Origin of the sequence: Fervidobacterium gondwanense DSM 13020 (assembly GCF_900143265.1) — a bacterium.
GTDB lineage: Bacteria > Thermotogota > Thermotogae > Thermotogales > Fervidobacteriaceae > Fervidobacterium > Fervidobacterium gondwanense.
Genome location: NZ_FRDJ01000003.1, coordinates 57672 through 115342, shown reverse-complemented (window position 1 = coordinate 115342; position 57671 = coordinate 57672). Strand labels below are relative to the sequence as shown.

Annotated in this window: 58 protein-coding genes and 1 tRNA gene (2 of these 59 cut by a window edge); 17 read left to right on the top strand and 42 right to left on the bottom strand. The window is 40.2% G+C overall.

Annotated elements, in window-relative coordinates; translation table 11 throughout:
• Positions 1-803: the 3' portion of a thiamine pyrophosphate-dependent enzyme gene (locus BUA11_RS03830; protein ID WP_072758546.1), read on the top strand. 28 nt of this gene lie to the left of the window's left edge; the window shows 803 of its 831 coding nt (coding positions 29-831); its start codon lies off the left edge, out of view; the stop codon is at positions 801-803.
• Positions 800-1777, top strand: coding sequence for a redoxin domain-containing protein (locus BUA11_RS03825; protein ID WP_072758544.1), 978 nt, complete (start codon positions 800-802; stop codon positions 1775-1777). Before BUA11_RS03830 ends, BUA11_RS03825 begins: the two co-directional genes overlap by 4 nt.
• A gap of 42 nt (positions 1778-1819) precedes the next feature.
• On the opposite strand, the gene BUA11_RS03820 is transcribed toward BUA11_RS03825, so the two are convergent.
• From BUA11_RS03820 to BUA11_RS03795, 6 genes are all read right to left on the bottom strand, one after another.
• Entirely contained in the window at positions 1820-4294 is a 2475-nt protein-coding gene (locus tag BUA11_RS03820) for a beta-alanine-activating enzyme beta-propeller domain-containing protein (RefSeq protein WP_072758542.1), read from the bottom strand.
• Positions 4295-4401: 107 nt separating this feature from the next.
• Complete coding sequence (locus BUA11_RS03815; RefSeq protein ID WP_072758539.1) at positions 4402-4656, bottom strand: DUF4258 domain-containing protein; 255 nt, start codon at positions 4654-4656, stop codon at positions 4402-4404.
• 7 nt (positions 4657-4663) lie between these two features.
• Positions 4664-5668, bottom strand: coding sequence for a Gfo/Idh/MocA family protein (locus tag BUA11_RS03810; protein WP_072758537.1), 1005 nt, complete (start codon positions 5666-5668; stop codon positions 4664-4666).
• Between the two features lie 15 nt (positions 5669-5683).
• Positions 5684-6148 carry a YqeG family HAD IIIA-type phosphatase gene (locus tag BUA11_RS03805; RefSeq protein ID WP_143145264.1) on the bottom strand — a complete coding sequence of 155 codons (465 nt, stop codon included), beginning with the start codon at positions 6146-6148 and terminating at the stop codon, positions 5684-5686.
• Positions 6149-6178: 30 nt separating this feature from the next.
• Positions 6179-6802, bottom strand: coding sequence for a sigma-70 family RNA polymerase sigma factor (locus BUA11_RS03800; RefSeq protein ID WP_072758535.1), 624 nt, complete (start codon positions 6800-6802; stop codon positions 6179-6181).
• Positions 6803-6824: 22 nt separating this feature from the next.
• A complete protein-coding gene (locus BUA11_RS03795) occupies positions 6825-7676 on the bottom strand; it encodes an HAD-IIA family hydrolase (RefSeq protein WP_084634348.1) in 852 nt (283 codons plus the stop codon).
• Between the two features lie 130 nt (positions 7677-7806).
• Between BUA11_RS03795 and BUA11_RS03790 the strand changes: the two genes are divergently transcribed.
• From BUA11_RS03790 to hydE, 7 genes are all read left to right on the top strand, one after another.
• Positions 7807-8652: a hypothetical protein gene (locus tag BUA11_RS03790; protein WP_072758533.1), complete on the top strand. Its 846-nt coding sequence runs from the start codon at positions 7807-7809 to the stop codon at positions 8650-8652.
• 219 nt (positions 8653-8871) lie between these two features.
• Positions 8872-10632 (top strand): NADH-dependent [FeFe] hydrogenase, group A6, encoded by a 1761-nt coding sequence (locus BUA11_RS03785; protein WP_072758530.1) that lies wholly within the window; start codon positions 8872-8874, stop codon positions 10630-10632.
• Positions 10633-11045: 413 nt separating this feature from the next.
• On the top strand, positions 11046-12797 hold the full coding sequence (locus BUA11_RS03780; RefSeq protein ID WP_084634347.1) for an NADH-dependent [FeFe] hydrogenase, group A6: 1752 nt from the start codon (positions 11046-11048) through the stop codon (positions 12795-12797).
• Positions 12798-12812: 15 nt separating this feature from the next.
• Positions 12813-13067 (top strand): TM1266 family iron-only hydrogenase system putative regulator, encoded by a 255-nt coding sequence (locus BUA11_RS03775; RefSeq protein ID WP_072758528.1) that lies wholly within the window; start codon positions 12813-12815, stop codon positions 13065-13067.
• A 26-nt stretch (positions 13068-13093) separates the two neighbouring features.
• Positions 13094-14503, top strand: coding sequence for a [FeFe] hydrogenase H-cluster radical SAM maturase HydG (gene hydG, locus BUA11_RS03770; protein WP_072758526.1), 1410 nt, complete (start codon positions 13094-13096; stop codon positions 14501-14503).
• Positions 14490-14768 carry a hypothetical protein gene (locus tag BUA11_RS03765; RefSeq protein ID WP_072758524.1) on the top strand — a complete coding sequence of 93 codons (279 nt, stop codon included), beginning with the start codon at positions 14490-14492 and terminating at the stop codon, positions 14766-14768. The genes hydG and BUA11_RS03765 overlap by 14 nt, the downstream gene beginning before the upstream one ends.
• A gap of 20 nt (positions 14769-14788) precedes the next feature.
• On the top strand, positions 14789-15817 hold the full coding sequence (gene hydE / locus BUA11_RS03760) for a [FeFe] hydrogenase H-cluster radical SAM maturase HydE (protein ID WP_072758522.1): 1029 nt from the start codon (positions 14789-14791) through the stop codon (positions 15815-15817).
• A gap of 46 nt (positions 15818-15863) precedes the next feature.
• Here the strand turns inward: hydE and BUA11_RS03755 are convergent, their stop codons facing one another.
• Positions 15864-16133 carry a CPF_0552 family protein gene (locus BUA11_RS03755; RefSeq protein ID WP_072758520.1) on the bottom strand — a complete coding sequence of 90 codons (270 nt, stop codon included), beginning with the start codon at positions 16131-16133 and terminating at the stop codon, positions 15864-15866.
• A 132-nt stretch (positions 16134-16265) separates the two neighbouring features.
• Here BUA11_RS03755 and BUA11_RS03750 point away from each other — a divergent pair, with 132 nt between their 5' ends.
• Genes BUA11_RS03750 through BUA11_RS03730 form a run of 5 tightly spaced genes read left to right on the top strand, consistent with a single transcriptional unit; the run spans position 16266 to position 21286 of the window.
• Positions 16266-17012, top strand: a complete 747-nt coding sequence (locus tag BUA11_RS03750; protein WP_084634346.1) for an ABC transporter permease — start codon at positions 16266-16268, stop codon at positions 17010-17012.
• A complete protein-coding gene (locus tag BUA11_RS03745) occupies positions 17012-17734 on the top strand; it encodes an ABC transporter ATP-binding protein (RefSeq protein ID WP_245789500.1) in 723 nt (240 codons plus the stop codon). The genes BUA11_RS03750 and BUA11_RS03745 overlap by 1 nt, the downstream gene beginning before the upstream one ends.
• A complete protein-coding gene (locus BUA11_RS03740; protein ID WP_072758518.1) occupies positions 17731-18648 on the top strand; it encodes an ABC transporter substrate-binding protein in 918 nt (305 codons plus the stop codon). Before BUA11_RS03745 ends, BUA11_RS03740 begins: the two co-directional genes overlap by 4 nt.
• Positions 18649-18670: 22 nt before the next feature.
• Positions 18671-19885, top strand: coding sequence for a [FeFe] hydrogenase H-cluster maturation GTPase HydF (hydF, locus tag BUA11_RS03735; RefSeq protein ID WP_072758516.1), 1215 nt, complete (start codon positions 18671-18673; stop codon positions 19883-19885).
• A gap of 6 nt (positions 19886-19891) precedes the next feature.
• The gene (locus tag BUA11_RS03730; protein WP_072758514.1) at positions 19892-21286 is read left to right on the top strand and encodes an aspartate ammonia-lyase; all 1395 of its coding nucleotides are present in this window, start codon (positions 19892-19894) and stop codon (positions 21284-21286) included.
• A gap of 46 nt (positions 21287-21332) precedes the next feature.
• Here the strand turns inward: BUA11_RS03730 and BUA11_RS03725 are convergent, their stop codons facing one another.
• Positions 21333-22091: a class I SAM-dependent methyltransferase gene (locus tag BUA11_RS03725; RefSeq protein WP_245789499.1), complete on the bottom strand. Its 759-nt coding sequence runs from the start codon at positions 22089-22091 to the stop codon at positions 21333-21335.
• Between the two features lie 22 nt (positions 22092-22113).
• Positions 22114-23559: a cyclomaltodextrinase gene (aglB, locus tag BUA11_RS03720; RefSeq protein WP_072758512.1), complete on the bottom strand. Its 1446-nt coding sequence runs from the start codon at positions 23557-23559 to the stop codon at positions 22114-22116.
• Positions 23560-23767: 208 nt separating this feature from the next.
• Between aglB and BUA11_RS03715 the strand changes: the two genes are divergently transcribed.
• A complete protein-coding gene (locus BUA11_RS03715; RefSeq protein WP_072758510.1) occupies positions 23768-25336 on the top strand; it encodes a bifunctional aspartate carbamoyltransferase catalytic subunit/aspartate carbamoyltransferase regulatory subunit in 1569 nt (522 codons plus the stop codon).
• 164 nt (positions 25337-25500) lie between these two features.
• On the opposite strand, the gene BUA11_RS03710 is transcribed toward BUA11_RS03715, so the two are convergent.
• The 30 genes from BUA11_RS03710 to recJ all read right to left on the bottom strand — a co-directional run bounded on the left by BUA11_RS03710 (position 25501) and on the right by recJ (position 52431).
• Positions 25501-26187, bottom strand: coding sequence for a redox-sensing transcriptional repressor Rex (locus BUA11_RS03710; RefSeq protein ID WP_072758508.1), 687 nt, complete (start codon positions 26185-26187; stop codon positions 25501-25503).
• On the bottom strand, positions 26135-28141 hold the full coding sequence (locus BUA11_RS03705) for a [FeFe] hydrogenase, group A (RefSeq protein WP_072758506.1): 2007 nt from the start codon (positions 28139-28141) through the stop codon (positions 26135-26137). Before BUA11_RS03705 ends, BUA11_RS03710 begins: the two co-directional genes overlap by 53 nt.
• Before the next feature lie 37 nt (positions 28142-28178).
• Entirely contained in the window at positions 28179-30080 is a 1902-nt protein-coding gene (locus BUA11_RS03700) for an NADH-quinone oxidoreductase subunit NuoF (RefSeq protein ID WP_372589804.1), read from the bottom strand.
• Position 30081: 1 nt separating this feature from the next.
• The gene (gene nuoE, locus BUA11_RS03695; protein ID WP_072758504.1) at positions 30082-30558 is read right to left on the bottom strand and encodes an NADH-quinone oxidoreductase subunit NuoE; all 477 of its coding nucleotides are present in this window, start codon (positions 30556-30558) and stop codon (positions 30082-30084) included.
• Between the two features lie 312 nt (positions 30559-30870).
• Positions 30871-31593: a LytR/AlgR family response regulator transcription factor gene (locus BUA11_RS03690; RefSeq protein ID WP_072758502.1), complete on the bottom strand. Its 723-nt coding sequence runs from the start codon at positions 31591-31593 to the stop codon at positions 30871-30873.
• Between the two features lie 31 nt (positions 31594-31624).
• Positions 31625-32617 carry a sensor histidine kinase gene (locus BUA11_RS03685; RefSeq protein WP_072758500.1) on the bottom strand — a complete coding sequence of 331 codons (993 nt, stop codon included), beginning with the start codon at positions 32615-32617 and terminating at the stop codon, positions 31625-31627.
• A 10-nt stretch (positions 32618-32627) separates the two neighbouring features.
• Complete coding sequence (locus BUA11_RS03680; protein WP_072758498.1) at positions 32628-33140, bottom strand: hypothetical protein; 513 nt, start codon at positions 33138-33140, stop codon at positions 32628-32630.
• Positions 33130-33801, bottom strand: coding sequence for a hypothetical protein (locus tag BUA11_RS03675; protein WP_072758496.1), 672 nt, complete (start codon positions 33799-33801; stop codon positions 33130-33132). Before BUA11_RS03675 ends, BUA11_RS03680 begins: the two co-directional genes overlap by 11 nt.
• Positions 33802-33852: 51 nt before the next feature.
• On the bottom strand, positions 33853-34449 hold the full coding sequence (locus tag BUA11_RS03670) for a hypothetical protein (protein ID WP_072758494.1): 597 nt from the start codon (positions 34447-34449) through the stop codon (positions 33853-33855).
• Positions 34450-34593: 144 nt separating this feature from the next.
• Positions 34594-35733: a PP2C family protein-serine/threonine phosphatase gene (locus BUA11_RS03665; protein WP_072758492.1), complete on the bottom strand. Its 1140-nt coding sequence runs from the start codon at positions 35731-35733 to the stop codon at positions 34594-34596.
• Positions 35720-37384, bottom strand: coding sequence for a [Fe-Fe] hydrogenase large subunit C-terminal domain-containing protein (locus tag BUA11_RS03660; protein WP_072758490.1), 1665 nt, complete (start codon positions 37382-37384; stop codon positions 35720-35722). The genes BUA11_RS03665 and BUA11_RS03660 overlap by 14 nt, the downstream gene beginning before the upstream one ends.
• Positions 37365-37640 (bottom strand): NAD(P)H-dependent oxidoreductase subunit E, encoded by a 276-nt coding sequence (locus BUA11_RS03655; RefSeq protein ID WP_084634343.1) that lies wholly within the window; start codon positions 37638-37640, stop codon positions 37365-37367. Before BUA11_RS03655 ends, BUA11_RS03660 begins: the two co-directional genes overlap by 20 nt.
• A gap of 174 nt (positions 37641-37814) precedes the next feature.
• Positions 37815-38369, bottom strand: coding sequence for a ribosome hibernation promotion factor (locus BUA11_RS03650; protein WP_072758488.1), 555 nt, complete (start codon positions 38367-38369; stop codon positions 37815-37817).
• Between the two features lie 4 nt (positions 38370-38373).
• The gene (locus BUA11_RS03645; protein ID WP_072758486.1) at positions 38374-38856 is read right to left on the bottom strand and encodes a hypothetical protein; all 483 of its coding nucleotides are present in this window, start codon (positions 38854-38856) and stop codon (positions 38374-38376) included.
• Between the two features lie 3 nt (positions 38857-38859).
• Positions 38860-39687 (bottom strand): DegV family protein, encoded by an 828-nt coding sequence (locus BUA11_RS03640; RefSeq protein WP_072758483.1) that lies wholly within the window; start codon positions 39685-39687, stop codon positions 38860-38862.
• An 18-nt stretch (positions 39688-39705) separates the two neighbouring features.
• Entirely contained in the window at positions 39706-40542 is an 837-nt protein-coding gene (locus tag BUA11_RS03635) for a DegV family protein (protein ID WP_072758481.1), read from the bottom strand.
• 39 nt (positions 40543-40581) lie between these two features.
• Positions 40582-40884, bottom strand: coding sequence for a F0F1 ATP synthase subunit epsilon (locus BUA11_RS03630; RefSeq protein WP_072758479.1), 303 nt, complete (start codon positions 40882-40884; stop codon positions 40582-40584).
• A 32-nt stretch (positions 40885-40916) separates the two neighbouring features.
• Positions 40917-42335: a F0F1 ATP synthase subunit beta gene (gene atpD, locus BUA11_RS03625; protein ID WP_072758477.1), complete on the bottom strand. Its 1419-nt coding sequence runs from the start codon at positions 42333-42335 to the stop codon at positions 40917-40919.
• Positions 42336-42366: 31 nt separating this feature from the next.
• Positions 42367-43194 (bottom strand): ATP synthase F1 subunit gamma, encoded by an 828-nt coding sequence (gene atpG, locus BUA11_RS03620; RefSeq protein WP_072758474.1) that lies wholly within the window; start codon positions 43192-43194, stop codon positions 42367-42369.
• Positions 43195-43200: 6 nt separating this feature from the next.
• On the bottom strand, positions 43201-44724 hold the full coding sequence (atpA, locus tag BUA11_RS03615) for a F0F1 ATP synthase subunit alpha (RefSeq protein WP_072758472.1): 1524 nt from the start codon (positions 44722-44724) through the stop codon (positions 43201-43203).
• 4 nt (positions 44725-44728) lie between these two features.
• A complete protein-coding gene (locus BUA11_RS03610; RefSeq protein WP_072758470.1) occupies positions 44729-45274 on the bottom strand; it encodes a F0F1 ATP synthase subunit delta in 546 nt (181 codons plus the stop codon).
• A complete protein-coding gene (gene atpF / locus BUA11_RS03605) occupies positions 45271-45756 on the bottom strand; it encodes a F0F1 ATP synthase subunit B (protein WP_072758468.1) in 486 nt (161 codons plus the stop codon). The genes BUA11_RS03610 and atpF overlap by 4 nt, the downstream gene beginning before the upstream one ends.
• 10 nt (positions 45757-45766) lie before the next feature.
• Positions 45767-46024, bottom strand: coding sequence for a F0F1 ATP synthase subunit C (locus BUA11_RS03600; RefSeq protein ID WP_072758466.1), 258 nt, complete (start codon positions 46022-46024; stop codon positions 45767-45769).
• 48 nt (positions 46025-46072) lie between these two features.
• Positions 46073-46942 carry a F0F1 ATP synthase subunit A gene (gene atpB / locus BUA11_RS03595; RefSeq protein WP_143145263.1) on the bottom strand — a complete coding sequence of 290 codons (870 nt, stop codon included), beginning with the start codon at positions 46940-46942 and terminating at the stop codon, positions 46073-46075.
• Positions 46939-47328: a hypothetical protein gene (locus BUA11_RS03590; RefSeq protein ID WP_072758464.1), complete on the bottom strand. Its 390-nt coding sequence runs from the start codon at positions 47326-47328 to the stop codon at positions 46939-46941. Before BUA11_RS03590 ends, atpB begins: the two co-directional genes overlap by 4 nt.
• Positions 47297-47557: an AtpZ/AtpI family protein gene (locus BUA11_RS03585; protein ID WP_072758462.1), complete on the bottom strand. Its 261-nt coding sequence runs from the start codon at positions 47555-47557 to the stop codon at positions 47297-47299. The genes BUA11_RS03590 and BUA11_RS03585 overlap by 32 nt, the downstream gene beginning before the upstream one ends.
• Before the next feature lie 13 nt (positions 47558-47570).
• On the bottom strand, positions 47571-48656 hold the full coding sequence (locus BUA11_RS03580; protein ID WP_072758460.1) for a M24 family metallopeptidase: 1086 nt from the start codon (positions 48654-48656) through the stop codon (positions 47571-47573).
• A gap of 64 nt (positions 48657-48720) precedes the next feature.
• A tRNA-Arg gene (locus tag BUA11_RS03575) sits at positions 48721-48797 on the bottom strand.
• A gap of 9 nt (positions 48798-48806) precedes the next feature.
• Positions 48807-49463, bottom strand: a complete 657-nt coding sequence (locus tag BUA11_RS03570) for a RuvX/YqgF family protein (RefSeq protein WP_072758459.1) — start codon at positions 49461-49463, stop codon at positions 48807-48809.
• A gap of 4 nt (positions 49464-49467) precedes the next feature.
• Complete coding sequence (recJ, locus tag BUA11_RS03565; protein WP_072758457.1) at positions 49468-52431, bottom strand: single-stranded-DNA-specific exonuclease RecJ; 2964 nt, start codon at positions 52429-52431, stop codon at positions 49468-49470.
• A gap of 178 nt (positions 52432-52609) precedes the next feature.
• Here recJ and BUA11_RS03560 point away from each other — a divergent pair, with 178 nt between their 5' ends.
• Both BUA11_RS03560 and BUA11_RS03555 read left to right on the top strand, forming a co-directional pair.
• Positions 52610-53770, top strand: coding sequence for an amidohydrolase (locus tag BUA11_RS03560; RefSeq protein WP_072758455.1), 1161 nt, complete (start codon positions 52610-52612; stop codon positions 53768-53770).
• Positions 53767-54756 (top strand): 2-hydroxyacid dehydrogenase, encoded by a 990-nt coding sequence (locus BUA11_RS03555; RefSeq protein WP_072758453.1) that lies wholly within the window; start codon positions 53767-53769, stop codon positions 54754-54756. The genes BUA11_RS03560 and BUA11_RS03555 overlap by 4 nt, the downstream gene beginning before the upstream one ends.
• A gap of 49 nt (positions 54757-54805) precedes the next feature.
• On the opposite strand, the gene BUA11_RS03550 is transcribed toward BUA11_RS03555, so the two are convergent.
• The 3 genes from BUA11_RS03550 to BUA11_RS03540 all read right to left on the bottom strand — a co-directional run.
• Positions 54806-55996, bottom strand: a complete 1191-nt coding sequence (locus BUA11_RS03550; RefSeq protein WP_072758451.1) for an FprA family A-type flavoprotein — start codon at positions 55994-55996, stop codon at positions 54806-54808.
• Positions 55997-56085: 89 nt separating this feature from the next.
• Positions 56086-57069 (bottom strand): GGDEF domain-containing protein, encoded by a 984-nt coding sequence (locus BUA11_RS03545; RefSeq protein ID WP_072758449.1) that lies wholly within the window; start codon positions 57067-57069, stop codon positions 56086-56088.
• Between the two features lie 20 nt (positions 57070-57089).
• A protein-coding gene (locus BUA11_RS03540) for a cobalamin B12-binding domain-containing protein (RefSeq protein ID WP_072758447.1) crosses the window boundary here: on the bottom strand, positions 57090-57671 show its 3' portion. 441 nt of this gene lie beyond the right edge of the window; only the last 582 of its 1023 coding nucleotides appear in the window; the start codon falls outside the window, past its right edge; it ends in the stop codon at positions 57090-57092.

Genomic DNA, 57671 nt, shown 5'->3' with positions numbered 1-57671 from the left:
CAGATGCTGATATAGCCTGGTGTCCAGGTTGTGGAAATTTTGGTATTATAAACGAATTGAAAACTGCCCTGGCACAGCTGGAACTTGACCCAACTCAAGTTGTACTGGTCTCTGGAATTGGCCAAGCTGCGAAGATGCCGCAGTATGTAAAGGCGAACATGTTCAATGGACTGCATGGTAGGTCTTTACCTGCCGCAGTTGCGATTAAGATGGTCAACCCTAATCTTGTAGTCATCGCCGAAAGTGGTGATGGATGTACATACGGAGAAGGAGGAAACCATTTTATTCATACGATACGAAAGAACCCTGACATAACGAATATAGTTCACGACAACCAGATATATGGTTTGACAAAAGGGCAAGCGTCACCGACAACAGCCCGTGGACAAGTGACTACACTGCAATTCGACGGAGTTTACGTAGACCCATTTAATCCAATCGCTGTAGCTGTCGCGTTGGATGCTTCTTTCGTTGCAAGGAGTTTTTCTGGAAATTTCCAGCTTACCGTTGAGCTCATCAAAATGGCTATAAAGCACAAAGGCTATGCCCTTATAGACATACTCCAGCCCTGTGTCACGTTCAACAAAGTCAACACATATCAGTGGTACAGAGAGAACACATACTTGCTGCCTGACAGTTATGACCCAACCGATAGGGAACACGCTTTTAGAATAGCAACGGATACCTCAAAGCTCGCTCTTGGAGTCATATACAAGAATCCAAACAAACCAGTCTTTGAAGAACAGCTCGCGCCCTACAAAAATGATAAGACACCAGTTGCATTGAGGGGGTTAGAGGTATGATAGAGTCGAGGTACAGATTAATCCCTCAATTTACACTCAAAGATGAGGACGGAAACGATTTTTCGTGGAAGAACTTGCTTGGCAAGTACTCAGTTGTCTATTTCTACCCAAAAGCGAACACGCCGGGTTGTACTATGGAAGGTTTGGACTTCACAAAACTAATAGATGAATTCAACGGAAACGTGGTTGGTATATCACCTGACAGTTGCAACGCAATATCGAGTTTTAAATCAAAGAAGGGATTAAAAGTTAAGCTACTTTCTGATCCTGAAAAAACTGTGGCTGAACAATTCGGTGCGGCGAAAGACGGAAAATTGATTCGCTCAACGTTCATAGTCGATCCATGGGGCAGGATAAGAAAAGAATGGCTGAAAGTTAGTGTGAATGGGCATGCGGAGGAGGTACTCGAGGAATACAGGAAAATTATACAAGAAGATAATGAAATTAACGATAGTATATTGCTACGCAGGGCACTTAGAGGTGTAAGACCCGACCCTGTAGATGACGAAAAGATTGAAAAATTGATTAGAGCTGCACACCTCGCACCATCTTGCATGAATAAGCAACCATGGAGATTTATCGTCGTAAAGAGTCAGGAGAACCTCGAAAAGCTACATACTGCGCTCTCTGAAGGAAATTACTGGATGAAACACGCACCAGTCATGATAATAGTATATACTGACGACGAACTCGGCTGTCAGCTCAGCGATAGAAGGAACTATTCGTTGTTTGACACGGGAACGGCCGTAGGGTTCTTGTTAACTCAAGCAACACAGATGGGACTTATCGCACATCCTGTTGCAGGATACGACCCAATTAAAGTAAAGGAGCTATTTGGTATTAATGGAATTGTTATAACACTCATCGCCGTTGGCTACTGGGGGAATATAGACATTCTAAATGAAAAGCACACAGCGGTAGAATTGGGCGATAGGATGCGGAAACCAATTGAAGAAGTTTGCAAAATCATCTGAAACAATTAAAAAAGACAAGCAGGCACAAAAGCCTGCTTGTTCTTATTTATATCCTGTGTTTTTCAAATCCTTTTTGAATTTGGGCCAGTCGCTCCAAGCTAAGCCAGAAGATAACGTGTAGACACCTTTTAGATATCCATCACTTGTTCCCACGTATATTATCCCATCGTTATCAATGGTCAGCGATGAAGGATTACCACCTATGTATGATTTCCATTTCTTATTTCCATTCGCGTCAAGAGCGTACAAATATCCATCATCGCTTGCAACGTATATCGTACTCCAAGAAGCTAAGAGTGGCGTTGATCTCACATAGCTGTTTGTCTTAAATCCCCACTTTACAACGCCATCTCTACCAATGGCGTATAGATATCCATCATCGCTTCCGATGTAAACTGTGCCGTCAGAACCTATCACCGGAGACGACCTTATCCAGTCGTCTGACCGAAATTGCCATCTCAGTCTCCCGTCTGACGTTATTGCGTATAAACAACCATCGTCGCTACCTACGTACACAGTACCGTCGTATCCAATCGCTGGTGATGAACGGACAGCTCCATTTGTCTTGTATTTCCACTTCAAAGAACCCGAGAATTTGTCAATTGCGTAAAGGTACCCATCATCGCTACCGATGTACACAGTCCAATAATCAACAGCTGGGGAGGAATATATATTTCCCGTGGCATAAAAAATCCATTTTATTCTCGACGGTGAAAATTTATCTATAGCCATCACTTTCCCACTGATGTTTGCAACATACACATGCGAAGAATCAATCGCAGGGGATACTTTAACTATATTCCCAGTTGAGATACTCCATTTTGGAGTTCCATCGGGGTTTATTGCATAAAGATATCCATCATCACTACCAACGTATATCGTTCCATCAGTATCTATCGCCGGTGATGATTGAATCCTAGCGTTCGTTTTGAACTTCCATTTGAATTCGTTATTCAATCCTACAGCGTATAAATATCCGTCACCACTGCCAAAATATATCGTATTTCTGTAAGAATCTATAGCGGGACACGTTACAACACTATCGTTCGATTTGAATTTCCATACTATATCCCCTTCTACAGGTCTTCTGATATTGAGTGATATACTCTTTTCAGCCTCATTATTTGCCAAATCGTACGCTATTGCTCTTAACGTGTAAGAGCCTGAATAATACCTTGTATCAACGACAAACGTGTACGGATGCTCTTTCTTTTCTCCAACCTTGATGAAACCCAGATAGAGCTCAACTTTGTCCACTTTGTTGTTGTCACTCGCGTTAACTTCGACATTCACAAAGCCTACGACCACTTCACCATTCATTGGTTTTGTAATATTCACCGTTGGAAATGTATTATCTATACGTATCTGGATACTCTTTTCCTTTGATTTGCCGAAAGTATCGTAAGCAACTGCTCTTAGTGTGTACTGACCATCTGGGTAGTTCTTAGTGTTAAGTGTGTATCTGTAGGGACTTGCTGTCATTTCGTTGATTTTTGTTGTATTAAGGTAAAGTTCAACTTTCTGAATGCCGTTTCCATCACTTGCCGAAACTTCGATGTTTGCGTTTCCTGATAGATATGCTCCATCTTTCGGTGAGATAAATTCCACGCCTGGCTGGTTATTCTCAAACACGAGCTGCATATTTGCTTCAGCTGTGTTTCCTGCTAAGTCGTAAGCTATCACCTTAAACGTATACCTTCCATCTGAATATCTTGTCGTGTCAATCGAATATGAATACGGCGCTGAAGTCTTTTCACCCAACTTCGTTGAATCAAGATAATATTCAACCTTGCTAATGCCAACTTGGTCAGTTGCCTCGATATTGATATTTACTGTACCTGAAACGTACGGACCAGTTATATTTGTCAATATCATTGCTTGTGGAGGAATTTTATCGACGATGATATTCTTCGATGTTTGTCCGACTATGCCGAACTCACTTACAGCTTTCACAAGAATCTCCGTGCTATCATCGGTAATAGATACCGGCACTCTCTCTATTCCTTCAGATATTTCTGTTCCTTTCTCCCCAACTTTCTCGTTGTTTGAAAAAACTTCTATTTTATTGAGTTTTGGACCTTTTTGTACTTCTACTTCGACGTAATTGCCCACGTAGTCGTTTTTAATGGTCACCTTTGGCTGGTTAAAATCCAAAGTTAACTCGCCCTTGCCAGATTGAGTGACATTGCCAGACTTATCATAAGCCTTGGCTGTAAATTCAAAATTCTTAATATTTCCTTCCTGTACAGGAACGTCCGGAAGGTAAAATACCACAGTTCCAGACTTTTTACGGACAGTTCTTGATTCTACAAGGTTTGCACCATCGTACAGTTCTATCCTGTCTACAATATCGTTGTCTGAGAACTGCACAGTTACAGCAACTTTGACGTTCGGTATATCAACAATGTAACTTACTGAGAGACTTACGGTAGGATTCTGCCTATCTTGAAATAGCACACAGGACGTGGTTGCAATCAGGATAATCATAAGCATGAGAACAGAAATACGCTTTTTCACATTAACACCCCCGTGAGTTACACAAGAAACTTACAGTCACTCCATTAGACATTTTCAATAAAGTTTTCGTTCAAAGTACAAAAATAATAACCCCTCATGTAGAGGGGCTAATGTGCTTTCTTTTTATTTTCACGAAAGACAGTTATTATGTACAAAACACTGCCAGAAAGTTGCAGAATCGCCGAGATGTTACCATTTGTCACCTTAATTCGAAAATTCTTCTGCATAACAGCCATTGAATCTTTCGATTCAAGCATTTCAACAAGTTCTTCAAGTGTTATCCCTCGTTCGAGCATTCTTTCGTAAACATGTGGAGTTAATAGTGCTTCTTTATCAATCAAAGATATATAAAGTTTGTCCATAAGCTCTTTATTTCATCAAAGAATCAACTTCTATTCTCATGCCTCTTGAGCGTATCGCTGCTTCAAAAAATGCAAGATCTTTCAAAGCTTCCACTGGATGTCCAAGAACATTTGGTTTACCTTGAGTTAGTACTTCGTAGAAATCGAGAAATTCGTTTTTAAAGGTATTCTCTTCTGGAATTTGGATTTCAGCTCCATGCTCCCCCACTATTCTAATCTTCGACTCGTCCATGTATATTCTGCCATTAGTACCGACTATCTCAAAGTACTGGCGACCACTGAGTGCGTACGAAATGGTGTAATTTCCAATTACACCGTTTTTGAATTCGAAAACTGCCGAAAGTGAATCATCGTCACCAAGATAGTCCGAGACACGCTTTACCGTTCCACTCACCCACGCAATGTCTCCAAAGATCACCCTTAATGCCGCGATATGGTGAACTCCGCCGTCTGATAGAAATCCACCTATGTGCTTAGGGTTTTGTCTCCATGCAGTTTTAGCGTATTTGTTCGACTTATCCATGCCTATCCATAGATGCCAGATGACAAAGACAGGTTTACCTATAACATTTTCATCAACTATGTTTCTTATCTTGTTGAATCTAAAATCATGGCGGTAATTTTCAGCGATGTATATTACCCTGTCCGTCTTTGTCGAAAGTTCGATGATTTCTTTACCTGTTTCCACATCTGTTGAGATTGGTTTTTCGCATATTACATGAAATCCTTTTTCGATGCTCTTCTTGATAAAAGGCACATTTAGTTCAATTGGGAGAGTTAAGTCTACAGCGTCTACGCTTTTCGAATCTAACATTGCTTCGTAAGAATTGAAGATCTCAGGTGTGTATCCAAGCTGGGTTTTAATCATTTGAGCGAATTCTTCCGCACTTTCCTTCCTTCTACTTGTAACTGCTGAAATTTCGAATTTATCCTTCAAATCAACAAGAGCTGGAAGGTGAAGTTCCCTTGCCGCAATTCCACAACCAACTATTCCAAGTTTGATTTTCTTCATATACATCGCCTCTCTTCACAAGAGCTTTTTGAGAACTTTTTCGAAAAACCTCAAAATCTTTGTTCCAAAGAACTCTCTTGACTTATCTAATGGCTCAACTTTAACAACACAAACGCCTAAGAATTTTCCAAAAAGTACGTCTGTGAATATCTGATCCCCAATCACAACGACCTTACTCCTGTCTTTAAGTTCTTTCCCAAGAATGGCTTTTGTCTTGAACGTTAGAGGTTTCAAAGCACGCCATATTACAGGAACATCATAATCAAGATTGCGTCTCCTACCATTAGAGACAATGTAAATAGAAGCACCTTTCGATTTCAAATATTCAAAAATTTTAACTATGTCCTCCGGAACATGTTCAGAACGCCAGATGTTTATTGTATTGTCGAAGTCAAAAAGAAAAACCCTTTTTCCTTCATTAAGAAGTTTATCAAAATCTATATCAGCCACCGATTGGGCGTATCGCATACACTTTGCCATTCAATTATTCTCCTTTCAGAATTCAAGTTTCTAACCTTCCAAGAAGGGCATTATCGAAGCACTCAACCTACTTCTGACAATCCTCTTAACCTTTTGGATAGTATTATCTACCTTCTTAAAATTCACGCCAACCGCTTCTTCGATTTCTTTATAGCTATAACCATCGAGCCAAAGCTCGAATATTTTAGTTTCGTCTTCATTCAAAGCTTCCAAAATCTCTTCGTGTACAACGCTTAAAATAGTGTTCCTCACAACGTTGGTGCTTGCCGCAGTATCGGCAACAAAGTAATCTATCTGCTCGTCGTCAACATCGTCGAATACCGAATCCATGCTTGTTGAATCGGAGAGCATCTTATTTTTCTTCCTGTTCTGGTAAGTTATGAACGTTTTTATCTCCGACTCTATACTTCTCCAAGCAAAGGTAGAAAAAGAACTCTTTCCAGGTTCAAAGTAAAATATCGCCTTAATCAGCCCTATGAGTCCGTTTTGAACTATATCGTCGAACTCCGCCCAAGGTGCATAAAACTGTGAGGCTATCCTCACGACCATAGGATAAAACTTTTCTATTAACAAGTCTATAGCTTCACTCAATCCACTTTGAGCGAGTTCAACAAGTTTTTCTGTAGGTTTACTTCTAAGGGCGTACTTTATCATCACTGATACCTTCTGCTAAAGTTTATATAACACCGTTGATTATATCAGCTAACGTTCCAATATCCTTTGCAACCAAATGTGGTTTTATTGGGTTTTTCTCAGCTTGTTCTAACGTTGCCTCGCCAGTTAAAACAAGGCATGTCAATGTTCCTGCCTGCAGTCCGGCGAGTATATCTGTGTAAAGCCTGTCTCCAACCATACAGGTTTCTTCTTTTGTAACGTTGTTGTGCTTCATAACCATCTCTATCAACTTAGGTTCAGGCTTACCGAAAACAATGTTTGGATACATTCCTGAAGCTTTTCTTATCAAAGAGGCTATAGCTCCGGCATCTGGAAGAGGTCCTTCGTCAGATGGGCAGTTTAAATCTGGGTTTGTTACTACGAAAAGAGCACCCTTGGAAATGAACTGTGTCGCTTTCTTCAATTTCTCGTATGTAAGGGTTTTATCAAACGTGACAACGACAATTTCCGGATTATCTTCTACTACTTGGTGTCCAGCGTTTTGAAATTCGAGCTTTATATCTTCAGTTCCAACCACGTACACTTTTTTGCTTCCGAATTCATCGTAAAGGTACTGAGCTGTCGCTACGCCAGCAGTCACAATCTGCTCTTTGGATATCTCGATTCCCATATCCTTGAATTCCTCGACATAGCTTTCCAAAGTTCTGTTAGAGTTATTTGTTAGAAAAACCATCTTTCTGGACTGACGCTTTATCGCTTCGTAGAATCTTTTTGAACCATCAAATAGTTTACCGCTTATATAAAATGTTCCGTCTATATCCAAGATAAACAATTGGCATTTTCCTATTCTTTCCTTAGCATTTTCAGATATTTCGAAGTAGCTGAACTGCTCAATTTTCGATGAATTGTTCACTTATAACCCTCCCTACGTAAGAAATTTAAACTTTTGCAATCTAATTATACCACAATCATGCTCCCTTATTTTGTAATAGAAGAGTTCGGTGATATAATAGCGCTATAATGCCCACAAAGGAGGTGGCAATATGAAAAAGATTTTCGTTATAACTTTGATGATTGTTTTAACAACATTATCTTTCACTTCGACATCTACATCTGAAAACTTTGTATTAAGTATTGTTCCTCAGCATCCTCAAGGTTTATTTGTAGAGTTCACTTCTATAGGTTTTTCTTTTGGAAACTCTGAAATATCAACACAACCTCTATTCGACGTAATTGGTGCGTTCAATCTAAAGTTAAGGTACTATCCAACTAATTGGATCGTAATAAACAACGAAACATATTTGTGGGACCCGTTTTTTATCAACAAGGCGTACTTAGGTGAGAGCATTGATCCAAACTATCAAATGTATATACTTCTAAACATGACGCATCTACATTCAAATTTCTTCATAAGTCCTGTTGTAGTAAGGCCTTTTGTTCAAACGGGATTGGTTTCCGTGTTTAACCCAGGTTCAGAGTATGTAACAGTCCTTGTAGGACGTGGGTTTCTAAGTGCCGGAATATTGGCAACGGAAAATATAGAAATTTTCTCGACAATAGAAGGCGGTATGCTTATAAACGTATGGCAATCGGCTAATACACCGGATGACTGGGAATCGATTGTGAACGAAGCTCGCCAAAAATCCCTATATGCCACAGCAAGAGCCGGTTTCATTTGGTACTATGACAGGTACTCAGGCTTAGAATTAGGTTATCGTCTAATATTGCATGGAGCTGATAGTCCTCTCAGGTTTATTCAAGGTTACTCTTTCACTGACTACATATACAATTATTTCAGTGCTCTGTACTACGCGAACCCAGATGATCCAAGAATAAGCATCCCATTTATAACAACTGATTATTACTTGAGTTTCACAACAAAATTCTAATATGTTGAGCATGTATTAAGTTCGTGAAAAAAAGGATTATCTAAAGAAAAATTCACTTGCTTAATTTTATTTATATCAAGGTGATTTTGAAAGAAAATCAACATTATTTATGCTTTTCTTCTAAAATCTTTTCATTTATAACTTGTGAAATTTTTAGTTTTGTGATAGAATAATTTTGAATAATTTGACTTTTCTATCAAATTTGGAGGTGGGTGGCCGATGGTAACGATTTATATCAACGACAAGCCTTACGAAGTGCAAGAAAACAAAACAGTCCTTGAAGCTGCAGCAGAGCTTGGATACAAGATTCCTACACTCTGTCATCACCCTGAACTCGAACCAATCGGAGCCTGTAGAATCTGCGTTGTTGAAATCGAAGGTGCAAGAACGCTTCAGCCAGCGTGTACCACAAAAGTTGCAGATGGGATGAAAATAAAGACAAACACCGAAAGAGTGGAGAGTGCAGTCAAGTTCAACCTCTCGCTCATCATGGCAAACCATCCACACGAGTGTATGTACTGTGAAGCTGATGGTAGATGTGAACTCCAGAAACTCGTACACATTTATGACATTCAACCAATATTTGGTGTAAATGTTGATCTTGATAAAGAAATAGATGTCAGCAGTCCGTCAATAAACAGGGAGCTCTCAAAATGTATCAAATGCCAAAGATGTGTCCGTGTGTGTAGTGAAATTCAGGGAATGAACATCTACTCCATGATTGAGCGTGGATACGAATCACTACCAGAAACAGAATTCGGAGTACCCGTTTACGAAACGAATTGTATAAGCTGTGGACAGTGTGCATACCTGTGTCCTGTCGGAGCTATCTACGAAGCGCCAGATTGGAAAAAAGTGCTTAAGATGTTGAACAGCAAAGAGCCGGGCAAAGTATATGTGGCACAAACAGCTCCATCAGTCAGGGTTGCAATCGGTGAAGAGTTTGGCATGGAACCGGGAACTGTGAGCACAGGAAAGATGGTTGCAGCACTCAGAAGACTCGGATTCGACTACGTATTTGATACGAACTTCGCTGCTGACTTGACGATTATGGAAGAAGGTTACGAACTAATCCACAGGCTGCAAAATAGTGGCAAATTCCCAATGTTCACAAGCTGCTGCCCAGGTTGGGTAAACGAAATGGAAAAAGAATGGCCCGAACTTACGGAGAACTTGTCAACAGCAAAATCACCACAGCAGATGATGAGCAGCATTGTAAAGACGTACTTCGCACAGAAGATAGGTGTGAAACCAGAAGATATCGTTATGGTCTCGGTAATGCCGTGTACAGCTAAAAAGGATGAAATTACCAGACCGCAACAACTCGTAGATGGCATAAAGGTAACAGATTACGTTATCACAACCCGTGAACTCGGTAAACTTGTCAAGCTCAAGGGAATACCATTTGTGAATTTGCCAGAAGAAGAATACGATAACCCACTTGGAACATCAACAGGTGCTGCTGCGCTCTTCGGTGTAACCGGTGGTGTTATGGAGGCCGCACTGAGAACAGCGTACGAAGTGATAACAGGCGAAAAGTTGCCAAAACTTGTCTTCGACAGCGTCAGAGGTTTGGACGGTGTTAGGGAAGCCGAGATCGATATTAAAGGTAAAAAGTTGAGAGTAGCTATAGCGCACGGAATGGCAAATGTCAAGAAGTTGCTTAAAGAAATGAAAGAAGGAAAAAGATACTACGACTTTGTCGAAATCATGGCATGTTACGGCGGTTGTATCGGTGGCGGTGGACAGCCAAAGAACCTCGATCCAGATATACTCAAGAAGAGAGCAAGCGCTATCTACAGCATCGACGAACTAAGCGTGTTAAGAAGGTCTCACGAGAACCCGGATATCATAAAACTTTACGAAGACTTCCTTGAAAAACCAAATAGCCACATCGCTCACCACTTGTTGCACACGCATTACACTAACAGGTCAAAAGCTGTCAGAAAAGCCGCAAAGCAAACTGAAAGTGTTAATTAATAGATAAACATTCTAAGTGCCCCTAACTCAGGGGCACTTTTTTGTATGAAAGAGCAAGAAGTGAAAAAACTCACAAAAAGAGCAGATATTTTTCAGTTTTGGACTAAATTCAACCAAATCCGGTCTTCATGAATTTGCAATTTTAAAACCGAATATGGTATAATACAATTGACATGTGAATAATTTCGCTTATTTGCGCTTTCTGAGGTGGAGGATGCGATCTGACACCAAGGAAAGAGGGATTGATAAAGTTGTGGAAAGTACATCTAATTAGGCTATTCCTTCTTAGAGCTTCAACTTTGCCTTTTTAGATTTTGTCTTTACATTGAATACTATCCCTCTTTCCTTGGAAAAGGAGAGAGGGATTTTTGTTTATTTTGCGAAAACTAGGAGGAAATTGGGAGGTGGTGGCTGTGGTAAAGATATATATTAACAACAAACCTTACGAAGTTGATGAAAATAAGACTGTTTTAGAAGCTGCTGCACAGTTTGGATATAAAATACCAACTCTATGTCATCATCCAGAACTTGAGCCTATCGGAGCTTGTCGTATATGCGTCGTTGAAATTGAAGGTGCAAAGACACTCCAACCAGCATGTACAACAAAGGTCTCTGACGGAATGAAGATTTGGACAAACACTGAAAGAGTAGAGCAAGCGGTGAGATTCAATTTGAATTTGATAATGGCAAACCATCCGCATGAGTGTATGTACTGCGAAGCAGACGGGAAATGTGAACTTCAGAACCTCATTCACTACTATGACATCCAGCCGATTTTCGGTACACCTGTGAGTTTTCCAAAATATATCGATACAAGCAGTCCTTCGATAAATCGCGATCTGAAGAAATGTATCAAGTGCCAACGATGCGTGCGTGTATGTAGTGAAATACAGGGTATGAACATTTATTCGATGATTGAACGTGGATACGAGACGATTCCAGAGACTGAATTTGGTGTTCCAGTCTACGAGACGAATTGTATTAGCTGCGGACAGTGTGCATATCTATGTCCTGTAGGTGCGATATACGAAACTCCTACGTGGAAGAAGCTAATTAAGATGCTTGAAAATAAGAATGGAAAAGTTTTCATCGCTCAAACAGCGCCTTCTGTTCGTGTGGCAATTGGTGAAGAATTCGGTATGGAACCCGGCACTGTAAGCACCGGAAAGATGGTAGCAGCACTTAGAAAGCTTGGATTTGATTATGTATTTGACACAAATTTCGGTGCTGACTTGACAATAATGGAAGAGGCACACGAACTTATTGGAAGACTCAAAAATGGCGGTACATTGCCAATGTTTACAAGCTGCTGCCCCGGTTGGGTAAATATGGTTGAGAAGGAGTTCCCAGAATTTATACCCAATCTATCAACTACAAAATCCCCCATGCAGATTATGAGCAGTACTCGTGAGTATTTTGCAAAAAAGATTAACGTAAAACCTGAGGATATAGTTATGGTAGCAGTTATGCCTTGCACAGCAAAGAAGGACGAAATTGAAAGGGCACAACACGTGGTAGATGGGATAAAGGTAACGGACTACGTGATAACCACCCGTGAGTTTGCCAAGATGCTGAAATTCAAAAACATTCCATTCGTGAACCTGCCAGAAGAAAAGCACGACAGCCCACTCGGAGCTTCGTCCGGTGCAGGTGCTATATTCGGTGTCACAGGTGGTGTTATGGAGGCTGCGCTGAGGACCGCGTACGAAAAGTTGACAGGCGAAAAACTTCCGAGGTTGGTTTTCAACGAAGTGAGAGGCTTGGAGGGAATCAGGGAAGCGGAGGTCGATTTCAAGACGAGAAAGGTTAGAGTCGCTATCGTCAACGGAACAGGGAACGCAAAGAAATTGCTGAAAGAAATAAAGGAAGGAAAGAAACATTACGACTTTGTAGAGGTTATGGCTTGTCTCGGAGGATGTATAGGTGGTGGAGGCCAGCCTAAGAGTTTGGATCCAGATATAGTCAAGAAACGCGCTAAAGCAATATACAGTATCGACGAAATGAGTGTCATTAGGCGTTCACATGAAAACCCGGAAATAATACAGCTCTACGAAGAGTTTGTCGGAGAACCGAACGGACATATCGCACATCACTATCTGCATACACACTATACAAACAGAACGAAAGAAGAGAGAAAAAAGCAAAAATCCAAAACAGCTGACTAAAAGGAGGTTTCCCGAGTGGAAGGAAAAGCAGAAGAAAGATATTACACGGTCGATATCATCGTTCACGACAGGGAAAATGCGTACTCAAAAGTAAATGAATTGCTCCACCAATATGCTGAGATAATAAAACTGAGAGTCGGATATCCTGTGCCAGATGAAAACATAGCAATAGTGTTTCTTATCGTAAAGACAACGAACGATAACCTTGGTGCATTTACTGGAAAACTTGGGAATGTTAAGGGAGTAAAGGTTAAAAGCATAGCAGTTTAAAAGAGAATATACGGAGGTGATTTAAGATGTATGTCTTTACAAAAGAAATCGATACCGAAAAGACATTTATTCCAGAGGCTGAAATATGGGAGCTTCTTGAACAGACAAAGAACCCGGATAGATCGCGCGTAATGGAAATTTTGGAAAAATCATTAAACAAAAACAGATTAGAACCTGAAGAAGTCGCAACGCTATTGAATGTTGAAGAACCTGAACTCTTAGAAGAAATATTCCACGCTGCCAGAACGCTTAAAGAGAGAATTTACGGGAATAGAATAGTGCTCTTTGCACCTCTTTATATAGGAAATGACTGTATCAACGACTGTGTGTACTGCGGATTCAGAAGTTCAAACACAGAAGTGTACAGGAAAACTCTCGAATTTTCCGAGCTTAGAAAGGAAGTTGAAGCTCTTGTCTCAAAAGGACACAAGCGCTTGATAGTAGTTTACGGCGAACATCCAAGGTACAGCCCCGAGTTCATAGCCGAGACGATACGCATAATATACGACACGAAAATCGGAAATGGTGAGATCAGAAGAGTGAACGTTAACGCAGCACCACAGACTGTGGAAGGATACAAGATCATTAAAGATGCTGGAATTGGAACGTTCCAGATATTCCAGGAAACTTATCATCAGCCAACATATAGACAGTTGCACCCAAGAGGTCCAAAATCCAACTACGCTTGGAGGCTTTATGGCCTTGACAGAGCAATGCTTGCAGGAATAGATGATGTAGGCATCGGTGCACTCTTTGGACTGTTCAACTGGAAGTACGAAGTGATGGGATTGATATACCATACAATTCATCTTGAAGAAAGGTTCGGCGTTGGTCCTCACACGATATCATTCCCAAGAATAGAACCTGCTGTCGGAAGTGAAATATCATACCATCCACCTTACAAGGTCAGCGACGAAGATTTTAAAAAATTGGTTGCTATAATACGACTTGCAGTACCATACACAGGAATGATTCTTACAGCTCGCGAACCGGCTGAACTGAGAAAAGAAGTTTTAAAAATGGGCGTTTCGCAAATCGATGGCGGTTCAAGCATAGGAATAGGTTCGTATTCGCAAGATGACCCAGAAAAGATACGCAAGAGCCAATTTATACTCGGCGATAACAGAACTCTTGAGGAAGTTATTCAGGATCTGCTCAAAGAAGGCTATATACCATCTTTCTGTACAGCATGTTACAGAATGGGAAGAACAGGAGAGCACTTCATGGAATTTGCAATACCGGGCTTCGTAAAAAGATTCTGCACGCCAAATGCTCTGTTCACGCTCAGAGAATACCTCAACGACTATGCCTCGGAAGAAACCAAGAGAATTGGTAATGAATTGATACGAAAAGAAATGGAAAGAGTAAATAGCAGAGAAATGGTTGAGAAGTATCTTGAGAGAATCGACCGTGGTGAGAGAGATGTCAGATTTTGAGAAGTTAAGCTCCATGTTAATACAATACGCAGCAATGCTCAATACAAAAATATGGATATGTGAAAAAATAGGCAGACGTTTGTCCTGCATAGCCCGAGCTGGAGATGAGCGGTACACTGAAAGCTTCATCGTGTATGAGGATGAAAAGTACCTAATGTTCGCTGAGAGGGAAATAGATGAAGATGAATACGTTTTGATTAGAGAGATAATTGAGAGAGTAAAGGAAATGAGAGAACCGAGCGAATCAAGTGACTTGAAGGAATAAAAATCGTTGAGGTGAAGCATATGTTGGATGTAAAGAAGATTCAGAATGTTGATTTGGATTATTTGACGCATATAATTAGCACAGATGAATACGATGAAGAGATATTCAGGACTGCAGATGAAATTAGAAGGAAATATGTTGGTGATGAAGTGTATTTGAGAGCAATCATAGAATTTTCGAATTACTGCTCTCAACACTGTCTATATTGCGGTTTGAGAGCTGAAAATAAGAACTTAACGAGATACAGAATGAGCGTCGAAGAGATTGTTGCACGCGCTAAGTTGATAGCCCAGATGGGAATTAAAACAGTAGTACTGCAATCCGGCGAGGATCCATATTACACAACAGAAATGATGTGCGATATCATCAAACAAATCAAAGAACTTGATGTTGCAATAACACTCAGCATCGGTGAACGAACATTTGAAGAATACAGAATTTGGAAAGAACTCGGTGCTGATAGGTACCTGATGCGCCACGAAACAGCTTCACCGGAGCTGTACGCAAAATTGCATCCCGGTGACACGTTCGAGAACAGAAAAGCGCACTTGTACGAGATAAAAAGACTTGGTTACGAAACTGGCGCAGGCTTCATGGTTGGATTACCTGGTCAGACACCTTACGACTTGGCTTTGGATTTGGCGTTCTTGAAAGAAATCGACGCTGACATGATAGGGATAGGACCATACATACCGAATCCCGACACACCGCTCAAAGATGCAAATGGAGGAGATTTGAAAACAACACTGAGAATGGTTGCACTCGCTCGTATAGTAGTCCCAACAGCTAACATACCAGCTACAACAGCGCTTGGCTCTATAAATCCCTACGGTCGCCAATACGGACTCAAGTACGGTGCGAATGTAATAATGCCAAACTTGACGCCAAATCCGTACAGACCGAATTACTCGTTGTATCCGGGAAAAATATGTTTATTTGAAAAAGACACAGCTTGCGTTGAATGCACTAAGGCGATGATAAAAAGTGTGGGCTTAACTGTTGGCGAAGGATTCGGAAGCAGGAAGAGAATTGATGAAATCTTTGTATAAAAAAGGCGGTGAATATCACCGCCTTATGATTGTTTGTGTACGTGATTTATATTTCTAACTTCATGTACTTAGCAGTCACACCATCAATACCGTTGAGTTTTTGGCAGAGCTCTTCGTGTTTTGTTTCATCGTCAACAAGTTCAAGGATTATAAGCCCAACTGGCGAGCAGTATTGGCCTGCACCTTCATGGAGTCCAAGACGCGTTTTGATGTAGCAGCCGTACTCTGTGAGCAACTTCTGAACTTCTACGGCAGCTTGTTCTCTCTTGTCAACAAGAATAGCCATAACAGTTCTTACAGTGATATCTTTTGCCATGCACTACACCCCCTTTGTTTTGTGGTATCATTATTATATCAAAAGCAGGTATACTTTGTCAAAAGTTTCACTTTGAAAAAATTGTATTGTGTATAGCTAAGTTTCGACAAAAAATGAAGCAGGTGAATTAAAATGCGAACATTTTTGAAGTACGTTTTCGGCTTGTTTGTAATCTTTTTCACATGGTGGCTTTTATCCTACATAATCAATTCTGACCTTATACTTCCAAGACCGCCCTTGGTACTTAAAACGATGGCTTTGGAATTGATGAGATTGGGAGTTCTTGACTCTTTGGGTTCAACGCTTCTCAAAGTCATTGTGGTGTTGATTTCAACCGTAACAGTGGGTGTATTCATAGGCTTCATAATTGGGCTAAATGAGACATTGTGCAACATGTTTAGACCTCTAATTTTGGTTGTCCAAGCGATACCCATAATCACGTGGCTTGCTTTGGTGATGTTCATCTGGGGCATTGGATGGACTGGTCCGGTTGTCGTAAGCATTCTATCTTTGCTACCTCATGCTATTCTCTCGACTGCTGTTGGAATACAGACAACTGACAGGAAATTGTTAGAAATGGCAAGAGTTTACAAGGTCAGTAGAAAAAAGGTTGTAAAAGATATTTACTTAGGCTCCATCTTACCTCAGTTTTTAAGTGCTATACAAGTTATCTTTGGAAACGTTTGGAAAGTTGTCGTCGTATCCGAATACATGTGCGGAGATAATGGTATCGGCGTGTTGATAGCTTGGGCAAGGCAATCTGTCAGCGTTGAGAAAGTATACGCGTACACTGCAATTATCATAATAATAGGACTTACAGTGGAGAATTTCGTTAATAGGTTTATCAAAAATGCACTCAAAAATTGGGAGCTGGTATAGTGGAGCAAGTATGTAGCATAAAGAATAAAATCCTGTTGAAGATCGAGAATTTATCAAAGCATTTCGGACCACTGAAAGTGATAAGTGATATATCGTTTGAATTGTTAGAAGGTGAATCTATCGCACTCCTCGGACCATCAGGTTGTGGAAAGACTACTTTGATTCGTATAATGGCAGGGTTGGTTCACGATTTTCAAGGAAAAGTCGAACTGTACGCTGAACGAATAGGATATGTTTTTCAAGAACCGCGCTTAATACCTTGGAAGAACGTTTTAGAAAACCTTAAATTCGTTGTGGAGGACGAAGAAAAGATACACCAGATTTTAGAATCGCTTAGAATAGATGATTTTGCAAACTACATGCCTTCAAAATTGAGTGGTGGAATGAGGCAAAGGGTTAATCTGGCAAGAGCATTGCTTGTAAATCCACAGCTCTTGTTGCTCGACGAACCATTTGCATCCTTGGATGTACATTTGAAGATATCCATAATCTCTGACATCATTCAGAAAAGAAAAGAAGCCTGCTTTTCCATGGTCGTCGTGACTCACGATGTGAGGGAGGCTTTATTACTTTCTGATAAGATATACTTGCTCAGCGATAAACCCAGCAGAATTTTGGAGACGATAGATGTTTCAAGGATACCAAAAGATATATCGAATTCCGAGTTTCTTAGTGCGGAATCTGAAATTCTCTCTAAAATCATGAGGAGGTGGAGTGTATGAAGAAGTTTGTGAGCATTATTCTATTATTCTCGGTGATATTCGGTTTTGGTGTTACGCTTATCAATCCATTCGGACCTACTATCTTCCCGGTTGCAGGACTTCTGAACAAAGAAGTGAAAACTGACATTGCGCTTGATATTAAACTTTGGAAGACAATGGACGAAGCCACGGCATATATAGTCTCGAAAAAAGTCAACTTTGCAGCACTTCCAGTTACGTTTGGCGCAACACTGTACAACAAAGGTGTAGACGTAAGGCTCGTTGGAGTTTACAGCTGGAGGCTCTTCTATGTCGTTGCCTCTCCAGACTTTGAGTTCAAAGGCTTTCAGAGCTTCAAAGGTGAGAAAATCTACACAGCACACGGTAGAGGACAGACAGCAGACATAGTTATGAGATACTTACTCGTCAAGAACGGTCTTGAACCAGACAAAGATGTTACGTTTGCTTACGCACAGCCACAAGAAATAGTGTCTTTATTCAACAGTGGAAAAATCAAAATCGCCGCGATTCCAGAGCCGTTCGTTACGATGACATTGTCGAAAGGAAAGATAATACTTGACCTACAAGATGAGTGGAACAAGGCATCAGGATTGAAATACGGAATTCCAATCACTGGTATCTTCGTTACTGGAAAGCTCGTTGACTATCCGCAAACCGTAAGACTTTTCGAAAAATCGTTTAAAGAAAGCTTGTCGTGGGCGTACAAAAATATCGACAGAGCAGTCGAAATTACGAGTGCACAACTCGGAATGCCAGCAAATGTGCTCAAAACTTCGCTCCAGAGAAGCCAGTACAACTACGTAAGTGCGGCTGATTGTAAAGACGAGGTTTTATCGTACTTGAGAAAACTGAATGAATTGTATCCCGAAGGCATGCCAAAGGTGCCAGATGAAAAGTTCTTCTACACAAAATAGCTGAATTTGTGAGGTGTTAAGATTGTTACCAAGTGGTGGATTTAGAAAATACATCTCGATAGTCGGACGAAGAAACGTTGGAAAATCTTCTTTCATGAACGCTTTAACTGGACAAGAGATATCGATAGTGAGTGACGTGCCCGGGACAACGACAGACCCTGTTTATAAAGCTATGGAATTACATCCTCTTGGGCCAGTTACGCTCATAGACACTCCCGGGCTTGACGATGTTGGTGAACTTGGCGAAAAGAGGGTTCAGAAAGCAATCAAAGCTTTCTACAAAGCTGATGCTGGAATACTTGTGACAGACAATTTCCCAGGTGAATACGAAAAAAGAATCACAGAAATTTTCAAAGAGCTCGAAATTCCATTTATCGTTGCGGTAAATAAAGCCGATTTACTGGACAAAAAAGCAGAAGAAATAGCTCGAGCATATGAAAGAGAATTCTCTACGAGAGTATTTGTAGTAAGTTCTGTGAGGAAATCAGGTTTTGAAAATATAGGCAAGACACTGAACGAAATTATACCAAGCGACGATGAACTGCCGTTCATTCCGGAATTCGTCGACGCGGGCGATTTGGTGGTCTTAGTCGTCCCGATAGACCTCGGTGCGCCAAAAGGAAGGCTAATAATGCCGCAAGTCCATGCCATAAGAGAAATCCTTGACAGAGAAGCGGTCGCAATTGTTGCTAAGGAAAGAGAGCTGAGATACACACTTGAAAAACTGAACGAACCACCGAAGCTTGTCATAACCGACTCACAGGCGGTCATGAAAGTTGCGTCCGACGTTCCAAGTGATGTAGCACTGACAACGTTCTCAATACTCGAAGCAAATTACAGAGGCGACATACGGTACTTTGTAGAAAGCGTGTACGAGATAGAAAAACTAAAAGATGGCGATACAGTGATAATAATGGAAGGATGTACGCATAGACCGTTAACAGAAGACATAGGTCGTGTAAAGATTCCGAGGTGGCTTGTCAATCATACAGGAGCAAATATAAATTTCAAAGTGTGGGCTGGAGTAGACATGCCTGAATACGAAGAAGTAGCGGATGCAAAGCTCGTCATACACTGCGGTGGTTGCGTGAATACAAGGAACCAAATGATGAGAAGGGTGAGGATGTTCAAGCGCCTCGGCATCCCGATGACAAATTACGGAATAGTCATTTCCTACATGCACGGCGTGCTTGAACGGGCACTTGAGCCACTCAAGATATCTGTTGCAAAGAGGTAGTTAGACATGGAAAATGTAGAGAAAAGATACAGAATAGAAGAAGATTACCTTGGAAAAGAGCAGATACTGGAAGATGCATATTATGGCATAGCTACTGTAAGAGCTCTGAAATTGTTTCCACCAACAGGTGAGATTTTCGATGAAAAATTCATATGGTCTTACTTCATGATAAAGAAAGCCACAGCATTGCTCAACGCTGAACTCGGAAGGCTCGACAAGAGCATTTCTGAAGCGATAATAAAGGCATGCGACGAGTGGGAAGAATTGAAAAAATGGATTGTTGTCGACCCACTGTGCGGCGGAGCGGGTACTTCTGTGAATCTCAACATCAACGAAGTCATCGCAAACCGTGCAACGGAAATGCTTGGAGGAAAGAAAGGCGAATACAGAGTTGACCCATACAATCACGTTAACCTCCACCAATCGACAAATGACACATTCGTAACAGCCGGGAAGATGGCAGTGATTGTACGGCTTCGCGAAGTTGTCGATGGGGTTATAAGACTTCAGGAAATGATACAAACAAAGGAGAAAGAGTACTACAACGTACGAACGATTGGAAGGACGCAGTTGATGGACGCAGTCCCAATAATGGTAGGACAACAATTCGGTGCGTGGGCTGACGCACTTGCTCGAGACAGGTGGAGACTCAACAAGGTTGAAGAAAGAATAAGGAGTGTCAACCTTGGCGGTACAGCGATAGGAACAGGTGTAGGCGCACCGAAAGAGTACATACTCAGGATAGTCGAAGTGCTCAGGCAGATTGCGAATGTGAAAATTGCAAAGTCTGAAAACCTGATAGATGCAACCCAAAACCTCGATACATTCACCGAAGTCCATGGACTGCTAAAATCTCTCGCTGTGAATCTCTACAAAATTGCAAACGACATACGCCTGCTCGGCAGCGGTCCAAACACAGCGATTGGAGAATTCAAACTGCCAGCCGTTCAGGTTGGCAGCAGCATAATGCCTGGAAAAGTAAATCCTATCGTTCCTGAATACGTCATGCAGAATGCACTTACCGTGTTTGGTCATGACGAGATAGTTTCTCATGCATGTGCACAAGGAAACCTACAACTCAACCAATTCGCACCGGTAATTGTACACTTCACGCTTAAATCGATGCGATTACTCATAAACTCATGTAATGCACTTGCAGAATATATCAAACTCTTGGATGTAAACGACGAAAAATGCAAAGAAAACCTTGAAAAGTCGACATCAAACCTTACGCCATTGATAAATTACTTTGGGTACGAAACGGTTTCGGAAGTGATAAGGAAAGCTGGGTACGATATATCGAAAGCCATTGAAATACTTGCAGAAAAAGAAGGCATTTCAAAAGAAGAACTAATGAAAAAACTCCAAATCGAAAAGATGACAGGGCTTGGGTATGTGTGAATAAGAAAACAAAGGGCATCCGAAGAGGATGCCCTTTTGATCTAGATTATGTAGAGCAATTGCCTTTGCTATTTCTTAGTATAATAAACAAATGTTCCAGTTCATTTACCAGGTATTTTCCATATCTAAGTGCTTTTTCTACCTTATCAAAAGCAGCCAAAGCTTCTATCTCTATTGCCTGGAAGCTGTGCTGTTTCACTAAGAGTTTTATCTCCTCTGCTGTAAAACACCTCGCTTCAAACACACCGTGTTCCGAACCGATCGGTAGTCTCTTCTTCCTTTCGAGTGTTCTGTAATCCTCCCACGTACCATGGATTATTACGTCTTTCAAGTACGAATAATAATTATCAACCGTTGCAAACATAAGCGCATTTGGTGATGATATTTTGGAAAGAACGGAAAGAACTTTGTCCAAATCACTCACGTAACTCAGCACATCGCCCAACGCAAAAATGACGTCAAATTGTTCATCTATATATTCATCCATCTGCTCAGCTGTCGAGTTTATAAACCTTGCTTTTTCCAGCAGTCCCACTTGTGCAATCTTCTCCTTCGCAATCTTGAGCATATTTTCTGCAGGTTCAACGAGTGTAACTTGTGCTCCTCTTTGCAAAGCCCAAAAGGACCAGTAGCCGGTCCCAGCACCAACGTCCAGGATTTTTGCACCATCAAGTTGCGGTTTGTATTTCAGTATAGCCATTTCTATTTGTTTTCTTGCAACTTGCCAATACTCATCCTCGTACATTGAGTCGTACACTTTAGCGATTGAATTGTAGTATTCACTTGAACACGAAAATCTTTTCAAGCAGATAATTCCTCCTCGGTTCTTAGTAAATTCTCTTGTACTGGTTGTACCCATTCCTTGTCCTGTTAGTCATCTTGAGAATTCTGAAACCTTTAGATGGCACTTCAAATCTCATGATTCCACCCGTTACCCAGAACTCTTCGCCCGTGAAAAGATCTGTGAAACACGTTCCGGCAAGAATTCTGCCATCTGGAATCGATATTGTAACTTGCTTCGTCTCGGACTTGTTCACAGCAACGATTACACTATCAAAAACATGTGCTGTTCTTCTGTAGAACACCAACGGTTCTTTTTTGAGCACTTCAAATGTTCCAACTTTGAGTGCTGTTTCAGTCTTTCGTATATTTATGAGTTTTTTGTAGAATTCTCTCAATTCTTTATCCCACTCATCTTCGTTCCAACGCATCGTTGCCCTGCACTCTGGGTCGTTTCCACCTTCCATGCCTATCTCTGTTCCGTAATAGACAACAGGAACTCCGGGATAAGTAAATTGCAGCACAATACCGAGTTTCCTCAATTGCTTATCTGGAATAACCGTTGCGATCCTTTCTGTATCGTGGCTGTCGAGCATATTCCAGCAACCGTGGATATTTGTCGTATCGTTGTATGCCTGCTGGAGCGCATCGGCTAAGTTGTCGAATTCATTTTTAAGGTAAGCGATGACACTGTTTCTGAAATGGTAGTTCATTATTCCATCCACCATCCCCCAATCTGATGGATAGTTCCATGTCTCTGTAACAACGTATTTTTCCATCGAAATGCTTTTTGCTGTTTGTGTTATCAACGCGTTGTTGACATATCCAAGGTCGTAGCCAACGTCTAATCTCCAGCCATCTACTCCCTGGTGTAGATAGTGTTTTACAACTGAGAGAATGTACTCCATCACTTCGACTTCCTCGAGGTGCCATTCGGGAAGTGATTTGAAAGCGTTCCACGCTCTGTGACCATTTTCATGTATGGCAAATTTACTTATGTGCTTCCTGTCGCCTTTCAATGCCTTTTTGAACCACGGATTTTCGATGCTGAGGTGGTTGAACACGCCATCCAATATCAGCCTGAAATTCTCTTCTTTTGCTTTTTTTACATAATATTTGAAGGCTTTTTCGCCACCAAATTGCGGGTCTATTTTCAAGTAATCAATCGCATCGTATTTGTGGTTCGTCGGGGAAAGAAAAATTGGGTTTGTGTATATGGCGTTGACACCTAAATCTTTTAAGTAATCAAGCTTTTCAGCAATACCCCACAAATCCCCACCGTAGAATTCCATTACGTGGCTGGCTTTTTCCTTCCTTACCGGCGGAACATTCCAATCGACTATCTTTCCACACCTTGATGCGTAAAGTTTTTCCTTGTCTTTCACGCTTTTGCCTTTACCTATCGCAAATCTGTCAGGAAAGATTTGATAAATGACACTTTCGTGTACCCATGTTGGTATTGGATATGAGTTCTTCGAATTTTCGATTCTCATGTTTGCATCTCCCTCCATAAATTTTGGAAATCTATTGCTAATCAAGATTATAACATCTATTCTTTTAGTTTTCCATATGCGGAACGTCGTATCTTCGTTGTTGAATCTTTGGAAAGTTGGTGTATAATATACCGAGATATAAAAAGTCGGGTAAGACCGACTGTTAAACAAAAAACAGCGTAAAGAACGTGGGGGGAGTGATAAGTATATGGGAAACTTTTTAAGCCGGACGCTGGCAGTTATCAACGATTTTTCTGTCGATGAGCAACTCTTTTTGTACCAATCTACTAAGAGGCTGAAGGAAAAACTGAAACGTGGAGAAGATGTGAGTGAATTTCAGATTAAGAGAGATACCGGCATTTACATCGTCTTCGTAGAACCTTCCACCAGAACGAAAGAATCCTTCATAAACGCTGCTAAATTCCACAAAACTGCAAAGGTAAACATCTTCGATTCAGAGCACTCCTCATTTAATAAGCAAGAAAGTTATGTAGATACGTTCAATATGTTAACAGGTTACAGCGAGTATTCGATTTTCGTTTTGAGAACAAGGCTTGAAGGTGTGGTTCGGTTGCTCGAGCAAAAAGTTGGTGAGTTCGCCGATAGGCATGGAATAATGAGACCTGCTTTCATAAACGGCGGAGATGGAAAACACGAACACCCAACCCAGGAACTCCTCGATGAATTTACCTTCCTTGAGCACAACAATTTCGACAATTCGCACATAAGAATAGCACTCGTAGGTGACTTGCTCCACGGAAGAACGGTACATTCAAAAGCAGATGGGTTAAAAGTCTTCAAAAACGTTGAAGTCGACTTGATTGCCCCTCCTGAGTTGCAGATGCCTGAAGGATATGTACAAAAGATGAAGCGAAATGGTTTTGAAGTGAGGCAGTTCTACTCAATAGACGAGTATCTGTCGAATGGTAATCCTGCTAATATCTGGTACTTCACAAGATTACAGCTTGAACGAATGGGTGAAGACATACTCGAAAAGGAAAAGATTTTGAGAAAGGCTGTTACTTTTAGAAAAGACATGCTCGAGAAAGTTCATGAGGGGACCAAATTCTATCACCCACTCCCACGTCCGAAGTTCAATCCTGAAATACCTACATTCCTCGACACGCTTTCGTTGAACGGTTGGGAAGAACAGGCGATAAATGGTTACTACGTGCGTGTAGTGTTGTTGTCGATGTTAGGTGGTGCGCTTGAAGTACCGTTTGAAACAGGAAGAATGCAAGAAGAAAAAGATGAAGATTTCATTATTCCGGCTCCGATAGTTGATGGAACAAAAGGCGTATCGAAGGAAGGCAAGAGGGGTATAAAACCGATAGAGAACGGAACGGTTATAGACCATGTGGCAAAGGGAAAGACACAGGAAGAGATATATAATACAATAATTAAGATTAGAAAAATTCTGAGGCTTTACGACGTCGACAGTGCAGATGGCATTTTCAAATCCGCCGATGGAAATTACAAAGGTTACATAAGCTTGCCAGACAGGTATTTATCATTCAAAGAGATTAAGAAGCTATCGGCGATATCGCCAAATACAACTGTGAACATTGTTAAGAATTCTCGAGTCATCGAAAAATACAGAATAAAGATGCCACCGCGCATTTACGGTTTTGAAGAAATCAGGTGTAAGAACGAAAATTGTATCACAAATCCTGCACATGGCGAAAACGTAATGGCATCTTTCATACAGGTAGATGGAAAGTTCGTGTGTGAATACTGCGAAACACCGCACGAATACCACGAAATTTGGAAGATTTAAACTTAATGTTCTATAACTGAACCCCGGCTGACAAAGCCGGGGTTTTTGATAATAAAAAAATCCCCCGGTGGTGAGACCGGGGTGGGAAGGTGTGGTGGCCGTTGTGAGGTCTGTCCTCACTATTTATGCGTGATACACGTCACGCTCATTTATATTTTTCATATTTACCCTTCATTTACCTTCATCGCATCTATACTTGAACTCTTTTCAGACTCAGCAAGCATGTGTTTCACGCCAAGCAGTCCTCTTGTTATATCTTCGTTCTGAACTATGATATTCGGCGGTACGTCCAATATTCGTGTGGAGAAATTCCACAATGCCTTGATACCGTGTCCGACAAGTAAGTCCGCTACTTGTTGAGCCGCACTTTCTGGAACGCAGATAGCTGCTATTTTGACTTTAAAGCGTCTTATTACCCTCGATAAATCCTTCAGTGGCAATACCATCAAATCGCCAACCATCGTTCCTATCTTGCGTGGATCGTTATCAAATATCGCTGCTACGCGAACACCGATGTTTTTAAAACCTTTGTAATTCACAAGTGCACTTCCAAGATGTCCAGCACCGATTATAATTATGTTCTCGTCAACTCCGGTTCCAAAGAGTTCGTCAAGTTCGTCTAAGAGCTCTTTGATAACGTATCCGACCTTCGGTTTTCCCTTTGTTTCAAGGAATGAGAAGTCTTTTCTTACTTGCTCTGGGGTGATTCTAAGCATCTCTGCTATGTCCTCTGATAAAACATAAATCTTTCCCTCGGCATGGATTTGGCTTAAGAAAGCATGGTACAATTTAAGACGCTCAAACGTTGCTTTTGGAAACCTTAGAATCCCCTTTCTTTCCTGATAGCTCATTTATAGCCACCTCTTTTACTTTTTCGACTGTTGCTTCGGATACTATTATATCATTTACTACAACGTTTGGTGATTTTCCGCAGTTCTCAACGCAGAACGTACCTTTTATTTCAAGATTCTTTGCCCACTCTTCTTTGTTTGCAGCTGCGATTAGTTTTTCAAGTATTTCGTATGAACCTTTTGAGTAACAGGATGTACCAAGACATACGCTGACTTTGACTTTATCTTCTGTTTCTTCTGGAAGTGGTAGTATGTCGATCTCGTCTTCTTGTACTCTCTTTCTGTGTTTGTAGAGCGTGTGAATTACCTCATGCGATGCGTGGCTAAGTGGTTTTTCTAAGTACTTTTCGTAAAGTTGGTGCATATGGAAGTTTTCAGTTGGCGATATCAAAACGTCAATGCTCTGGACTTCTTTAAGTATCTTAGCTCTTCTTGCACGTGTTCTGACATCGTTTGGATACGGCTGTCCACCGCCACCGATACAACCATAGTTACATGCCATGACTTCAACAACATCTGCTTCCATTTCACCGTTCTTAAGTGCATCGACTATCTTTCTCGCATTTCCAAGTCCAAATACTGCAAGTCCCTTTACTACCTTTCCGTTAGACAATTCAACGGTTGTCAAAGATACGCCTTCTGAGAGTTGTTTTGTTTCTACGCTCTTCACACTCATCTTGTCATTTATTACGTTAACAACGCTTCCGAGCACTCCGCCAGTCTTACCGAAGCTCAAACCTGATTGTGATGAGAGTCCGTATGGTCTGTCGAACGGTTCTGGGTCAACCATCTTTATATCTATTCCTGTCGATTTGATTACTTTCACCAATTCCCTTGTTGTAAGGACTATGTCCACGTTGCCTTCAAACTCTTCTCTTTCAGCTTCGAATTTCTTGGCTGTACATGGCATTATTGAGACGAGAACTATATCTTTCGGGTCAACACCAATTTCTCTTGAGTAGAATTTCTTGATTATCGCACCAAGCGCCATCTGTGGCGACTTCACACTTGAGAGGTGAGATATGTACTCTGGGTAGTACTGTTCAGCGAATTTCACCCAACCTGGGCAGCATGATGTGAATTGTGGTAACTTTTCACCTTTCTCGACTCTTTCGAGGAATTCATGTGCTTCTTCATATGCAACGAGGTCTGCTGCGAATGCAACGTCGAAAACTTTCTTGAATCCTATCATCTTGAGTAGTGAGACAACTCTACCTGATGTGGCGACATCATCTTCAAGCCCAAACTCTTCCTGCAACGATGCGCGCACTGCTGGAGCTATCATGCCTATTACGTACTTTCCATCTTCGATAGCCTTGTAAACTTTATCAACATCGTTCCTAATTGCGAGAGCACCTGTTGGACAGTACGCAACACACTGACCGCAGAGTACACATTCGGTATTTTCAAGTTTTTCTTCGAATGAAGGAACTACCTGTGCTTCAAAGCCTCTGTATGCAAAATCTATCGCAGCGATACCCTGAATTTCGTCACATGCTCTGACACAGTCTCCACAAAGAATACACTTTCCATTATCCCTGACTATTACCGAAGATGTATCTGTAACCGTCTTTTTCGATATCTTTTCGAACCTGTTCGTTGTAAGCCCGAATTCCTGAGCGTACTTTTGAAGTTTACATTTTCCGTTCATCTCACATGTCGTACATTCTCCATCGTGTGAAGCAAGTAAGAGCTGTAATATACCCTTTCTCATCTCGTATATCTTTGGTGTGTGTGTCTTTATTACCATACCTTCTCTTGGCTGGAGCGTACATGACGTAACGATATCTCTTCCGTCAACTTCAACGAGACACATTCTACACGCACCGTAGACTGATGTTTCGGACAGATAACACAAGTTTGGTATCTCTATCCCAACTTCCCTCAGTGCTTCGAGCACATTTCTTGCGTCATCTCTTATCTCTATTTCTCTGCCGTTCACGATTATTCTCATTATCCATCACCCTCCCGAAAACGCTCTTCGCTGACAATTAACCAACGAGCTCGATAGCGCCGAACTTACATTTCGTTACACACAAACCGCATTTAATACACTTTTCCTGGTCGATTACGTACGGCTTTCCTCTTTCTCCACTTATTGCACCATTTGGACAGCTTCTTGCACACAAGCTACAGCTCTTACACTTTTCTGGTATAATCACGTACTTCTTGAACGCCGTACACATGCCACTTGGACATTTTCCTTCGATGTGTTCTATGTACTCAGGTCTGAAGTATTTCAGTGTACTTATAATTGGATTCGGTGCCGTTTTTCCAAGTCCACACAATGATGCCGTCTTTATCACTTCTGCAAGGTACTCAAGATTTTCTAAGTCTTGGTATGTTGCCTTGCCTTGAGTGAATTTTTCGAGTATGTTGTAAGCCTGCATCGTTCCTTCTCTACATGGGACACATTTACCACACGACTCTCTCTTTGTGAAGTCGAGGAAGAACCTTGCCACTTCGACCATACATCTGTCTTCCGTAATTGCGACGATACCACCTGAACCGACCATTGCACCGACAGATTTTAGAGAATCGTAATCGAGTGGAAGGTCAAAGAGTTCTTCAGGCAAACACGCACCAGATGGTCCACCTATCTGGATAGCCTTAATCTTCTGACCATTTGACGTTCCACCGCAGATATTCTCAAGGATATATCTCAACGTCGTACCGAATTGTATTTCGATGATACCTGTCAATTTGAGAGGACCTGTCACCGAGAACATCTTCGTTCCTGGTGAGTTCTCAACACCGCGGCTTCTGTAGTTCTCCACACCATCTTTTATTATCTTTGGAACATTTGCGTAAGATTCAACGTTATTGATGAGTGTTGGTTTGCCCCAAAGTCCTGACTGTGCTGGGAATGGTGGTCTTGGTCTCGGAACGCCACGTTTACCCTCTATTGATGCAAGGAGTGCTGTCTCTTCACCACAGACGAACGCTCCAGCACCTTCTTTTACGTAAAGTTCGAATGAGAAGTCTGTACCGAGTATATTTTCACCGAGCAGTCCGTATCTTCTTGCATCTTCTATTGCCTTGTTGAACATCTCAACAGCGATTGGGTACTCGGCTCTGATGTATGCGTAACCTTTCTTAGCTCCGATTGTGTAAGCTGCGATTACCATTCCTTCGAGAACAGAATGTGGGTCTCTTTCGAGGAGTGTTCTGTTCATGAACGCTCCTGGGTCTCCTTCGTCCGCATTACAGACGACGTATTTGATATCGCCTTGACTCTTGTATGCAGCTTCCCACTTGAGACCTGTTGGGAACCCACCACCGCCACGACCACGCAGGCCCGATGCTTTAACCATCTTAATTATCTCTTCCCTATCCATTCCGGAGAGAACCTTTGCGAGCGAGAGATATCCACCGCGCGCCATGTAATCTTCGATGCTCTCACATTCACTTGTACCAATCGCGTCCATTATGTAGAACGTCTGGTTCTTAAAGAACGTTGCATCTTCAAGCCTTTCAACTTTCCTGTCAGTGATTGGGTCTGTCAAAAGTAATCTATCGATTGCCTCGCCTTTGACAAGCGTCTTTTCAACTATCTCCTCGACATCGTCAACTGTAACGTGGCTGTATGTAATACCGCTTGGCATTATCTTTACAAGTGGACCGAGCGAACAAAGTCCACAGCATCCTGTCTTCTTTACTGGTTCGTCGTCATCTATCGTCTCAACTTTAAAGTCTAATCCTTTGGACTTAATAACTTCGACGAATTTTGCGTAGACCTTTCTTGAACCGCTTGCTGTACAACCGGTACCGACACAAACGTAAACTGACGGTTGCTGGAGTTTCTTCTCCCTCTTTTCCTTAAGCTTTGATATATACTGAACGAGTTCCTCGGGACTCTTTATTATTGGCTCATTGATAACGACTGTTGACATCTTAATCCTCCTTTCTCTCTTTCAACTTTCTAAGAATTTCTTTAACTTTTTCCCCGTCGAGTTTCCCGTATACTTCATCGTTTATAACCATCGCTGGTGCAAGTGCACATGCTCCGAGACATCCAACCTTATCGAGACTGAACTTCAAATCTGGTGTAACTTCTCCGGGTTTTATTCCAACTTCTTCCTCAATTGCTTTTACCAAGCTCATTGAACCTTCCATGTGACATGCCGTTCCGTCGCAGATCAATATTGTGTATTCACCCTTTGGTTTGAGGGAAAACTGAGCATAGAACGTAGCAACACCGTATATCTTTGCCGGTGGTATTCCGAGAGCTGTACCGATGTAATTCACAACATCCCTTGGGATATGTCTGTACTCTTTCTGCACTTCGAGGAGGATCTTAATCAGCATCTCTTTTCTGTATTCGTATTTCTTGAGTATCTCTTCGACCTTACTGTAAGTTCGAGTAAGCATCTCCACACCTCCACTCATAACAATAAATTCTCTATAGCTTTTGCTTTTATTCTTACATTCGTAGGCTTATTCGTGATAGTTTTCACGAATATGATAAATCATATTTTTAGACTTGTCAATGGGTATTTTAGAAATTTTTCACGAATGAAATGTTAAGAATAGTGGTATTATTTGACAGAAGTTTTTACAATGTTATGCATAGAAGAATGGGGTATACGATAACTCTTGAGAAGGTAGTTAGCACAAGTAAGAGGGGGGTAATTCCTGCTTTTTGTGAAAATACAAACCGATAAAGCAAGGTGGATAAAAATATCAGTTCTTAAGTCCAAGCCTTTTAAAAACTTCCTCTTGATAATTTCTTGAAAGTTTCAGTTCAGTATTGTCTGAGAGGACTATAATATATGAATTCTGGAACCATTTTTTCACTTCCACAATATGCTCCACGGAAACTATGTAGCTTTTGTGGATGCGTACAAATTTATCTGCTGGTAGCTTTTGTTCAAGTGTGTATAGTGGTGTAGATGTCTCGTACGTTTCACCTTCGGTGAATATCTTTATTGTCTTATCATCAGCTTCCAAGTAGATTATATCTTTCAAATCGACAAGTATTATACTTTCGCCTTGTTTTACTGGCAGCTTTAATATTTGCCTGACATAGTATTCATTTGGTCGTCTATTCAAGCCCAACCTTTTGATTCGATCAATCGTTTTCGATAGTCGTTCTTTTGAAATAGGTTTTAGAATATAATCAATTGCCCCTTCTTCAAAGGCTTTTAAAAGATATTCGTCGTATGCAGTGATGAAAACAATGTGCGGTTCGTAATTCAGCCTTTCCAGATGTCCAAAGATAGTGTCTTCCGATATGTTAATATCAAGAAAAAGCACGTCTGGTTTGTATAGGTTTGCACATTTTACAAATTCACTGCAGTCGGTCGCTTTGAAAACTATCTGAAAAGCGCTATCTATTTCTCCAATGAGTCTTTCCACTCTTTCGATAGCGACAGGGTCATCATCTACGATACCGCAAGTAATCATCTTAAACACCTCTCATTAACACATCTCCGCTTTAAGAAGTTGTTGGAATGTATAGACGGAAAATGGTCAAATTTTCTTCTGTCAAGAATTCCAGCTTCCCACTAACAAATTCCAGCAACTTTGAAACTATTGTTAAACCCGTGCCAAATTTCTTAATGCATACCTCATCGAAAGCGGATTTTGAATTTTTAATCTCAATACAAAGTCCATCTTCTAACATCACGTTTATTGATATTATTCCACCGTTATTTTTCTTTATGCCGTACTTAATTGCATTCTCTACAATTGGTTGAGTGATGCCTGTGGGTATTAAATAATCTGCAGTGTTTAAATCATAATCTATTTCATACTCTATCGGAATATGTGAAAGGAGTTCCTTCTGAATTTCCAGATACTTTGAGATAAACTCGAGCTCTTCTTTAACTGTCCATCTGTCTTTGAATTTTAAAACCTCTCTGTAATAATCCGAAATCTTTATTATCATCTCTTCTGCCCTTTCTGGATTTCCGCGTGTTGTTTCGGCTAAGAAGTTGAAAGTGTTGAATACAAAGTGTGGGTTGAATTTAGAACTTATAAGTTCAAAATTCATCTGCTGGATTTTTCTTTCCAGTTCAGCTCTCTGGAGCTTTTCTTGTAGGCCAGAGACATAGTTTGATACAAGTACAGAGAATATTGTTATAAGTATCGTATATATATCGTTCATATCCAATTTATTGGATTTAAAAGCTATAACCTTCAAGACAATTTCGGAAATACTGAAACCTAAGAATATAGAATAAAGGCAGTTCAAAAGGTCAAATATATATTTTACTCTTGATTTTGCTCTGTTTAGGCGTTTGAAATTTCTGAAGAGAAAATATGTTATGTTTACAAGAGTTAATGAAAAAACCAAAGGGGTTATGAAATCCTTGAGCCTTGTTGCAAAAAGGAAGATGATGTACAACACGAATGTCGTTATCTCAACTACGATTATCTCTTTACCTGTATTATCCATCTTCTCTTTGAATTTGTATTTTTCTTCCATATTCTTCACCTTAATAGGCAGTATTGGCGGTCTTGAAATTTGGAAAACGCTCTTTTAACTTATCTACGTAATTATTGGAATTTTGAAGCTCTTTTAGTTTTTTGTAATAATAAATTCCTTTAACGATATCCTTTTTCAAAAGCAAGGTATACGTGAGCATGTAATAGACTTTAAGTATCTCTTGTGCTTCAAGTGTCTTTTTATCGCCTATTATAACTATGAACTCTCCATCTTCTAAGACAACATCTTGTGCCATTTTGTTGTTGTCAACAAACTCGAAAAATGCCTCCATTCGCACGTATCTAATCCTCACATTGTAAGGTGAAGCCGAAACCGCATTATTGAGTTGTAGACTACCTATGTAGAAATAAAGGATGTTGACAGGAAACGGCACGCTCATGCTTTTTTGAAGCATAAGCGCACCTTCTTTGGCAGAGTCTAAATCACCGCTTCTGGAAAATATGAATGTCGAAAAAAGAATCAAGAGAATAATTACAATTCTAAAGTCCTTCTTAGAATCCAAAACCTACTCCTCCGTAGATAGTGTACATAAGCAAAAATTTGTTTTCATCACTTAATCCTGTAAGCGGCTTGTTATTCACTAACCAACCATCGTACGAGTAACCCGCGATTCCAAGAGCTCCCGCTCTGAGTTCCATGAAGTTTGTAACCTTTATACCCAAAGACAGTTCAAATGCAACTGCGAGATAACTTATGTTGGCAAACAAGTAACCTTCCAAAGTACCACCTTCAAGATTTCCGATACTCGTGTTATTCTCATTTACCTTCCTTCCAAGTTCGATATCAATACCACCAAAATGTGCGCCTGCTTGCAAAGATACACTTCCAAAGGACAAATTTCTCAGCATTCCGCCGAAGCCACTTGAAACGACGAGCTTGTATTTATTCCCATCTTTCGTTACTTCTTTTTCACCACTGAATCCAAAACCGCCACCGTATGAGAGACCAGGAACCCCTCCATAACCAAATCCTCCAAGAGCTATTATACCATCTTCAAAGTTTGGAAAATCGAGTACGGGAACGTTGATGTTTTTAAGATTGAAGAAAGTTCCTCCAGGGATGAACATCACGAACGGTCCACCACCACCGAATTCGAAACCGAAGACGTTCAAAGACACGCATATCAGTAAAACTGCCAGCAAAACGTTTATACCTTTCTTCATACCCTTCACCTCCCAAAAGATTTATGGAAAGAAGATTTCACATTATCTCGTTCACCAATTTCTTATCTTCACCTTTGGATTGTTCAACTTTATCTTACCTTCATCGCCACTCTTTACATATACAGTGACGTCTGCGGTTGTGCTGTTTATCTCTAACGACACATTTTCATACTGTTGCAATTTGTCCACATATATTTCTCCATTCAAGACAGCTGCGGAGATAGTTATATCACAACCATTTTTAATAATTATTTTATTTATCTCACAGGTTGCAGAAGATATTTCAAGGCTTTTTAGATTCATTACTCCTAACACACTAACCACTGCCGTTGAGATCTGCAGATGCTCAATATTCTTTGTCCCAAGTATAACAGAGTTTGTGATACCACTTATTCGTGTTATATCTTGAGATACACTGAGACTCGGGGTATATGAATCGGAATAGACTAACTTGTCATCGTCTGGTGAAAGAGTGATTTTGAGTGTCGCTGCTGATATCAACACTTTGGGCGTTAGAACTTCAACTCTTTCAACACTTCTTGACTCCGTGTATTCATTTATAACAAACTCATTCTGGGGTACCGCAATTACAAACAAGAAGACACCAAGCAAAGACAACGCAATTATTTCACGCAAGCGCAATGCCATTCGAATCACCTCCAATACGATTTCTGATGCTATTGTAACACCTTGTTCGAGAAGAAATATACATTTTTCGTAACAGGCAGAATTTTTGTCGTGAAGTTCTCAAAAAGTTGTGTGAAGTGATAGGAAAGTGTTATATAAAATAGATCAATAATACTCCACTTTCACGATCTTTCCACGCTTTTCGAGTATGTTGGAGATGTCGTGGATGAGCCTGAATTTGAGGGATATGTCGTGGGAGAATAGTGGGTTTTGGTGGGCAGGATTAATTGCCCTTCCAACGAGGAAGGTTATGACATCTGATTCTTCAAATAAATCTATAAGCTTCTGTGCACCAACACCAAGTGTTGAATCTTGATTTTCATAGTATCTGAAAACTTGTGAGAGGGTAATTATACCCTCTGTCACTAGATCTATTCCCTCCATGTATCCTATCGGTGGAGAATATTCAGATATGCTCGAAAAATCAATCTCCACGCTTTTGCCGAGCACTTTTTCAACTATCTGGCTCGTTGTTCCACCACAGACAACTTTCTTTCCCTCCGACTTGATGAGTTTCTCAACTACAAGTTCGTCGTACTCTTTCCTTTCTGGTGGTCCTACCATTATTGTTAAATTTCTTCTTTCCCTGACTCTTATCGCACAAGCTGTTGCATCATCACCTCTTGTCCCGGTGTCAAGTGCATCAGCTAAGTGCACGAGGTGGCTAACTATGCTTTTCAGATCAACTTTATTCAGAAGAAGATTGTTAAGTTCTTTGACAACGTTTTCAATACCAAAGCCAAATGGAAATCTTTTCGTCCCCATGCCTGCTTGAGTAATTCCATCTGTCATAAGGAAAATGATATCACCAGGTTTAGCTAAAAAGTTTGTCTCATATACTTTCCGGCCTTGAATTTCGTACTGGTACTTCTTAATTTCTATAGGCATGCCTTTACGATAAACTAATACTACAGGACAGTCGTATTCAAAGATATGAGTCTCTCCTGTGTGGTGATTAACTGAGCAAGTTGCGAGGGTTGCGTAACTTATTCCGCGTTCTTTACAAGTTGGTAGCGTCGAGATGATTGAATTGAACACTTCTGATATAGGAACTTCATTCAACACCATGGTAGTCGCCATGGAAGCAGTTAGAGTAGAAAGAATACTTGCTTTAATTCCACTTCCTAGCCCATCTGAGACGCTAATGACTGTCTTATCTTCGCTTTTCTTGTATTTAACCGTGTCTCCGCAGACTTCTTCACCACGCTTGTTCTTCTGTGCGTAATATATCTCACATGTCAACATTTTCGTCCCCCAAGAATCTCTTGAATTCTGAAAAGTGTGATTTCGTTTCAGCAATTGATTCACCTAATAGACTCGCTATATCCTGAGCTAATTTCATTTGGTCATTCAAGACTTCCTCAATCTTTTGTATAGTTTTCTTCCTCATTTCGTTCATCTTTTCTTTCTGAACCATCATCTCAGTCATATCTACGAGTAACACAACGGTACCACCGTTGTTTGGTAGGTCAAAGACTTTGGGATAAAGATATACTTTTCGAGATTTTACATAAAGTTCGTGTATTCTACTTGAATCAGCTTTGAATTTGCTGCATATATCTATTATCAATTCATTTGAATAGTCTGAGAAGAGGGACTTGGCAGAGTTATTTAGATAAAGCACATCTGAATCCTGATATATTATTATTGCATTCGGCGTCTCTTCGACTACGAGGTTGCTGAAAGAAGAGACTTTTTCAACAAGGTATTCAAAACACATCTCCTTTTCAGCCTTGCCAATGGCTACTGCCCTTGCTTTTTCTCTGCATGTTTCATAACCACATCCTGTACAATTAAGCTCTTTAACAGGATCAGTCTTTCCCATTTCTTCCAGTATTTTTGAGATAAGATGATCTGGCACGTTATATCTAACTTTCCTGTCTTTGAATGTCCTGTGAATCTGAAGGGGTATGCTATCCGTATCTATTCTTTTACCTTCAAGTTTATCAAGCTGCGAAATTATTTTTCTCATCCTTAATCTACGCTGTAAAATATTATCATCCTTTCTCATTGCAGGACCATTTATACAACCACCGACACAAGCAGATGCCTCAATCAACACTTTTTCCTCCAAAGACTGCAATGTATTCAAAAATTCAATAATGTTATTTATGCCCTCAAGTATGTAAGACTGACTATCATGCTTACCTTCGAAACTTGCTGAACGGATTATTCCTCCGGATTCTGGGTAGATTCTCGTTCTTCTCGGATACGGTGCATCGGGGAAAGTTTCCTTCAGTGTTGAAACTTTTTCTTTAAGTCCCTGTTTTTCAATTATTCCTTCGAGTTCCTCAAATGTTAGCACAACGTCGAATTTTCCATCAAGCTCCTCTTTTTTTGCGATACAAGGACTTATAAAAATTTTCGGAATAGAACCGAACATGTGATTAAGGAATTCGTAGTGCGCAAGAGCGGGTGATTTTAGTTCAAGAAGGTAATCTTTTAGTTCTGGGTAGTGCTTTTCAATAAGTGAAACAACAACAGGGCAGGATGTTGTTATCGCAGGTCCCGTTCTTTTCTGAAAAAGCTTTAAGTATTCATTTGTAACGTATTCAGCTCCTACTGCCGTTTCTGAAATATAAACTGCCCCTAAGGATCTCAATAAAGAAAGAATTTTAAGTGGTTCTTCAAAGTGTGCGTAAAATGACGGAGCAATCGAAAGTACAAAAGGTTTTCCAAAAAGCTGAATCATTTTGTCAGAATCTTTTCTGTATGTTTTCGCACTCTGAGGACAAGTAAGGACACATGTTCCGCAAAGAACACATTCCTCTTCTATAACAAGAGATTCATTGTTCTTAAAACTTATGGATTTTACTGGGCAATTTCTCAAGCATTTATAGCAGTACTGACAATTTGCTTTGTCAGAAAGTATATACTTACTTACAGTCAGTTGCATCATGAACACCTGCTCTTCTTATTATGCACTCAATAACGCTCTCCAGATTATTCTCTGAAACATTTGGGATAAGCTCTTCTCCAGCCTTTATGTTTATCCCTTCAGCACATCTTCCCATGCAAAGGGAACCTCTTAAATCAACTACATCCCCTAATCTGCTTTTAAGTGTTTCAACGATTCTGTAAGCACCTTTCAAATGACAAGAACTTCCAAGACATATTTGAACTATAATTCTTGAAGAGTTATCCTCTATCATGTCCCACACCTACCCTGTATGTTAATTACTCAGTGGAAATATTTTTCGTGATTTCTTTCACAATTAAATTCTACAGCTTCTCTTTCCTTGTGTCAAGGAGTACAAAGACTTCAAAAAAGCAAGTGCCCTTGCGGGCACTTGTTTATTTATGGCATTCTATTAATTTTTCGGATTTTATTCTTCAAATTCAATGAGTCCGTATTTTCCGTCCCTTTTGTAAATTAGGTTAATTTCACCGGTATCGACGTTTCTGAACACAAAGAACTGGTGGCCCATAACGTCCATTTGGGCAATTGCTTCTTCCAAGCTAACGTGAGCCAAGTAAATTCTTCTTACGTTTTCAATCTTATCTTCTTCGTCTTCTATTTCATACCTTGGTGCAAGTTCTTCAGCCATTGCTTCAATCGTGCCCTTCACATTTGATTTATGATACGATTTGTAAAGTTCTCGCTCTTTTCTAACAGCCTTGTCAAAACTGTCGCACGCGTTATCAATCACGCCGTAAATGTCATTCGCTTTTTCCTGCACCACAACATCTTTACCATTGATGTGGGTAAGCAATCTTAACGTATAATAGGGACCGTCCTTGTCAAACCTCGCCTCGATATTTGTACTTTCCTTGTTCCCAAGATATCCCAAAGCTCTCTTTACTTTGTCCAATCGCTCGTTTAAGTAGCTTTCAATAGCGTCTGATAACTCAAAACCGCGTGCAAATGTTCTGACTTCCATACAATCACCTCCGAGTGATTTGTTCGTTTAGCTCTGTCACAAGCTCCATCGTGTAGAATGACAAAGTGATGAGGAAATAAGACAAGGTTTTTCCGACGAACAATTCGCTTTCTTCCAAAACAAACTTCCTTGCCGTAAGTATAAGTGCAAAAATCAGAGCAGTAGTTATGAGAAATAAAAACGGGATAAAGTAAGCAAGAAATGCAAAAATTATTGTGAAAGTAAGATATAAATTTGAAAGTGCGTACAACTTATCATCTGTATTTCTAAACCACTTTGAAATTACAATTCCTACACCAACCACACCAATGAAGAATACGGTGTTAGCAATCCCGATAAACGCCCTGACGACAGGATGGTCGATGAAGAAAAATGCGTTTGAAATTATCGACATGATAAAACCAATCGAAAAAAGAACCGACGAAAAGACTATGAAATCTTTCGATGACTTTTCTTCAATAATGCTGTTTAGATAATCCTTTATCATCTATCAAAACCCCCTTCCAACAACAAGACCGAAGACTTCAGGTCCTACATGAGCCGATATTGCAGGACCAATTCTGGCTACCGAATGCACATTAAAACCTTGCAAAAGTTTGTCGAGGTAAGTCTTCATTTCTGAAACTCCATACCCACCCATCACGATTGGATTTGAAACTTTTCTCGCAAATTCCTCGGCCAACTGCTTCATCTTAGATATGCATCCCTCGTGTGTCCTTTCCATTCCGAGTGAAATTGTATATCCTTCTTCATCGGTTGAAAGAATTGGCTTTATTCTCAATAATTTACCGAGCAATGCTTTCGCTTTGCCAATCCTTCCTCCACGTTCGAGGTATTCTAAAGAAGAAACTGTGAAAACTAACAAACTGTCTCTGACAAACTCATCGGCAAGTTCTTGCGTGACCTTGACGCCATTTTCCGCCGCACCAATAACTCTGTACAACACGTACGTCGTTTTCACACTTCCACTTTTAGAATCTATCAGAGTGACATTTTTAAGCTTCTCATTTTCTATAATCGACTGAACAGTATCATATGTTCCGCTGAGTTTTTGTGATATTGTTACAACGTAAACTTCATCAAATTCCTTAGAGTATTTTGTAAGCTTTTCCTTAATCATTTCTTGTTTAGGCTGCGATGTTGTGACTTTAGCTCCACTAAGGCAATACTTGTAAAATTCTTCATCTGTTATCGTAACCTTGTCGATGTATTCTTTATCGTCAACGTATACTCTCAACGGTAAAACATCCGTAGGAACACCAAAATCAATATCTTTCTGAAAATCCACGGAACTATCAAAAATGTAAATTTTCTTCATATTTTCATCTCCCAAATACTACTCCCAAACACCAATCACCAATCCGAATCCTTCCGTTCCCACATGTGTCATAACCGCCGGTCCGATATCAAGAAATTGTGGTTTTAAATCATAGTTCTTAGCAATATCATATACATAATCTTTATACTCATCTCTTCCGACAGCTCCGTATATTACAAATGAACTACTGCCCAGATTTTTCTGTTTTTCAACAAACGCCTCAACGCGCTCTCTCAGTATCTCAGAAATCTTCTTAGAACTTACAGCCTTCTGTACCAGTTGCACTTCGCCACTTCGTGCAATTGTTAGAACTGGTTTGACGTGCATTATTTTTCCTATTAGAGACACGACTTTACCTATTCGACCACTCTTGTGTAATCTTGTTATGTCGAAAACAGATATTAGGAATAGCGATTCATCTCTATATGATATTATATCATCTTCTTCCAAAATTTTACCATTTGAAATATCCTTAATCATACGTTCTAAAACATAAGTGTTCTGAATACTTACCGTTTTCGAGTCGAAGACTATGATATTCTCGTATTTGTTCGCTATTGTGCACAGTAAATTGTACGTACCACTCAAAAGTGAAGATACTGAAAGGACATAAACTATATCATATTCCTTGTGTAGTTTTTCAAATAGTTCTTCTATATAGTCTATTCGCGGTAACGATGTCTCTACTTTCTTATCTTCTTTAATGCTTTCCAATATCTTTTGGGTAAGTCCGTCTGAATCTTGGAACTCTTCATCGTCTATAAACACTCTAACAGGAACTGTGTATATATCTACATCAGAAGAAAAATTCTTTCTCAATTTTGTCGTACTATCAATTACTATCGCACTTTTCAAATCTTTTCACCCCACCATATTCATTGCTCTTATCAGTCGCTAAGATTCTTGGAATTCGGTTTTCCCAGCAATTTTGTGAGGGTCGAAGTCTTCCGGTCTTCCTACGTCTTCTGTTAGTATGACTACATTGTCGTTGCCATCACAATGCATAAAACCGCCTATGACTTTGAAGGTTTCCTCTGCATTTTCTGTCTTTATTCTCACATCAGAAACTGCAAGCTTAGCAATAATGGGTGCCCTCTTGTCGAGAACACCCATTTCACCTTCGACTGTTTTGAATACTATTAACTTTGCATTACTGAATTCTACTATCTTGTACGGAGTAACTATTTTGATTTTCATATCTCAATTCACTCCCGACTGTTCGAAACTAATCAGATAACTGCTGCTTGCATGAGTTTTTTACCTTTCTCAACAGCTTCATCTATTGTACCGACCATGTAGAATGCCGCTTCTGGAAGGTCGTCGTGTCTTCCTTCAAGTATTTCTTTGAATCCTCTTATGGTTTCTTTGATTGGCACATATACACCAGGAATACCCGAGAATTTTTCAGCAACGTGAGTCGGTTGAGTAAGGAACCTTTGTATCTTACGAGCCCTTTGAACAATCAATTTGTCTTCTTCTGACAGTTCTTCCATACCAAGAATAGCAATGATGTCTTGCAAGTCCTTGTACCTTTGGAGTACCTCTTGGACACCTCTTGCAACTTCGTAGTGTTCTTTCCCAACTACGTTTGGATCGAGAATCTTAGACGTAGAGTCAAGTGGATCTACTGCTGGATACAGACCAAGAGCTGCAAGTTGCCTTGAAAGGACTATCGTTGCATCGAGGTGCGTAAATGTTGTTGCTGGTGCTGGGTCTGTGATGTCGTCTGCAGGAACGTAAATTGCCTGGACTGATGTTATTGACCCTTTCTTTGTTGATGTAATTCTTTCTTGGAGCTCACCCATATCTGTAGAAAGCGTTGGTTGATAACCGACTGCAGACGGCATCCTTCCAAGCAAAGCTGAAACTTCACTACCAGCCTGTACAAACCTGAAGATGTTATCTATGAACAACAAGACATCTCTACCTTCAACATCCCTGAAGTACTCAGCAATTGTAAGTGCAGTTAATGCTATCCTAAACCTTGCTCCAGGTGGTTCGTTCATCTGACCGAAAACCAATATTGTGTTGTCCAAAACTCCTGCTTCCATCATGTCCAAGTACAGGTCGTTACCTTCCCTTGTCCTTTCTCCAACACCTGCAAAAACTGAGAATCCGTGGTGTTCAATGGCAATGTTCCTTATCATTTCCATAACAAGAACTGTCTTACCAACTCCAGCACCGCCGAAGAATCCTATCTTACCACCCTTCGGGAATGGAGCGAGAAGGTCGATAGACTTTAGACCAGTTTCAAGTATTTCAATCTCAGTCTTTTGTTCGGGCATGGAAGGAGCGGGCCTGTGTATGGGCCAGTACTCAACGTTGCTTACCACTCCACGTTCATCTATCGGTTCGCCGATAACATTGAACATTCTACCAAGTACACCACGTCCCACTGGTGCCTTTATAGGTTCTCCAGTGTTTTCTACCTCAAGACCTCTAACAAGACCGTCGGTACTGTCCATTGCAACAGTTCTGACGGTATTGTCACCAATTAACTGCTCAACTTCAAGAATTAACTTTTTTCCTGTTTGTGGATTCTTTACTTCGAGTGCATCGTATATATCAGGCAATTCGCCTTCTTGGAATTTTACGTCAACAACAGGACCTATAATTCTTACAATCTTTCCAACTGATTTTTTGGACACGTATATCACGCTCCTTTTTGATTAGAAAACGTTACTCTTCTTTCAAAGCATCGGCACCCGTCACAATCTCTATGAGCTCTTGTGTAATCGATGCTTGTCTGACTTTGTTGTAATCTACTGTCAGCAGTCTTACAACTTCTTCCGCATTTTCAGTAGCATTTCTCATAGCATTTTGCCTTGCGTACAGTTCACTTATCTTCGTTTCAAAAGCAAGTGAGAACAAAACACTTGAGGCGTAAAACTCCAAAAGGTGCCTTTGGAAAGCTTCCTCAATGGGTTCGAATTCATACCTATCGCCTTTAGGCTGCCCTTCTTCCAATTTAATTGGTGTCAGTGTGTAAACATCAGGAAGCTGAGCGAGTTTACTCTTGAATTTTCCATACACTACCTTAACGTTCGCTACGTTGTTTGACAATACGTCGTTGATAACCGTTTTAGTGAAATCGAAAGTTGGTGTATCGTACTCATGCTCGTATATTCTAACTACTTTCGGATTATTTTTGAACACTGGTGTTATCTTTGCGCCAACCACATAGATAAAATCAAAATTCTCTTTCTTATCAAGAGTTTGCGCTCTCTTGACTATCTCTGTTGGAAACGAGCCACAAAGCCCCATATCTGTTCCAATTACGATAAGAGCACTTTTGCCATTACCTGTGACGAATGGGTGCTTCACATCAAAGTGAACTTGAGATACCATCCTGCTCGTTTCAGCAAGAAACTCTCTTGCCATTCGCAATCTTTTTTCAACCTTCTTTATTTGAGCGGTTGAAACCATTTCCATTGCTTTAGTGATTTTTTTCAGCGACTGGGTTGCTGTTATTTTTCTTTTGATCTGTAACAATTTACCTCGACTCATTTAACATCACTTCCCGTACATTTTTACGAACTCTTGCTTGTACTCCTTCACAACTGTGTGTAGTTTTTCTTCAGTTTCCTTTGTTATTTGCCTTTTAGTTCTGATTTCTTCTAATAAATCACTATATCGCTCCTTCATAAATTTCAGTAAACCGTCTTCAAAGGGTCTTACTGAAGATGCTGGAATATCATCTAAGTATCCGTTGACACCTGCAAAGAGTACAACCACCTGTTCTTCTACTTCCATTGGGCTGTGCTGCGGTTGTTTCATGAGTTCCATAAGTCTTTGGCCTCTTGTAATCTGTGCCTGAGTTGCTGGGTCCAATTCTGTTGCAAATTGTGCAAACGTTTCAAGTTCCCTGTACTGCGCCAAATCAAGCTTCAACGAACCTGCAACTTGTTTCATCGCCTTTATCTGTGCAGCACCACCGACACGAGACACCGAAAGACCTATGTTTACCGCAGGCCTTTGACCAGCGTAGAACAGACTCGGTTCAAGGTATATCTGACCGTCTGTTATTGATATAACGTTCGTTGGGATATACGCAGATATGTCATTTGCTTGAGTTTCAATTATCGGAAGTGCGGTTAAAGAACCGCCCCCGTAATTATCGTTTAGCCTTGCTGCGCGTTCCAAGAGCCTTGAGTGCAAGTAGAAAACGTCACCTGGATAAGCTTCCCTTCCTGGTGGTCTTCTGAGGAGCAACGATATCTGTCTGTACGCAACCGCATGTTTCGACAAGTCATCGTAAATAACGAGCGCGTCTCTGCCGGTGAACATGAAGTATTCACCCATTGCACAACCTGCATATGGTGCAAGATACTGGAGAGTGGCAGGATCAGATGAAGATGCAACAACCACTGTTGTGTAATCCATAGCGCCAGTTTGTTTGAGCTTTTCAACTATCCTTGCAACTGCGGATGCTTTTTGACCAATTGCAACGTATATACAATATACACCTTTGCCTTTTTGATTGATTATTGTATCAACTGCTATTGCCGTTTTTCCAGTCTGTCTATCACCGATTATCAGTTCCCTTTGTCCACGTCCAATTGGGATAAGTGAGTCGATGACTTTCAAACCTGTTTGCAGAGGGGTATCGACTGGTTTTCTGTATATAACACCAGGGGCTTTGAATTCGACAGGTCTTGTCTCCTTATATTCAATCGGTCCAAGACCATCAATTGGTTCTCCAAGTGGATTTACGACGCGGCCGAGGAGTCCTTCTCCAACAGGGACTTCCATGATTCTGTTCAGTCGTCTTACAGTATGTCCTTCCTTTATTTCTTTATAATCTCCGAGTATGATTATACCTACGTTGTCTTCTTCTAAATTGAATGCCAAACCACGCGTTCCAGTCTCAACGAACTCGACCATTTCGTTCGCCATGACGTTGTTGAGACCGTAGACTCTCGCAATTCCGTCTCCAACTTGTATTACCTTTCCAACATCTTCCAATCTTAACTCTTCTTGGTACTCGGCAATTTTACTTTCAAGTACCCTTACTATTTCGCCAGGGTTTAATCTCAAGGTATCACCCCTCTCTTCTTAACACATCACGGGCTAATTTTTCAAGTCTACCTTTAATACTTGCATCGTACCTCTTGCCGTAAAATTCGACAACTACACCAGCAATAATTCCTTCGTCGACTTTGACGCTGAAAACTGGTGTTTTAGAAGTATATTTTCTAACAAACTCAGTAAGCGCTGATTTTTCTTCATCATTCAAATCTGTCGCTGATATGACTTCAACAGGAACCAAACCGTTTTCTTCAAGTATCGCGTAATCAAACAAGGTTGCGATCTGCTTGATGTACTTCATCCTCTTATTTGATATGAGCAGATAAACAAACCTACCAAAAACTTCGTCTGGTTTGAATCCAAGCTCAGACATTATGTCGCATACTAACTGTGAACGTTTAACTGGCTTGATAGCTTGATTGTTCAAAAAAACCGAAAGCTCGTTATAGATGTTCACAAAAACATTCAATCTTTCTTTGTATTCATCTGTTTTTTGATTAATCTTGGAAACGTTATAAAGAGCAAGTGCGTATTTACTTGCTATAGATGAATACATCATTTTTCATGCTCCTTTATTATCTTCATAAGATACTCTCTCTTAGCTTTTTCATCAACAGCGTCTTTTAGTACTTTCAGAGCCAGGCTCACAGCAAGCTCTGTGGCCATTCCTTGTACCTGAGCAAGAACCTCTTGTTTTTGCCTCTCTATTTCTGCTTGAGCATTTGATATGATTTTCTCAGCTTCCTGCTGTGCCTTCAACTTTGCTTCTTCAACTATCCTTTCAGCTTCCCTTTCGGCGTTCGATATAATTTGCTCAGCCTTTTGTCTTACATCTTTTAGCTCTTTTTCAGCCTGAATTCTCATTTCATCAGCTTGTCTTCTCAATTTTTCAGCCTCTGCAAGTTCTCCTTCGACCTTTTCTCTTCGCTTATCCATCATAGAGAAAAAAGGTTTGTACAAAAGCTTGTTAAGTGCCCACAAAAGAAAGAGAAAACTCAACAGCTGAACAACAGCTGTCAAATTGATTTCAAAAAGATCCATACGGATCGCCTCACAATACGAAGAGTATCAAGAAAGCGATAACAAGAGAGTATATACCTGTTGTTTCAGCGATAGCGTCAGCAAGAATCATACGCGTTATGATGACGTTTGTGAGTTCAGGTTGTCTCGCAATAGCTTCCATTGCATGTCCACCAACGTGACCTTCACCGATACCAGGTCCAATAGCTCCGAGTCCCATTGCCAATCCTGCACCTATAGCTTTACCGGCAATGATAATAGCATTCGCAAGTTCCGTCATGTTTTCCATAGATACTCCCTCCTTAAAAGTTATAGATTTTGGAAAGCACTAACTGAATTACTCTATCTGTGATGCCATATAGGCAACGGCAAGTGTTGAGAACACAAACGCTTGAATCAATCCTGAGAAGATTCCAAAGTAACCCCATAAGAATGGCGGAAGGAACATGTACTTCAAAAAGTAGCTAACCACCAGAACAAGTATCCCACCACCTGTTATGTTACCAAACAAACGCATTGAATGAGAGAGAGGCTTTGCAAGTTCTCCAACGATATTCATTGGCAGCATGAACGCGATTGGCTCAAGAAATCCTTTTAACCAACCTTTTACCCCTTTTGTTTTTATTGCAAAGTACTGGCTCATTATGAAGACCATAACTGCATATGTAACGTTCGTATTCAAATCACCTGTAGGTGCAGGCCAAGTATCGTTAAAAAACACAAACTTAACACTGCGCGTTCCGTCAGCTAGGATTGAAACATTTGGTGATATTCCAGGAACAAAACCACCGATTAAGTTAGAAAGAGCAATATAGAGGAACAACGTCATAGAGATTTTGAATACAGTCCTTGCGTATTTCTCGTTTGGGATACTGCTTTGGACCATATCATACATGAATTCCAGCAACGATTCAGCAAAAGCCTGTTTTCTTCCAGGAATAATTGAAAACTCCTTATAAACTGATCTTGCGAAAGCAACTAAGATAGTTATTACAACCAGCGACATTATTACCGTAGCTGGGTTGATTCTGTAATACCAAACATTCTCTGGACCGAATTGCACAACCCACCTGTTTGTAACATTAGATAAAGCCTCTTTCGGAGATGCGGTCATCGTTCTTGCATTTATAATACCTATGACCGTGTAAACTATCAGAAAGACTATTAACTGTATTTTGGCTTTCTTGCTCATCTTCCGCTTAGTCATTTAAGCCACCTCCATGCAAAGAGAAATGCAACAATCTTAGCATTAAGCAATCCTACAAAGACTCCCAAAATCCCTTGAAGCGGACTACCAAAAGCAATTGCCGAAAACAAAAAGAGTGAAGTGTAAAGCAAATACCTTATAAAATAACCAAGCTCAAGAACAATTTTACCATCCGCCAGACTGACAATCCGCTTCTTACCCTTTAGCAATGAAAAAAGGCCCAAAACCATTCCTGCCGTACCTATCAAAATTCCAATAGCCACAACCTTGTATCCAAAAAGCATTGCGAAAGTGAATTCTGCAAAAGCAAAAAGGGTTATGTAGACTATCAATCTGAGCAAAAATAGATAACTATCATCTATCTTTGTCTTTATCAATTTTATCATATCCGCCCGCCTTCATGACAAACTTGATTCCGTTATAGACGCCTGATATTGTCCCAATAATTAAAAATGTTACGGTTAAGATCTTTTCCAAATTGAATAATCTGTCCAAAAAAGCACCAATCACATATCCAACTATGACATTTGAGATTATCGTAAATCCCAAAGTAGATATTAAATTCAGTTGTGCCAGTTCTTTACCAATATTTTGTTTTTCCGGATCTTTTTTCATATTTTATACCTAATTATACAACAAAAATTTCCCTTGAGAGTGTTGTCAAAATCTCGCAGCCATTTTCTCTAACGACAACGTCTTCTTCAATTCTTATACCAAATTCCCCTTCCAAATAGATTCCTGGTTCAACTGTTACTATCTGTCCATCTATAAGTGGTTTATCCCATCTATAGCTAAGTCCTGGGTTTTCATGTACTTCCAATCCGAGCCCGTGTCCAAGCCCATGCCCGAAGTATTCTCCGTAACCACATTCAGAAATATGATTCCTTGCGATGCTGTCAACTTCTTTACCCGTGATCCCTGCTTTAATCGACTCAAGTGCTTTTTGTTGCGCATCGTAAACTATCTTATATACTTCCTTAACTCTATCGTTTGGTTCTCCAATGCAGAAGACTCTTGTCAAATCACTGTTATATCCCCTATATCTTGCTCCCCAATCAACTACGATTGGTTCACCTTTAGCAATTTCTTTTTCAGATGCCTTACCATGTGGCAATGCTCCTCTGTAACCAGATGCTATTATCGTATCAAAAGCTACATCATCTGCCCCTAAGAGCTTAATTTGATACTCCATGTAGGCAGCAAGCTCTTTCTCCTTCATGCCAGCCTTAGCAATTTCAAGCATCTTCTTAAATGCTTCTTGGGCAATTTCAACGGCCGACTTTACAAGCTTTACCTCTTCTTCTGTCTTTATTGACCTAATTTCCAATAAAAGGCTCGAAATATCTTCGAATTCGCAGTTTGGAAGCTTTTCCTTCAGTGATTCAAAATGAGTTACTGAGATTCTATCCTTCTCTATAGCTAATTTCCTTAGTTCCATGTTGGATACCAGTTCACAAACAGTATCAAGAAAACTCTTCGGTGGGATGTATTTTACCAATTCAAATGTACTCTCTTGCTTCACTTGGGTCCAATATCTTGAATCGGTAACTATGATATGCCTCTTGGGTGTAATTAGAAGCGCAGAAAAGCTCCCCGTGAATCCTGATAGATATCTTGTTGTTACAGCATTGGAACTTTCGACATTAAGAATCAATATAGCATCTATGTCCTTTTCAAAAACCCTTTCCTTCACAACCTGAAGACTATAGCTCATGACATATTCCCCCTCTAAGATAAATTTATGTTGAACATCTGAATTGCAGAAATAAGAGGCATCCTGGCGTGCTCGGCGGGACTTGAACCCGCAATCTTCGGATCCGGAGTCCGACGCTCTATCCAATTGAGCTACGAGCACATCAACCATCTACTCGTATTTTACATCAACAAGTAGAACATCGGAGCTAAATTCTAAATTAGATAATAGTTGTCTACAATCCTTATTAATTATAACCAAGTCTGGCTTTTTTTCAAGTGTTTTGATTTTATCGTTTAAGTCTTTCCAGACTCTATACACAAAACTTCCCGTTTCGAAGTGCGTGTAAGCTATGTATGGGTCTTTTGAGTAAACCAACGCATTTTCAAAAGTAATTCTATCATTAAAAGGCACTTCTATAAACAACACTGTTTGGCAACTTATTTCTTCTTCCAATTCTAATCTTGAGAGCTTAAATTCTATCGAATTTGAAGGATTATTCAAGTATTCTAAGAGCAGCTGCTCGGCACTAAATCTGTCATCATCGGTCTTACTGAATGTTTTTGCCATTTTTGTAGTCATCCGTTCGTCGATAAAGAAAACGCTCTTACCCATCTTTTTCAATTTTAAAGCAAATTTTATTGCCTCAAACGTCTGCGTTGAATAATTCCCGCTCATCGAAAGTGGCAATCCTACGGCTATTTTTTCGAAGCGTTTTGTCTTTTCGATTATCTCAGATGTCCTCACAGTTCCGCTTTCTGATACAAAAAGCGTGCCGATCGCATAACCACATTTACTTTTGCCAAAATCTATAGCTAATACGCTCATATTTTTACAACCCTTCTAAGATCAATTCCGAATCGTAAAGGTATCTCTCATCAATCAACTTGTACATTTCCTTGACCGTTAATGATTCAATTTGGAGAGTATATTTTTCGAAATAATTGAGTTCGATATGTCTTTCCCGCACTCTTAAGATCTTATCCGGATTAAAATCAACAGCAGATACGATGTCGTTTTTGAATCCTCCCAAATCTTTATAGGAACTCTTGATTACACCCTTTGGAATGTTGTGATTGCTAACGAACAACTCAAACTCTTCTGTTTTCATAGGCAGATACACATTCAATTCTTCTATTGCACTTTTCAACTCCTCTTTTGATGGGAACAACTTTTTCAAAGTCTCATATTTCCTCGAAACATCCTGAGAAGAGTAATTGAGCTGCAAAAGTACGTTTGCATCTCCGCTTACCGAGTCGATTATTTCGCTAAATGTGTATGGGAAATCAAAGAGTCTTACCTCAGCTCTTCCAAATAGCGAAGGCAGAACGTCGTTATTTGTGGATGAAACAAGTCTTTTTACCTTTTTCCTTTTCACCAAACTTGAAATTATAAGTCTTTGGAACGGTGCAAGCTGAGATGAATAAAACACCGTGTCGCGCGCAGGAACTTTTTTAATGTAATTGTTGAAAAACGTCTCAACGGAACTGTGAGAGGAAAAGAGGTAAACTAAGAACGACGCCGTATTGTTTAAAGCTTTGGGTTGGTTACGTTTATCTTCTATTGAGAAGTCTACCTTCCCTTCAACCTCATATTCTGGAAGATTCGTATCGAACGTGTAAAGAGTTATGAAGAATGCCTCAGAGCCAAATTTTCTCAATATTCTATCGTATAAATTTTCATCAAAGTGTTTTAAAAATTGAATCTCATTCAAGACTACATAATCGAACTCACTCGGATTAACAAGGAAATCAGCATACACTGCATTTGTTACTACGTGACGTCCCGCTACTCTGTTGACTGAATTGGCGAGTACTAACCCCTGAATGTTGTGGCGCTGTAAACTTTCATAGATATGCATGGCTTCCGTACTTGAGGGGTTAATGATGAGAGTTCTGCCTTTTTTCATTAAACCAAACAAAAAAGCATTTCTGTAAGGAAGTCTGAATCTTAATAGAACAGGACGTTTTAATTCGGCAAGTTCAGAAACTTTCGGAAGCCTCTGGTAAATATCATCTTCAACTCTTTGATGATCGTAATCTTCTTCCTTCTGATTTCTCCAGTTTGACAAGAACGAGTGAAGGAATGTTCTATCCGTGTAGTCATCGTCACTTACATGGTACATCTTTAAATCCAAAACATTTAGCTGAGCACCATTCTCGCTAAGTCTTATGTTAGCAACAACATCCATCTTTAAGAACTGTGGCTGTACTCCGTAAAAATCATTTGAAGGGATTTTTAAACCAAACCCAACACCCTCTATGGATTTTGCATTACCTCTAAGAGTAATTCTTGCATTATATCCGGATTCACCAAAAACTTTAAACCTCTCCACGCTACTGCCTTGAATGAGAAAAACTGGTTCCGGATTTCCGTGTCCATAAGGTTCAAGCAATTCAATAGCCTTGATTATTTCATCATTTATCTCATCTACGGATATCTTCTCGTCAACAAGCACGATTGGTTCAACGCGAACATCATCCTCACTTATGTTATTCCTAATTGCTTCCAATAATTTTGGGATATTTTCTTCCTTCAAACTGAAACCAAGCGCCATCGTGTGACCGCCAAAGTCTTCAAATATGTCCCTGAACTTTTCTAAAAGCTCTATTATGTTTACACCTTGAACGCTCCGCGCAGAACCACGCGCCATTCCATCCTCGATCGAGATAACCATAACAGGTTTATTATATAAATGCACAAGCCGCGTCGCTACTATTCCTATTACTCCCAGATGCCAACCGTACCCATACGCCACAATTATCGGCAGCGAATTTAATCTATTCTCTTCTATCATCTGAACAGCTTCGTTGTATATCTTCGCTTCTATGCTTTGTCTTGTTGTATTGTAACCCAACAACAACTCTGCAAGTTCTGCTGCACTTGCTTCATCTTTTGTGATTATCAATTTAAAAGCATCGTCCGGAGAATCAAGTCGTCCGGCAGCATTTAATTTAGGAGCAATCCTATAACCGATGTCACGCGAATTTATGGCAGAGATACCAAGTTTCTGAACAAGTCTTATGATCCCGAGCTTCTCCGTAGTGTTTAATCTCTTCAAGCCCTCTTTAACAATGTACCGATTTTCATCTACAAGTTCTACCATATCTGCAACTGTTCCTAACGCAACTAAATCAAGGAGATTGTCAACGACAGAGTGGTGTACATTGAGCCTCTCAGCAAGAGCTGATACAAGCTTATAGGCAACCCCAACGCCCGCGAATTCTTTGAATGGGTATGTTTCGTCTTGCCTTTTCGGATTAACAATCGCATCAGCCTTTGGAAGGATTTCCTTAGGTTGGTGGTGATCCGTAACAACAACTTTCATGCCAAGTTCTTTCGCCTTTTCTATTGCCTCAAAAGCTGTAATACCGCAGTCTACTGTTAGCAGAACGTCCACGCCTTTTTCAAAACTCTCCTGCACAAACTGTGTTTGTATTCCATATCCGTCATCAACACGTTTTGGAATGTAATACTCAACATCCCATCCGTTCTCTGAAAGGAACGTATAAAGGACCGCTGTTCCGGTTATTCCATCAACATCGTAATCACCATGGACAACAACCTTTTCCCCATTGTCCCTTGCTTTGAGGAGTATTTCCACGGCTTTCTCCATATCCTTAAACAGAAAGGGAGATCTTAAAACATTTCTTGCCGGATACAAGAAATTCCTTGCTTCTTCAACGGTCTTTACATTTCGCAAAACCAAGAGTCTTGCAACTAAACGACTAACATCCAGCTCCTTTGCCAGCTGGTCCACCAAATACTCATCAACTTCTCTTAATTCCCATCTCATCAGCCCCTCAACCTTTCTTATCAAATTTTCTAATTCTAATATGTATTTTACCACAAAAACGCGAATTTGGCTCATGTAACAGTGTTAAATTTTCAAAAAACTTAATAATTTTAGTTCGCTTTCCGAATCGTCTATGGTATAATTTTTATAGCTATACCAAAGCTCAGGGGGTGTAAATATGAAAAAACTGATTAAGAACGGAACAATAGTAAGCGTAACAAATGGTACTTTCGTTGGGGATATTTTGATCGAAAACGGTAAGATATCTCAAGTTGCCAAGCATTTGGAATGCGAAGATGCGGAGATTATTGATGCCACAGGTAAGTACGTCCTTCCTGGCTTTATCGATGCTCACTCTCATATCGGCCTTTACGAAGAAGCTGTAGGATCCATGCAAGATGGAAACGAAATGACGGATCCAGTAACTCCAGATGTACGAGCAATAGATGCTTTCAATCCATACGATATTGCAATCAAACATGCTTTAAATGGTGGATTTACTACGGTCATGATTGTCCCTGGAAGTGCAAATGTAATTGGTGGACAAGGAGCTATTTTGAAATTCAAATCAAATATAGTTGATTACTGTATACTTAAAGCTCCAGCCGGCTTAAAGATGGCAACTGGAGAAAATCCAAAACGTGTCTACGGCGAGATGAAAAAGATGCCATCCACAAGGCTTGGAATAGCCGCAGTTATGAGAAATTACTTTATGAAAGTGCAAGATTACATGGAAAAGAAAAGACGAGCTATTGAAAAAGACGGCGTATTCCTTGATAGAGATCCAAAAATGGAAGTTGGAGAGCTTGTTTTGAAAGGTGAAATACCTGCTCGAATTCATGCTCATCGCGCTCAAGACATCGCAACTGCCGTTAGAATAGCAAAAGAATTCAATTTCAAGCTCGTTATCGAACATGGAACAGAGGCCTACAAGATCGCAGATTACCTTGCAGAAAACAATGTTCCAGTCGTAGTCGGACCATTTGGCTTTAGAACGAAGATTGAGACTAAAGACCTAACATACGACAACGTTAGAATATTGAACGAGAAAGGTGTACTAACAGCGATAATGGTAGATCATCCAGTTCATCATTTGGAATTCGCTAACATGCATGCGGCACTCGCGATGAAGTACGGTGCAAAGAAAGAAGATATTTTGAAGATGCTCACAATAAATCCCGCAAAAATACTTGGAATAGACGACAAGGTCGGTTCGATAGAACCTGGAAAAGACGCTGATGTTGTTATCTGGAGTGATGATCCGTTCCTGCCACACGCGAGAGTGGAAAAAACATTCATAGAAGGTAATGAAACACACTGGTGGGGTGAAAACGAGTGAGCACGGCTAAAGTATTCATAACCTATGCAATACTTGAAAAAGGCATAAACCTTCTGAAAGAAAAGTTTTATGTTGATGTCTATGACGGAGAAGACTTCTTGACCAAATCCGAGCTGATACGAAGATCCAAGGATGCTGATGCTATTGTCACACAGCTGAGAGACCCAGTCGATAATGAATTCATCGAATCACTTCAAAAGGCAAAAATCATCGCTAACTACGCTGTTGGATACAACAACATAGACGTTCAAGCTGCTACGCAGAAAGGTATTTTCGTCACCAACACTCCTGGAGTTCTTACTGAAGCGACTGCAGACATTGCATTCGCGCTATTGCTCACTGTTGCAAGAAGGATAGTCGAATCTGATAAGTTTGTAAGGGAAGGAAAATTCACTGGCTGGAAGCCAAAACTATTTCTCGGATACGACCTTTTCGGAAAGACCCTCGGTATTATAGGAATGGGAAGAATTGGTCAGGCAGTTGCACGAAGAGCTCTCGGATTCGGAATGAATGTAGTATATTATAACAGACGTCGATTGCCAGTGGATATAGAAGAAAAGTACAATGCCCGATATGTTGATTTAGATACTTTAATTGCCATCTCAGATTACATATCTATCCACACACCATTTACAAAGGAAACATATCACTTAATCAGCGAAGAGCGAATAAAAAGAATGAAGCCAAATGCAATTATAATTAACACTGCCCGGGGTCCCGTTATCGACGAGGTTGCGCTATACCAAGCTCTAAAAAACGGAAAAATAGCTGGTGCCGGTTTCGATGTGTACGAGAACGAACCATTGCTAACACCTGGTCTTGAGAAGCTTGACAACGTTGTTTTGTTACCTCACATCGGTTCTGCGACATATGAAACAAGAGACAAAATGTCTGAAATGGTGGCGATAAACGTAATTGAAGCTTTAGAAGGTCGAATTCCTCCAAACCTTGTTCCTGAGCAAGCGGCAATTTATTCGAGAAGATAGAAAGACAAAACCTCCGGTTCAAACCGGAGGTTTATTATTTTAGGGATACTTATTGTTTAACTGCCTTCGCCATCTCAATCGCTAATTTTCTCAGCTTTTCAAAATCTTCCTCTTTCGGTGAGAAGTTGACTTCCACTGGTTCGCCAACAAGTTTCCATTTGTGTTTTTCGATATATTCGAGAATACCTTTCACTCCTCCACCACTCCAGCCATACGTTCCAAAGACGCCAAAAACTCTGTTCGGCAAGCCTTTATGAGCCAAGTTTATCACCAAATTTTCCATCGGTGGGAATATCCAGTTGTTATACGTACAAGTACCGAGGATTATGCCCTTGAACCTCCAAATTTCGTTGATTATAAAGCTTTCATGCGTTGTAGATGTGTTCATCACACGGATATTCTTTACACCCTCTTCGGCAAGCACCCTTGCAATATAGTCAGCCATCTTTTCTGTGTTACCGTACATCGTTCCGTACGCAATAACTACACCCTCTTCATACTCGTACTTGCTCCACCTATCGTATGCACTGACTATATGTTGCGGATTTGTTCTCCAAACCGGACCGTGTGTTGAGCATATAACTTTAACTTCGATTGAATTCAACTTTTGGAGAGCTTTTTGTACCATAGGGCCGAACTTTCCAACGATGTTCGAATAGTACCTTCTAATTTCATTTTCGAAGTACTTGACATCGACCTCGTCATCGAATATTCCACCATCAAGCGAACCAAAACCACCGAAAGCATCACCCGCAAAGAGAATCTTATCTTTGGTGTCATAGGTCATCATCGTCTCGGGCCAGTGGACCATCGGGGTCATGTAGAACTTGAGCGTTCTGCTGCCAAGATTGATTTCGTCGCCTTCTTTTACTTCATAGAAATTTGCTTCAAGATGGTACATAGCTTTTATAAATTCAAAAGTCTTCTTGTTCCCAACAATCTTAACATCTGGAAACTCGTGAACTATTGAAGCTATGGCTCCAGAGTGATCAGGTTCCATGTGATTGATGATAAGATAATCCAGAGCCTTGCCATTTAAAATCTGCCTAATCTTTTCAATATACTCCTTCATCTTGTTAACCTTAACCGTGTCAATGAGTGCTGTTTTCTCATCAACAACCAGGTAGGAGTTATAAGAAACCCCCTTTGTTAGTGGCCAGATATTCTCGAAAAGGTGAGTATCCCTATCATTCACTCCGACATAATAAACACCGTCTACAATCTTTGCAACAATCTCCATCATAACACCTCCATTGTTAGAATTTTCACTACTATTTTATCATATGAACGTCTTTATATCAAGTACAAAGTTATATATAATACGATATGTTATACTTGCTTTGCCTTCATTTTTCTTTTGTGTTCGTACATGAGCTTATCCGCTTCTCGAAGGAGTTCATCAATGTTCACTTCTTGAGAAATATCAATCTCCCTTATTCCATACGCAACCGACACAATATCGCTTATCTTAGATACTTCTCTCTGAATCCTTTCAGCAACTTTCACAGCATCTTCCTCATTTGAACCTACCAATAACAAAAGAAATTCGTCACCACCGAATCGAAATGCATAGTCCACGTTGTAACGAGTTGAAGAAAGCAGTATCTTGCCGAACTCAATTAGAAGCTTATCACCTTCACTATGTCCCTTCGTATCGTTAACAATCTTAAAGTTGTTGATGTCCATGTATATTATTGTGAGCTCTTGATTGAACCTTCGAGTTCTCGATATTTCTTTTTCGATTATTTCGTTGAAAACTCGCCTGTTGTACAATCCGGTGAGAGCATCTTTTGTGGCGAGTTCTGATAACCTTTTATTCAATTCTTCTAACTCAAGCGTTTTTTTCATTAGCTCTCGCTGAGTATTCGTAAGTTCGTTGTTAAGCTTTGAAATTTCTTCAATAAGTTCGAGATATATTTTGTTCTGTTTTTCTGCGTATTCTTTTATTATTCTCCTAAATTGGTTTATCTGCTCATTATTAATGGTGCTCAAATCTTCGTATAATTTCTTTAGTTCTGCTACTATCCGTGTCAATATAATAAGATATATACACTCGTTCTTGAGCATTTTTCCAGAAACGAGAAATTCAATTATTTTGTCATCAACCTTGAAATTCATGTCCCAGTTCACTTGAACTTCGCTTTCCTTGAGATCAACGAGAAAAGCTAAGAATTTTGTTCTGCTTCCATCATCCAGCACATTAAGAACAGTATCTGCTTTAGAACCTGCAAACACCTTAAAATCATCGGTTAATACGTCGATTATTCTCCCATTTTCATCTATGCAAACTATTGTTTTCTCCAATCCAGACATGTATGTTTACCTCCAAACAATTACTGCTCGATGATTCTTTTTAGTTCTTCAACATTTGTTGTAGAGTAATCCGCACCGACTTTTGCATATAGTTCCGGATCGAGTGTGAAGGGCCTTCCTCCGACAATTATTTTCAAACCCTTAAGCCTATCGTCTGCTCTAAGAACTTCTATAGTCTTTCGCAAACTTTCGAGATTTATACTCAAAGTAACTGAGAGCAAGATAGCTTCGGCTTTTTTGAAATAAGCATAATCTGCAACTCCCTGTGCTGGAGTACTTGCACCTAAAAAGTGGGTGTTGTACCCATCCATTTCAAGAAGATCACAGACCATTCGAATACCTATTTCGTGCAACTCACCGCTTGCGCAAGCTCCTACAATTGTATGACCATTTTTCAAATGAGTGAATATATATGGATACAGCTGCGTCATTATCATCTGTGTTGCAGCAGTGAAGAAATGTTCTTGGGCAACATTGATCTTCCCTGTTTGCCACAAAAGACCAATATCATAGAGCGATTCTCTGAAAATGTAAGTGTAAATTTCCTTAACACCAACTCCCTTACTTATTAGCTCATCTATAAGCTTACTCGCGCTCCTTCT

Excerpts from the sequence above, each read along its gene's own strand:
- hydE (WP_072758522.1), top strand. The coding sequence starts at position 14,789 with ATGTTGGATGTAAAGAAGATTCAGAATGTTGATTTGGATTATTTGACG.
- BUA11_RS03600 (WP_072758466.1), bottom strand. The coding sequence starts at position 46,024 with ATGGAAAACATGACGGAACTTGCGAATGCTATTATCATTGCCGGTAAA.
- BUA11_RS03570 (WP_072758459.1), bottom strand. The coding sequence starts at position 49,463 with ATGAGCGTATTAGCTATAGATTTTGGCAAAAGTAAATGTGGTTATGCG.
- BUA11_RS03710 (WP_072758508.1), bottom strand. The coding sequence starts at position 26,187 with ATGAGCTATCAGGAAAGAAAGGGGATTCTAAGGTTTCCAAAAGCAACG.
- BUA11_RS03730 (WP_072758514.1), top strand. The coding sequence starts at position 19,892 with ATGGAAAATGTAGAGAAAAGATACAGAATAGAAGAAGATTACCTTGGA.
- BUA11_RS03545 (WP_072758449.1), bottom strand. The coding sequence starts at position 57,069 with ATGTCTGGATTGGAGAAAACAATAGTTTGCATAGATGAAAATGGGAGA.
- BUA11_RS03700 (WP_372589804.1), bottom strand. The coding sequence starts at position 30,080 with ATGTCAACAGTCGTTATCAATGAGCCAATAATAAAGAGTCCCGAGGAA.
- BUA11_RS03765 (WP_072758524.1), top strand. The coding sequence starts at position 14,490 with ATGTCAGATTTTGAGAAGTTAAGCTCCATGTTAATACAATACGCAGCA.
- BUA11_RS03670 (WP_072758494.1), bottom strand. The coding sequence starts at position 34,449 with ATGGCATTGCGCTTGCGTGAAATAATTGCGTTGTCTTTGCTTGGTGTC.
- aglB (WP_072758512.1), bottom strand. The coding sequence starts at position 23,559 with ATGAGAATCGAAAATTCGAAGAACTCATATCCAATACCAACATGGGTA.
- BUA11_RS03645 (WP_072758486.1), bottom strand. The coding sequence starts at position 38,856 with ATGATAAAGGATTATCTAAACAGCATTATTGAAGAAAAGTCATCGAAA.
- recJ (WP_072758457.1), bottom strand. The coding sequence starts at position 52,431 with ATGAGATGGGAATTAAGAGAAGTTGATGAGTATTTGGTGGACCAGCTG.
- BUA11_RS03790 (WP_072758533.1), top strand. The coding sequence starts at position 7,807 with ATGAAAAAGATTTTCGTTATAACTTTGATGATTGTTTTAACAACATTA.
- BUA11_RS03800 (WP_072758535.1), bottom strand. The coding sequence starts at position 6,802 with ATGATAAAGTACGCCCTTAGAAGTAAACCTACAGAAAAACTTGTTGAA.
- hydG (WP_072758526.1), top strand. The coding sequence starts at position 13,094 with ATGTATGTCTTTACAAAAGAAATCGATACCGAAAAGACATTTATTCCA.
- BUA11_RS03685 (WP_072758500.1), bottom strand. The coding sequence starts at position 32,617 with ATGGAAGAAAAATACAAATTCAAAGAGAAGATGGATAATACAGGTAAA.
- BUA11_RS03665 (WP_072758492.1), bottom strand. The coding sequence starts at position 35,733 with ATGTTGACATGTGAGATATATTACGCACAGAAGAACAAGCGTGGTGAA.
- BUA11_RS03675 (WP_072758496.1), bottom strand. The coding sequence starts at position 33,801 with ATGAAGAAAGGTATAAACGTTTTGCTGGCAGTTTTACTGATATGCGTG.
- BUA11_RS03610 (WP_072758470.1), bottom strand. The coding sequence starts at position 45,274 with ATGATGTATTCATCTATAGCAAGTAAATACGCACTTGCTCTTTATAAC.
- BUA11_RS03585 (WP_072758462.1), bottom strand. The coding sequence starts at position 47,557 with ATGAAAAAAGATCCGGAAAAACAAAATATTGGTAAAGAACTGGCACAA.
- atpF (WP_072758468.1), bottom strand. The coding sequence starts at position 45,756 with ATGGATCTTTTTGAAATCAATTTGACAGCTGTTGTTCAGCTGTTGAGT.
- BUA11_RS03715 (WP_072758510.1), top strand. The coding sequence starts at position 23,768 with ATGGGAAACTTTTTAAGCCGGACGCTGGCAGTTATCAACGATTTTTCT.
- BUA11_RS03630 (WP_072758479.1), bottom strand. The coding sequence starts at position 40,884 with ATGAAAATCAAAATAGTTACTCCGTACAAGATAGTAGAATTCAGTAAT.
- BUA11_RS03805 (WP_143145264.1), bottom strand. The coding sequence starts at position 6,148 with ATGGCAAAGTGTATGCGATACGCCCAATCGGTGGCTGATATAGATTTT.
- BUA11_RS03650 (WP_072758488.1), bottom strand. The coding sequence starts at position 38,369 with ATGGAAGTCAGAACATTTGCACGCGGTTTTGAGTTATCAGACGCTATT.
- BUA11_RS03705 (WP_072758506.1), bottom strand. The coding sequence starts at position 28,141 with ATGAGAATAATCGTGAACGGCAGAGAAATAGAGATAAGAGATGACGCA.
- BUA11_RS03560 (WP_072758455.1), top strand. The coding sequence starts at position 52,610 with ATGAAAAAACTGATTAAGAACGGAACAATAGTAAGCGTAACAAATGGT.
- BUA11_RS03785 (WP_072758530.1), top strand. The coding sequence starts at position 8,872 with ATGGTAACGATTTATATCAACGACAAGCCTTACGAAGTGCAAGAAAAC.
- BUA11_RS03590 (WP_072758464.1), bottom strand. The coding sequence starts at position 47,328 with ATGATAAAATTGATAAAGACAAAGATAGATGATAGTTATCTATTTTTG.
- BUA11_RS03815 (WP_072758539.1), bottom strand. The coding sequence starts at position 4,656 with ATGGACAAACTTTATATATCTTTGATTGATAAAGAAGCACTATTAACT.
- BUA11_RS03750 (WP_084634346.1), top strand. The coding sequence starts at position 16,266 with ATGCGAACATTTTTGAAGTACGTTTTCGGCTTGTTTGTAATCTTTTTC.
- BUA11_RS03810 (WP_072758537.1), bottom strand. The coding sequence starts at position 5,668 with ATGAAGAAAATCAAACTTGGAATAGTTGGTTGTGGAATTGCGGCAAGG.
- BUA11_RS03655 (WP_084634343.1), bottom strand. The coding sequence starts at position 37,640 with ATGATAGAGGATAACTCTTCAAGAATTATAGTTCAAATATGTCTTGGA.
- BUA11_RS03690 (WP_072758502.1), bottom strand. The coding sequence starts at position 31,593 with ATGATTACTTGCGGTATCGTAGATGATGACCCTGTCGCTATCGAAAGA.
- atpB (WP_143145263.1), bottom strand. The coding sequence starts at position 46,942 with ATGACTAAGCGGAAGATGAGCAAGAAAGCCAAAATACAGTTAATAGTC.
- atpG (WP_072758474.1), bottom strand. The coding sequence starts at position 43,194 with ATGAGTCGAGGTAAATTGTTACAGATCAAAAGAAAAATAACAGCAACC.
- BUA11_RS03755 (WP_072758520.1), bottom strand. The coding sequence starts at position 16,133 with ATGGCAAAAGATATCACTGTAAGAACTGTTATGGCTATTCTTGTTGAC.
- BUA11_RS03580 (WP_072758460.1), bottom strand. The coding sequence starts at position 48,656 with ATGAGCTATAGTCTTCAGGTTGTGAAGGAAAGGGTTTTTGAAAAGGAC.
- BUA11_RS03825 (WP_072758544.1), top strand. The coding sequence starts at position 800 with ATGATAGAGTCGAGGTACAGATTAATCCCTCAATTTACACTCAAAGAT.
- BUA11_RS03550 (WP_072758451.1), bottom strand. The coding sequence starts at position 55,996 with ATGGAGATTGTTGCAAAGATTGTAGACGGTGTTTATTATGTCGGAGTG.
- nuoE (WP_072758504.1), bottom strand. The coding sequence starts at position 30,558 with ATGCTTACTCGAACTTACAGTAAGGTCGAAGAGATACTCAAGAAATAC.
- BUA11_RS03660 (WP_072758490.1), bottom strand. The coding sequence starts at position 37,384 with ATGCAACTGACTGTAAGTAAGTATATACTTTCTGACAAAGCAAATTGT.
- BUA11_RS03640 (WP_072758483.1), bottom strand. The coding sequence starts at position 39,687 with ATGAAGAAAATTTACATTTTTGATAGTTCCGTGGATTTTCAGAAAGAT.
- BUA11_RS03740 (WP_072758518.1), top strand. The coding sequence starts at position 17,731 with ATGAAGAAGTTTGTGAGCATTATTCTATTATTCTCGGTGATATTCGGT.